The organism is Pseudomonas hormoni, from assembly GCF_018502625.1.
GTDB classification, from domain to species: domain Bacteria; phylum Pseudomonadota; class Gammaproteobacteria; order Pseudomonadales; family Pseudomonadaceae; genus Aquipseudomonas; species Aquipseudomonas hormoni.
In genome coordinates this window covers 3015344-3069226 of record NZ_CP075566.1, presented here as the reverse complement: position 1 = coordinate 3069226, position 53883 = coordinate 3015344, and the positions used below count along the sequence as shown (strand labels likewise).

63 protein-coding genes (1 of these 63 running past the window's edge) are annotated in these 53883 nt (G+C 58.8%); 31 read left to right on the top strand and 32 right to left on the bottom strand.

Annotated features, from left to right (window positions below; genetic code table 11):
• Window positions 1-116 precede the first annotated feature (116 nt).
• From KJF94_RS14215 to KJF94_RS14190, 6 genes are all read right to left on the bottom strand, one after another.
• A complete protein-coding gene (locus tag KJF94_RS14215; RefSeq protein WP_214384392.1) occupies window positions 117-344 on the bottom strand; it encodes a hypothetical protein in 228 nt (75 codons plus the stop codon).
• Between the two features lie 108 nt (window positions 345-452).
• Window positions 453-1187: a substrate-binding periplasmic protein gene (locus tag KJF94_RS14210; RefSeq protein ID WP_214384390.1), complete on the bottom strand. Its 735-nt coding sequence runs from the start codon at window positions 1185-1187 to the stop codon at window positions 453-455.
• Between the two features lie 182 nt (window positions 1188-1369).
• Window positions 1370-1756, bottom strand: coding sequence for a hypothetical protein (locus tag KJF94_RS14205; protein ID WP_214384388.1), 387 nt, complete (start codon window positions 1754-1756; stop codon window positions 1370-1372).
• Between the two features lie 204 nt (window positions 1757-1960).
• Entirely contained in the window at window positions 1961-2896 is a 936-nt protein-coding gene (locus KJF94_RS14200) for an MBL fold metallo-hydrolase (protein ID WP_214384386.1), read from the bottom strand.
• A gap of 14 nt (window positions 2897-2910) precedes the next feature.
• Window positions 2911-4221: an ATP-binding protein gene (locus tag KJF94_RS14195; RefSeq protein WP_214384384.1), complete on the bottom strand. Its 1311-nt coding sequence runs from the start codon at window positions 4219-4221 to the stop codon at window positions 2911-2913.
• Window positions 4218-4958, bottom strand: a complete 741-nt coding sequence (locus KJF94_RS14190) for a response regulator (RefSeq protein ID WP_214384382.1) — start codon at window positions 4956-4958, stop codon at window positions 4218-4220. The genes KJF94_RS14195 and KJF94_RS14190 overlap by 4 nt, the downstream gene beginning before the upstream one ends.
• 296 nt (window positions 4959-5254) lie before the next feature.
• Here KJF94_RS14190 and KJF94_RS14185 point away from each other — a divergent pair, with 296 nt between their 5' ends.
• Window positions 5255-5518, top strand: a complete 264-nt coding sequence (locus tag KJF94_RS14185) for a DUF2790 domain-containing protein (RefSeq protein ID WP_214384380.1) — start codon at window positions 5255-5257, stop codon at window positions 5516-5518.
• A 190-nt stretch (window positions 5519-5708) separates the two neighbouring features.
• Here the strand turns inward: KJF94_RS14185 and ppnN are convergent, their stop codons facing one another.
• Window positions 5709-7082 carry a nucleotide 5'-monophosphate nucleosidase PpnN gene (ppnN, locus tag KJF94_RS14180; RefSeq protein WP_214384378.1) on the bottom strand — a complete coding sequence of 458 codons (1374 nt, stop codon included), beginning with the start codon at window positions 7080-7082 and terminating at the stop codon, window positions 5709-5711.
• Between the two features lie 213 nt (window positions 7083-7295).
• On the opposite strand from ppnN, the gene KJF94_RS14175 reads away from it, so the two are divergent.
• Both KJF94_RS14175 and KJF94_RS14170 read left to right on the top strand, forming a co-directional pair.
• Window positions 7296-7823 (top strand): DUF3087 domain-containing protein, encoded by a 528-nt coding sequence (locus tag KJF94_RS14175; RefSeq protein WP_214384376.1) that lies wholly within the window; start codon window positions 7296-7298, stop codon window positions 7821-7823.
• Between the two features lie 78 nt (window positions 7824-7901).
• Window positions 7902-9479 (top strand): sensor domain-containing diguanylate cyclase, encoded by a 1578-nt coding sequence (locus KJF94_RS14170; protein ID WP_214384374.1) that lies wholly within the window; start codon window positions 7902-7904, stop codon window positions 9477-9479.
• Between the two features lie 10 nt (window positions 9480-9489).
• On the opposite strand, the gene KJF94_RS14165 is transcribed toward KJF94_RS14170, so the two are convergent.
• On the bottom strand, window positions 9490-10407 hold the full coding sequence (locus tag KJF94_RS14165) for a LysR family transcriptional regulator (protein WP_214384372.1): 918 nt from the start codon (window positions 10405-10407) through the stop codon (window positions 9490-9492).
• A 24-nt stretch (window positions 10408-10431) separates the two neighbouring features.
• Complete coding sequence (locus KJF94_RS14160) at window positions 10432-10806, bottom strand: DUF2784 domain-containing protein (protein ID WP_145319667.1); 375 nt, start codon at window positions 10804-10806, stop codon at window positions 10432-10434.
• Between the two features lie 174 nt (window positions 10807-10980).
• Between KJF94_RS14160 and KJF94_RS14155 the strand changes: the two genes are divergently transcribed.
• The 3 genes from KJF94_RS14155 to KJF94_RS14145 all read left to right on the top strand — a co-directional run bounded on the left by KJF94_RS14155 (window position 10981) and on the right by KJF94_RS14145 (window position 12217).
• Window positions 10981-11679, top strand: a complete 699-nt coding sequence (locus KJF94_RS14155) for an AzlC family ABC transporter permease (RefSeq protein ID WP_214384370.1) — start codon at window positions 10981-10983, stop codon at window positions 11677-11679.
• On the top strand, window positions 11679-11990 hold the full coding sequence (locus tag KJF94_RS14150) for an AzlD domain-containing protein (RefSeq protein ID WP_167362959.1): 312 nt from the start codon (window positions 11679-11681) through the stop codon (window positions 11988-11990). The genes KJF94_RS14155 and KJF94_RS14150 overlap by 1 nt, the downstream gene beginning before the upstream one ends.
• 65 nt (window positions 11991-12055) lie before the next feature.
• Window positions 12056-12217, top strand: coding sequence for a hypothetical protein (locus KJF94_RS14145; protein ID WP_214384368.1), 162 nt, complete (start codon window positions 12056-12058; stop codon window positions 12215-12217).
• 824 nt (window positions 12218-13041) lie between these two features.
• On the opposite strand, the gene KJF94_RS14140 is transcribed toward KJF94_RS14145, so the two are convergent.
• From KJF94_RS14140 to KJF94_RS14120, 5 genes are all read right to left on the bottom strand, one after another.
• Window positions 13042-13314, bottom strand: coding sequence for a hypothetical protein (locus KJF94_RS14140; protein ID WP_214384366.1), 273 nt, complete (start codon window positions 13312-13314; stop codon window positions 13042-13044).
• Between the two features lie 261 nt (window positions 13315-13575).
• Window positions 13576-14256, bottom strand: coding sequence for an SOS response-associated peptidase (locus tag KJF94_RS14135; protein WP_214384364.1), 681 nt, complete (start codon window positions 14254-14256; stop codon window positions 13576-13578).
• A 41-nt stretch (window positions 14257-14297) separates the two neighbouring features.
• Window positions 14298-15011 carry an ABC transporter ATP-binding protein gene (locus KJF94_RS14130; protein WP_214384362.1) on the bottom strand — a complete coding sequence of 238 codons (714 nt, stop codon included), beginning with the start codon at window positions 15009-15011 and terminating at the stop codon, window positions 14298-14300.
• A 3-nt stretch (window positions 15012-15014) separates the two neighbouring features.
• Window positions 15015-15857, bottom strand: coding sequence for an ABC transporter permease (locus tag KJF94_RS14125; protein WP_214384360.1), 843 nt, complete (start codon window positions 15855-15857; stop codon window positions 15015-15017).
• A 64-nt stretch (window positions 15858-15921) separates the two neighbouring features.
• The gene (locus tag KJF94_RS14120; RefSeq protein ID WP_214384359.1) at window positions 15922-16908 is read right to left on the bottom strand and encodes an aliphatic sulfonate ABC transporter substrate-binding protein; all 987 of its coding nucleotides are present in this window, start codon (window positions 16906-16908) and stop codon (window positions 15922-15924) included.
• Window positions 16909-17205: 297 nt separating this feature from the next.
• On the opposite strand from KJF94_RS14120, the gene KJF94_RS14115 reads away from it, so the two are divergent.
• Window positions 17206-18153 (top strand): ABC transporter substrate-binding protein, encoded by a 948-nt coding sequence (locus tag KJF94_RS14115; protein ID WP_214384357.1) that lies wholly within the window; start codon window positions 17206-17208, stop codon window positions 18151-18153.
• A gap of 92 nt (window positions 18154-18245) precedes the next feature.
• Window positions 18246-19145 (top strand): polysaccharide deacetylase family protein, encoded by a 900-nt coding sequence (locus KJF94_RS14110; protein WP_214384355.1) that lies wholly within the window; start codon window positions 18246-18248, stop codon window positions 19143-19145.
• A 19-nt stretch (window positions 19146-19164) separates the two neighbouring features.
• Here KJF94_RS14110 and KJF94_RS14105 read toward each other — a convergent pair whose 3' ends face one another.
• Together KJF94_RS14105 and KJF94_RS14100 are read right to left on the bottom strand one after the other, a co-directional pair.
• Window positions 19165-19884 carry an Imm52 family immunity protein gene (locus KJF94_RS14105; RefSeq protein WP_214384353.1) on the bottom strand — a complete coding sequence of 240 codons (720 nt, stop codon included), beginning with the start codon at window positions 19882-19884 and terminating at the stop codon, window positions 19165-19167.
• Between the two features lie 119 nt (window positions 19885-20003).
• Window positions 20004-20900 (bottom strand): LysR family transcriptional regulator, encoded by an 897-nt coding sequence (locus KJF94_RS14100; protein WP_214384351.1) that lies wholly within the window; start codon window positions 20898-20900, stop codon window positions 20004-20006.
• Window positions 20901-21027: 127 nt separating this feature from the next.
• On the opposite strand from KJF94_RS14100, the gene KJF94_RS14095 reads away from it, so the two are divergent.
• The 4 genes from KJF94_RS14095 to KJF94_RS14080 all read left to right on the top strand — a co-directional run bounded on the left by KJF94_RS14095 (window position 21028) and on the right by KJF94_RS14080 (window position 24654).
• Window positions 21028-22176 carry a muconate cycloisomerase family protein gene (locus KJF94_RS14095; protein WP_214384349.1) on the top strand — a complete coding sequence of 383 codons (1149 nt, stop codon included), beginning with the start codon at window positions 21028-21030 and terminating at the stop codon, window positions 22174-22176.
• 10 nt (window positions 22177-22186) lie between these two features.
• Window positions 22187-22477: a muconolactone Delta-isomerase gene (gene catC, locus KJF94_RS14090; RefSeq protein WP_157713037.1), complete on the top strand. Its 291-nt coding sequence runs from the start codon at window positions 22187-22189 to the stop codon at window positions 22475-22477.
• Window positions 22478-22528: 51 nt separating this feature from the next.
• Entirely contained in the window at window positions 22529-23458 is a 930-nt protein-coding gene (gene catA / locus KJF94_RS14085; RefSeq protein WP_214384348.1) for a catechol 1,2-dioxygenase, read from the top strand.
• A gap of 236 nt (window positions 23459-23694) precedes the next feature.
• Window positions 23695-24654, top strand: coding sequence for an AraC family transcriptional regulator (locus tag KJF94_RS14080; RefSeq protein ID WP_284681147.1), 960 nt, complete (start codon window positions 23695-23697; stop codon window positions 24652-24654).
• Between the two features lie 115 nt (window positions 24655-24769).
• Here KJF94_RS14080 and KJF94_RS14075 read toward each other — a convergent pair whose 3' ends face one another.
• The 4 genes from KJF94_RS14075 to KJF94_RS14060 are packed head-to-tail and all read right to left on the bottom strand — an operon-like array spanning window position 24770 to window position 27446.
• The gene (locus KJF94_RS14075; protein ID WP_375379848.1) at window positions 24770-25063 is read right to left on the bottom strand and encodes a hypothetical protein; all 294 of its coding nucleotides are present in this window, start codon (window positions 25061-25063) and stop codon (window positions 24770-24772) included.
• 48 nt (window positions 25064-25111) lie between these two features.
• Entirely contained in the window at window positions 25112-25495 is a 384-nt protein-coding gene (locus tag KJF94_RS14070) for a hypothetical protein (protein ID WP_214384346.1), read from the bottom strand.
• Window positions 25492-26964 (bottom strand): hypothetical protein, encoded by a 1473-nt coding sequence (locus KJF94_RS14065; protein ID WP_214384344.1) that lies wholly within the window; start codon window positions 26962-26964, stop codon window positions 25492-25494. The genes KJF94_RS14070 and KJF94_RS14065 overlap by 4 nt, the downstream gene beginning before the upstream one ends.
• On the bottom strand, window positions 26961-27446 hold the full coding sequence (locus KJF94_RS14060) for an Hcp family type VI secretion system effector (protein ID WP_214384342.1): 486 nt from the start codon (window positions 27444-27446) through the stop codon (window positions 26961-26963). Before KJF94_RS14060 ends, KJF94_RS14065 begins: the two co-directional genes overlap by 4 nt.
• 180 nt (window positions 27447-27626) lie before the next feature.
• On the opposite strand from KJF94_RS14060, the gene benA reads away from it, so the two are divergent.
• From benA to KJF94_RS14040, 4 genes are all read left to right on the top strand, one after another.
• Complete coding sequence (benA, locus tag KJF94_RS14055) at window positions 27627-28991, top strand: benzoate 1,2-dioxygenase large subunit (protein ID WP_214384340.1); 1365 nt, start codon at window positions 27627-27629, stop codon at window positions 28989-28991.
• Complete coding sequence (gene benB, locus KJF94_RS14050; protein WP_017339347.1) at window positions 28988-29476, top strand: benzoate 1,2-dioxygenase small subunit; 489 nt, start codon at window positions 28988-28990, stop codon at window positions 29474-29476. The genes benA and benB overlap by 4 nt, the downstream gene beginning before the upstream one ends.
• A 10-nt stretch (window positions 29477-29486) precedes the next feature.
• Window positions 29487-30500, top strand: coding sequence for a benzoate 1,2-dioxygenase electron transfer component BenC (gene benC / locus KJF94_RS14045; RefSeq protein ID WP_214384338.1), 1014 nt, complete (start codon window positions 29487-29489; stop codon window positions 30498-30500).
• 199 nt (window positions 30501-30699) lie between these two features.
• Window positions 30700-31473, top strand: coding sequence for a 1,6-dihydroxycyclohexa-2,4-diene-1-carboxylate dehydrogenase (locus KJF94_RS14040; RefSeq protein ID WP_214384336.1), 774 nt, complete (start codon window positions 30700-30702; stop codon window positions 31471-31473).
• Between the two features lie 14 nt (window positions 31474-31487).
• On the opposite strand, the gene KJF94_RS14035 is transcribed toward KJF94_RS14040, so the two are convergent.
• Window positions 31488-31850 carry an NUDIX hydrolase gene (locus tag KJF94_RS14035; protein WP_214384334.1) on the bottom strand — a complete coding sequence of 121 codons (363 nt, stop codon included), beginning with the start codon at window positions 31848-31850 and terminating at the stop codon, window positions 31488-31490.
• Window positions 31851-32070: 220 nt separating this feature from the next.
• Between KJF94_RS14035 and KJF94_RS14030 the strand changes: the two genes are divergently transcribed.
• Window positions 32071-32274: a DUF2188 domain-containing protein gene (locus KJF94_RS14030; RefSeq protein WP_214384332.1), complete on the top strand. Its 204-nt coding sequence runs from the start codon at window positions 32071-32073 to the stop codon at window positions 32272-32274.
• 168 nt (window positions 32275-32442) lie between these two features.
• On the opposite strand, the gene osmE is transcribed toward KJF94_RS14030, so the two are convergent.
• Both osmE and KJF94_RS14020 read right to left on the bottom strand, forming a co-directional pair.
• Window positions 32443-32802 (bottom strand): osmotically-inducible lipoprotein OsmE, encoded by a 360-nt coding sequence (gene osmE, locus KJF94_RS14025; protein ID WP_214384330.1) that lies wholly within the window; start codon window positions 32800-32802, stop codon window positions 32443-32445.
• Between the two features lie 13 nt (window positions 32803-32815).
• Entirely contained in the window at window positions 32816-33055 is a 240-nt protein-coding gene (locus tag KJF94_RS14020) for a hypothetical protein (RefSeq protein ID WP_214384328.1), read from the bottom strand.
• Between the two features lie 170 nt (window positions 33056-33225).
• Between KJF94_RS14020 and KJF94_RS14015 the strand changes: the two genes are divergently transcribed.
• Together KJF94_RS14015 and KJF94_RS14010 are read left to right on the top strand one after the other, a co-directional pair.
• The gene (locus tag KJF94_RS14015; RefSeq protein WP_214384326.1) at window positions 33226-33435 is read left to right on the top strand and encodes a hypothetical protein; all 210 of its coding nucleotides are present in this window, start codon (window positions 33226-33228) and stop codon (window positions 33433-33435) included.
• 70 nt (window positions 33436-33505) lie between these two features.
• The gene (locus KJF94_RS14010) at window positions 33506-33841 is read left to right on the top strand and encodes a hypothetical protein (protein ID WP_214384324.1); all 336 of its coding nucleotides are present in this window, start codon (window positions 33506-33508) and stop codon (window positions 33839-33841) included.
• Between the two features lie 3 nt (window positions 33842-33844).
• On the opposite strand, the gene KJF94_RS14005 is transcribed toward KJF94_RS14010, so the two are convergent.
• Window positions 33845-34408: an RrF2 family transcriptional regulator gene (locus KJF94_RS14005; RefSeq protein WP_214384322.1), complete on the bottom strand. Its 564-nt coding sequence runs from the start codon at window positions 34406-34408 to the stop codon at window positions 33845-33847.
• 267 nt (window positions 34409-34675) lie between these two features.
• Here KJF94_RS14005 and KJF94_RS14000 point away from each other — a divergent pair, with 267 nt between their 5' ends.
• From KJF94_RS14000 to KJF94_RS13980, 5 genes are all read left to right on the top strand, one after another.
• On the top strand, window positions 34676-35878 hold the full coding sequence (locus tag KJF94_RS14000) for an NAD(P)/FAD-dependent oxidoreductase (protein ID WP_214384320.1): 1203 nt from the start codon (window positions 34676-34678) through the stop codon (window positions 35876-35878).
• Between the two features lie 146 nt (window positions 35879-36024).
• A complete protein-coding gene (locus KJF94_RS13995) occupies window positions 36025-37314 on the top strand; it encodes an NAD(P)/FAD-dependent oxidoreductase (RefSeq protein WP_214384318.1) in 1290 nt (429 codons plus the stop codon).
• A 26-nt stretch (window positions 37315-37340) separates the two neighbouring features.
• Window positions 37341-37895: a helix-turn-helix domain-containing protein gene (locus KJF94_RS13990; RefSeq protein ID WP_214384316.1), complete on the top strand. Its 555-nt coding sequence runs from the start codon at window positions 37341-37343 to the stop codon at window positions 37893-37895.
• A 23-nt stretch (window positions 37896-37918) separates the two neighbouring features.
• Window positions 37919-39265 (top strand): glutamine synthetase family protein, encoded by a 1347-nt coding sequence (locus tag KJF94_RS13985; protein ID WP_214384314.1) that lies wholly within the window; start codon window positions 37919-37921, stop codon window positions 39263-39265.
• Between the two features lie 493 nt (window positions 39266-39758).
• Window positions 39759-40268: a hypothetical protein gene (locus KJF94_RS13980; protein ID WP_214384312.1), complete on the top strand. Its 510-nt coding sequence runs from the start codon at window positions 39759-39761 to the stop codon at window positions 40266-40268.
• 124 nt (window positions 40269-40392) lie between these two features.
• Here KJF94_RS13980 and KJF94_RS13975 read toward each other — a convergent pair whose 3' ends face one another.
• Window positions 40393-40983, bottom strand: coding sequence for a helix-turn-helix domain-containing protein (locus KJF94_RS13975; protein ID WP_375379900.1), 591 nt, complete (start codon window positions 40981-40983; stop codon window positions 40393-40395).
• 536 nt (window positions 40984-41519) lie between these two features.
• Here KJF94_RS13975 and KJF94_RS13970 point away from each other — a divergent pair.
• Window positions 41520-42539, top strand: a complete 1020-nt coding sequence (locus KJF94_RS13970; protein WP_214384310.1) for an ABC transporter substrate-binding protein — start codon at window positions 41520-41522, stop codon at window positions 42537-42539.
• Window positions 42540-42662: 123 nt separating this feature from the next.
• Window positions 42663-43703, top strand: a complete 1041-nt coding sequence (locus KJF94_RS13965) for a GGDEF domain-containing protein (RefSeq protein ID WP_250548281.1) — start codon at window positions 42663-42665, stop codon at window positions 43701-43703.
• Window positions 43704-43713: 10 nt separating this feature from the next.
• Here KJF94_RS13965 and KJF94_RS13960 read toward each other — a convergent pair whose 3' ends face one another.
• The 3 genes from KJF94_RS13960 to KJF94_RS13950 form a co-directional block, all read right to left on the bottom strand.
• Complete coding sequence (locus tag KJF94_RS13960) at window positions 43714-44310, bottom strand: LOG family protein (RefSeq protein WP_214384306.1); 597 nt, start codon at window positions 44308-44310, stop codon at window positions 43714-43716.
• 105 nt (window positions 44311-44415) lie between these two features.
• Window positions 44416-45834, bottom strand: coding sequence for a MocR-like pyridoxine biosynthesis transcription factor PdxR (gene pdxR / locus KJF94_RS13955; RefSeq protein ID WP_214384304.1), 1419 nt, complete (start codon window positions 45832-45834; stop codon window positions 44416-44418).
• On the bottom strand, window positions 45800-46453 hold the full coding sequence (locus tag KJF94_RS13950) for an FMN-dependent NADH-azoreductase (protein ID WP_214384302.1): 654 nt from the start codon (window positions 46451-46453) through the stop codon (window positions 45800-45802). Before KJF94_RS13950 ends, pdxR begins: the two co-directional genes overlap by 35 nt.
• Window positions 46454-46652: 199 nt before the next feature.
• Between KJF94_RS13950 and KJF94_RS13945 the strand changes: the two genes are divergently transcribed.
• The 3 genes from KJF94_RS13945 (at window position 46653) to KJF94_RS13935 (ending at window position 47919) form a co-directional block, all read left to right on the top strand.
• Entirely contained in the window at window positions 46653-47108 is a 456-nt protein-coding gene (locus tag KJF94_RS13945) for a carboxymuconolactone decarboxylase family protein (RefSeq protein WP_214384300.1), read from the top strand.
• Between the two features lie 69 nt (window positions 47109-47177).
• Window positions 47178-47498 (top strand): DMT family transporter, encoded by a 321-nt coding sequence (locus KJF94_RS13940; protein WP_214384298.1) that lies wholly within the window; start codon window positions 47178-47180, stop codon window positions 47496-47498.
• A gap of 91 nt (window positions 47499-47589) precedes the next feature.
• On the top strand, window positions 47590-47919 hold the full coding sequence (locus tag KJF94_RS13935) for a hypothetical protein (protein ID WP_214384297.1): 330 nt from the start codon (window positions 47590-47592) through the stop codon (window positions 47917-47919).
• Window positions 47920-47928: 9 nt separating this feature from the next.
• Here KJF94_RS13935 and KJF94_RS13930 read toward each other — a convergent pair whose 3' ends face one another.
• The gene (locus KJF94_RS13930) at window positions 47929-48717 is read right to left on the bottom strand and encodes an alpha/beta hydrolase (RefSeq protein ID WP_214384295.1); all 789 of its coding nucleotides are present in this window, start codon (window positions 48715-48717) and stop codon (window positions 47929-47931) included.
• Window positions 48718-49793: 1076 nt separating this feature from the next.
• Here KJF94_RS13930 and KJF94_RS13925 point away from each other — a divergent pair.
• Window positions 49794-50738 (top strand): aldo/keto reductase, encoded by a 945-nt coding sequence (locus tag KJF94_RS13925; protein WP_214384293.1) that lies wholly within the window; start codon window positions 49794-49796, stop codon window positions 50736-50738.
• 11 nt (window positions 50739-50749) lie between these two features.
• Here KJF94_RS13925 and KJF94_RS13920 read toward each other — a convergent pair whose 3' ends face one another.
• The 3 genes from KJF94_RS13920 to yghX all read right to left on the bottom strand — a co-directional run bounded on the left by KJF94_RS13920 (window position 50750) and on the right by yghX (window position 53394).
• Window positions 50750-51553: a 2OG-Fe(II) oxygenase gene (locus KJF94_RS13920; RefSeq protein WP_214384291.1), complete on the bottom strand. Its 804-nt coding sequence runs from the start codon at window positions 51551-51553 to the stop codon at window positions 50750-50752.
• A 59-nt stretch (window positions 51554-51612) separates the two neighbouring features.
• Window positions 51613-52440 (bottom strand): glycosyltransferase, encoded by an 828-nt coding sequence (locus KJF94_RS13915; RefSeq protein ID WP_214384289.1) that lies wholly within the window; start codon window positions 52438-52440, stop codon window positions 51613-51615.
• Between the two features lie 66 nt (window positions 52441-52506).
• Window positions 52507-53394 (bottom strand): YghX family hydrolase, encoded by an 888-nt coding sequence (gene yghX, locus KJF94_RS13910; protein ID WP_214384287.1) that lies wholly within the window; start codon window positions 53392-53394, stop codon window positions 52507-52509.
• Window positions 53395-53580: 186 nt separating this feature from the next.
• On the opposite strand from yghX, the gene KJF94_RS13905 reads away from it, so the two are divergent.
• On the top strand, window positions 53581-53883 hold the start of the coding sequence (locus KJF94_RS13905) for an S-type pyocin domain-containing protein (protein ID WP_214384285.1). It continues 2256 nt past the right edge of the window; the window shows 303 of its 2559 coding nt (coding positions 1-303); it begins with the start codon at window positions 53581-53583; the stop codon falls past the right edge of the window.

Below are 53883 nucleotides of genomic sequence, written 5' to 3'. Positions count from 1 at the left end.
AAGGGCGAAACCAATAGCCGCCGTTACCGCAGCATCGGATATGCCCAAAAAAAAGAACTCCCGGAAAGACCAAATCTCCCCGGGAGTTCCTGTTTCCACCAGCACAAACCGCCCAATCAATACCGCTGATACTTCGAACCAAACTCAGGACGGTTTTCAGCCACATAAAGTGTGCTCGCCTGGCTGTCTTTACGGTCAACACCCACCGTATTCACATTCAAAGTAGCTGGCTGACTCACCTTCGCTGCCGCCGCAACCACTGGCAAAGTAGCGTGAGGCGCAGCAATAGCCGACGTAGCACCAAGAACCGACAGGGCGAAACCAAGACCGATAATGCTTTTCATGATGTAGCTCCAGAAGCGTGGGAAGAAGATGAGCCCACTGTAGTGCTGGCGCTTCACGATGAAAAAACACCCTGACGCATAGTCGTTATCGAGAACGTTGATCCGCCGTCAGCGCGGCGTGCGATCCACCAGCCAGCGCTGCTTGAGTTGCTCGAGACGTCCGTCCCGGCTCATCTCGTCCAGCGCCTGCTGCCAGCGCGCGACCTGGCGCGCATCGGTCAGCGGTGAAAAGGCAATGTAGGTGGCTTGCTTCATCAATGGAATCTGATAGTGCAACTGCTCGGGCGGCAAACCTTCCTCACGGGCCATGCTGGCGACGGACAGCGTGTCGGCCACCACAAATTCGGTCCGGCCCAGTCGCGCCAGACGCATCATTTGTTCGGGTGTTTCCACGCCGTAGAGATTGTTCAGGTCCTGTTTCTGCAAGTAGCTGTAGATCAGCCATTTTCGTGGAACGGCAATCCGGCCCTGACGGCCGGCCTCCAGCAAACTGCCCACCCGTTGCCGGCTGCTGTCCGTGGAGAACAGCGCGGTTTCCACCTCCATCAAGGGGCCGACCCACTGATACTGACTGTCACGCTCAGCGGTGCGCAACACGGTGAACACCCCCGTGGCGGGTTCGGTGCTCGCCACGCGCAAGGCGCGCAGCAACGGCACCTGTTGAAAATGCACCTGATCGCCGGCAGTGTCGGCCAGCGCCTGAACCACATCCACGCCAAACCCCACCAGCGCGTTGCCCTGCTGAAAATGCAGGGGCGGGTGGTTGTCGGTGAGCATGTTCAGGTCTGCCCCGACCGCAGTGAACGTCAGGAAAGACAGCAGACAACCGGCCAAGCGTTTCATGAATCGTCCTTGATGAAATCAAGCGCAAATCTTAGTACGCGCCTACAGCAACTGTCCCGTGCAATCGTCGGGCTTTTGCGTCAGAACTCAGGATTTATGCGTATCGCTCGCCACGGTGGGAAACGATAGGCAAAAAAAAGCCCGGGGTCTCCGGGCTTGGGGTGTTGCGGATCAACGTGTAATCAATACCGCTGATATTTCGAACCGAACTCGGCACGGTTTTCCGCGACCACCACACCGCCGCGTACGGCGTTGCCCGGGCTGACCAGTGCCACGCGTTCACGCAGTTCTTGCAGACGATCCGCACCACCTTCAGCGACGCGATTTTCGATCAGACGATCGGAGCCACCTTCAGCCACACGTTCACGCAGCTCTTGCAGACGATCGGCACCACCTTCAGCCACACGATTCTGTTGCAGGCGATCCGAACCACCTTCCACCAGCAGCTGCTGGACCTGGCTGTGGGACGCGACGCTTGCGGTGTTGGCCGAGGCCAGGTTCGACAGGCCAAGACCGCCTACCAGTGCCAGACCGAGTGCCAGGGACGAGACTTTCGAGAAGTTGAACATGGGTGATTCTCCGTGCGCTTGAGTTTGAGTGAGTCGGTAGCTGCTGCTATCCGGTGAACACAGTTAAACGCTCGGGTGTATCGGTGATGTGTGCCTGAACGGGGCGAAATCGGCTTCTGCGTATCTGTCGTGGCTTCCTATACACAGTGATACAAATCCCTTTGAAAATTATCCGCGGTGCTTGCCTGACCCCGCCGTTCGCGTTCATGGCCGAATGCGCAAGCCATCCCCGGCGAACTGCACCGGGCCCTGGTAAGTGCGGTGGATGGACTGGGTGACCGCATCGCGGGATTCGTCGATGTCTCGGGACAGATGGCTGAGCAGCAGGCTCGACACCTGTGCCGCTGCGCTGATCCTGCCGATGTCGCCGGGCGCGGTGTGCAGGCTGTAGAGCGCGGGTGGGGAGGCGGGTGGATCGAGGACCGGCGCGTTGAACACCAGCAGGTCGGAACCTCTGGCGATGTGCGTCAGCGCGGCATGGCCCTGTGCATCGATATCACCGCTGAAGGTAATGCTTTTACCCCGGTAATCGACGCGGTAGATCACGGCCGGTGCGTCGCGATGGTGGCCGGTCACGGCGCTGATCACCAGGCCGTTCTGGCTGAGGAGGGTTTTGGGTGCAGTGAGGTGATCGAGGTCAGTGGTGTTGAAACTCACGGTGCCGGCGAAGTCCTGCAAATAGCTGAAGGCACCGTGCTTGCCGAACATCAGGTCGATGTAGTGACGAGTTGAGGGGAACGGTTGAGCGGCACCCGGTCCGAATACTTCAAAGGTGATGTCCGAGCGTGACGCCACGGCCCGTGCCTTGACGATGCCCGGCAGTTCCGCCACGTGGTCCACGTGCAAATGGGTCAGCAGCACGATGTCCAGGCGGCGGATATCGAGCTTCGCTTCGCCCAGCCGCACGAACGTTCCCGGCCCGGCATCCAGCAGGATTCGCGGCGTGCCATCCACCCGCACCACGTAACCAGCGCCGGCACGGCCACCGGCGCCGGGTCCGCCCGAGCCGAGCACCACCAGTTCCAGTGGCGCCACGCCCGGTTCCGCGGCCAGGGCGCTGCTGGCGTCAAGGCTGACACAGAGCGTTGCGGCCAGCAGTAGCGCTGCGCAAAACCGCAGCAGATGGGGTAACGAGATCATCGTTTACAGTGCCGCTATGCCGGAGTTGAGAGCGTCAGTTCCGCACACAAGCCGCCCCCTTCACGGTTGCTCAGCGTCAGCGAGCCGCCAATGGCCAGTGCCAGTTGCTGGGCGATAGCCAGGCCCAGCCCGGTACCCCCCGTGTTGCGGTTACGCGAATTTTCCACGCGATAGAACGGCATCAAGACCTGCGCCAGTTCTTCTTCAGCGATCCCCGGCCCGCGATCCAGCACTTTGATCGACTGTGTGCCGTCAGCCTTTGATTCCACCCGCAACTCGGCGGCGCCGGCGAATTTCAGCGCGTTGTCCGTCAGATTGACCAGAACCCGGCGCAGCGCATGAGGGCGAGTATCGATCACCCCGGCAGTGCTTCCGCTCAGCTCCACGGCCTTGCCCATGTCCTGATAGTCGAACACCAGGCTGTGGAGAAACGAATTCAGGTCGATCCGGCAACTGGCCTCGGTGGCGCCGTGAACGCTGCGGGCATACGCCACGCCTTCGCGCACCAGGTGCTCGATTTCGCTGAGGTCGTTGGAGAGTTTGTCTTTTTCGCTGGAGTCGTCCATGAACTCGGCGCGCAATTTCATGCGGGTGATCGGGGTTTGCAGGTCATGGGAAATCGCCGCCAGCAGTTGCATGCGCTCTTTAAGATAGGCCGCAATGCGTGCCTGCATGGCATTGAACGCCTTGGCCGCATGAGCGACTTCGGTCGGGCCTTTTTCGTCCAGGTGCACCGCGTGTGTGTTGGGGTCCAGGGTATCCACCGCTCGAGCCAGTCGGGTCAGCGGGCGGATGGCGACCCTGACCGCTAGCCAGGTGCAGATCAGCAACAGCGTCAGTTGCACCAGCAACACCATCGGCAGCCACGAGGACAGCGGCATCACCGACGGCCGCACGTCAATGGTCAGCGGGCTGCCATCGGCGAGCTTCAGGTGGGCCTGGAAGTGTTGCTGCGCACCTTCGATCCGGGTGAAGGCCAGCGCGTATTGCTGACCCACGGCGTCTTGAATCGACTGCACCGCGTCATGGGCATCTTTGGGGTCAATCGGCGTGCCCGGCACACCTTCGCCCAGCAGGTAGCGATAGGTACGGCGCTCGAAGCGCGGCACCCAGTCGGCCCGTTCGGCAGCGGGCAAGCGGTCGAGGATCGAGACCGCGATCGACACGTCGTTTTCCAGGTTGCCCAACAGCATCGCCTCGGCGCTGCGATAGCGTTCATAGAACTGCACGCCGAAGGACAAACCGTGGGCGACGATCAGGCCCACCAGGAAAATCAGCGACTGCTGAGAGGCCAGCGTCCGCGGCCAGCGCAGCGCGAGTTTCATGACTCGGCGCCGAGCAATTCCACCGGGAAGGAAAACACGTAACCTTCGCTGCGCACGGTTTTGATGTAAGTCGATTCCCGCGAGTCATCCATCAGGCGCTGACGCAGGCGGCTCACCAGCAAATCAATGGAACGGTCGAACAGATCGGCATCGCGACCCTGGGTCAGGTTCAGCAACTGGTCGCGGCTGAGCACCCGTTGCGGATGATCGAGAAACACGCGCAGCAGTCGATATTCGGCGCCGCTGAGGGCGACCATGGTGCCGTCTTCGTCCAGCAGGTGCCGGGCGGTGGTGTCCAGGCGCCAGCGACCGAAACCCAGCAATCGACCGCTTTCGGTGATCAGCAGGTTGGGCGGCAGCATCCGGGTGCGGCGCAGCACGGCGTTGATCCGCGCCAGCAGTTCGCGGGCGGCGAAGGGTTTGGTCAGGTAGTCGTCGGCGCCCATTTCCAGGCCGAGGATACGGTCGGTTTCGTCGTTGCGTGCGGTGAGCATCAGGATCGGCGTGGCCTTGTGCTTGCCCGAGCGCAATTCGCGGCACAGCAACAGGCCATCATCGCCGGGCATCATGATGTCCAGCACGATCAGGTCCACCTGATTGGTTTCCAGAAAACTGCGCATCTGCCGGCCATCGGCAACCACCGTGGTGCGCAGGCCGTTTTTCTTCAGGTAATTGCCGACCAGCTCGCGGATCTCGCGATCGTCGTCGACGATCAGGATGTGGTTCACATGTTCCATCACTCAACCCTCTTGTTATTCGCAGGTTGCGCATTCTAGGGAGCCGCGCCGCAGCTGCTTGCCGGCCTTTGTATCTCACTGTATCTGAGGATGTAATAGATACATTGGTATACAAGGCAGCTTTTTTCGGGGGCGGGTGTATCGAAGTGTATCGAGCGCCCTGTGTGACACCTTACGCCTTAAAAGCCCCGGTTTTACGACACATGGCAGATACCTCGGGTCGATTGAATGGGTTCCATCGAGACAAGACAACTTGCCTCACACCGACTACCCATTGAAACCTTGAGGAAATCACCATGAACTGGAACAAACTCTTCGCTGCCAGCTTCTTCGCCATTCTGAACGTCGCTGCGTTTTCCGCCCACGCCGATGTCCAGACCCCAGCGCAGACTCACGCTGCTGGCACCCATCTGGACATCAAGAAGGTTATTTCAACTGTAGAAGATGGCGGCAGCCATTGTGGGATCGTCAATGCGCGGATGACGTACCTGGACTCCAGCGGCACACAGAAAGTGCTGGATTACAGCAAGTTTGCAGAGTGCGGCAACCAGGGCGGTTGATAGCCTGGAGAGGTCGGACACCTGTGGGAGCGGGCCTGTGTGGCGAGGGAGCTTGCTCCCGCTGGGTCGCGAAGCGGCCCCAAAAGCTTTGCGACTGCTTCGCAGCCGAGCGGGAGCAAGCTCCCTCGCCACACAGGCTCTCCCACAAGGGGTATTCCCGCGCGAGAGCGTGGGAATGCTCTATCCGGGGTTACGCAACCACCTGGTAACACGGCACATACGCCGCGCCACCCGGTAGTTTCATCCGGTGCTGGGCAACGAACGCTTTCAGCAGTTGATCCAGCGGCTGCATCACCGCTGCATCGCCACGGATCTGATACGGCCCGTGCTGTTCGATCAGGCGGATGCCCTTGTCCTTGACGTTGCCGGCGACGATGCCGGAGAACGCGCGACGCAGGTTGGCCGCCAGTTCGTGAGCCGGCAGGCTGCGGCTCAGTTTCAGGTTGGCCATGTTTTCGTGGGTCGGATCGAACGGGCGCTGGAAGCCTTCGTCGATCTTCAGCAGCCAGTTGAAATGGAACGCGTCGTTGCGCTCGCGGCGGAACTGTTTCACCGCTTTGAGACCGGCGGTCATCTGCCGTGCAACCTCAGCCGGGTCGTCGATGATGATCTCGTAATGTTGTTTCGCCGCTTCACCCAGGGTGGCGCCGACGAACGCGTCCAGTTGCTCCAGATACGGCGCCGCGTGCTTCGGCCCGGTGAGGACGACGGGGAAGGGCAGGCCTTTGTTGTCCGGGTGCATCAGGATGCCGAGCAAGTACAGGAACTCTTCGGCCGTGCCCGCGCCACCCGGGAAAATGATGATGCCGTGGCCCACGCGCACGAACGCTTCCAGACGCTTTTCGATGTCCGGCAGGATCACCAGTTCGTTGACGATCGGGTTCGGTGCTTCGGCGGCGATGATGCCCGGCTCGGTCAAACCGAGGTAACGACCGCCGTGGATGCGCTGCTTGGCGTGGGCGATGGTCGCGCCTTTCATCGGACCTTTCATCACGCCGGGGCCGCAACCGGTGCAGATGTCGAGGCTGCGCAGGCCCAGTTCGTGGCCGACTTTCTTGGTGTATTTGTATTCTTCGGTGTTGATCGAGTGGCCACCCCAGCACACCACGATCTTAGGCTCGACGCCGGGGCGCAGGGTGCGGGCGTTGCGCAGCAGGTGGAACACGTAGTCGCTGATGCCCTGGGAAGTGCTCAGGTCGATGCGTTGGGCGTCGAGTTCGTTTTCGGTGTAGACGATGTCGCGCAGGGCGCTGAACAGCATTTCCCGGGTGCTGGCGATCATTTCGCCGTCGACGAAGGCGTCGGCCGGGGCGTTCAGCAGTTCCAGGCGCACACCGCGGTCCTGCTGGTGGATGCGGATTTCGAAGTCCTTGTAGGCTTCGAGGATGGTCTTGGCGTTATCGACATGGGCGCCGGTATTGAGGATGGCCAGGGCGCACTGGCGGAAGAGGGTGTAGGTACTGCCGGATCCGGCTTCGCTCAGTTGCTGTACTTCACGTTGAGAGAGGGTTTCCAGGCTGCCTTTCGGGCTGACCGAAGCGTTGATTACTTGTCGTTGGGACATTCAATGATCCTTAAAACGATGCCACCCGCCGAGGACGCATGACATCCGAATAGTATGTATCCATAACAGAAGATGGCACGAACTGCGCGCTATCGCCATGTTCCCCTTTGACGATGAAAAGGTGAAAAGGAGCCCCAGCATAGCTAAATCCCCCGCAGAGGCGATAATGCCCCGCAGTCTTTTTGCCCATGCCGCCTGAGGAAACCCGTCGCGATGTTCGAAATCCAGCCGCAGAACCCCGAAATTTATCGACGCCAGACGCGCCGCAGCACGATCATCATCGCCGTGGTTTTCCTCGCTCTGGCGATGGTGCTGTCGGCCGCGGCTGTGGCGATGTTCGGCGAACCGGGGGGCGACAATCTACGCTTCAACGTGGGCGGTGTGTTTGTCGCGGTGCTATTGATGGTGGCACTGATGCGCGGCACGTTCTGGAATCAGGAGTGGATGGCGCCTGCCGTGTACGGTTGGCAGCTCAAGCGCAGCCTGATGAGCATCACCAACGTCATGCATCAGGTGACGGCGGCGGTGGAGAAGGATGATCCAGGCGCCATGAAGCTGCTGCGCTTCTATCATCTGGGGTTGAGCCAGATGCACGAGCTGGACGGCAACTCCAGTGATCACAGCCAGCTGGTTCGCGAGATGGGCCTGCACAAGGCGCGGATGGAAGCGCTGGGCATCGAGACCGAACAGACGCAATTGAACCCGGCGTGGCTTGAGGCATTGAAACAGACGCCACGCTAACCGGTGTATTGTTGAGGCGTCGTGATAATAAAAAGGCGAACGGGATCAGTCGCCACTCATCGAGATTCAGGGAGCGTCATGGGGAATCCGTCCGTCAAAGACCGAATCGAACAAACCCGCCACGGCGTGTCTTTGGTCACCGAGCAGGCCGGGGCCAAGCTCAAGGTCCGCTCCGCGGTGGTTTTGCTTCTCGCGGTGTGTCTGTCCATGATCGCCATCGTGATCTGGGAAGCCTGGAACTCGCGCCAGTACCATCTGCATGACAAGGAAGTGGCGATGTCCAACCTTGCGCAGACCCTGGCCTCGCAAGCGCAGGCGACGATCAAGCAAGCCGATACGCTGCTGTTTACGCTGGTGGAGCGCCTGGAAAACGACGGCTTCGACCCGGCCGGGTTGCCTCACCTGGAACGCTTGCTCAGTGCCCAGCGCAGTGAGCTGAGCCAGTTACACGGCATGTTCGTCTATGACGAAACGGGGCGCTGGATTGCCAATTCCAACGGTGCGGTCGTGCCTGATGCCAACAACGCCGATCGTGAGTATTTCGTCTACCATCGCGATCATCCCGACCGTGGGCCGCACATCGGTCCGTCGATCAAAAGCCGTTCCAGCGGCGAATGGATCATGACGGTGTCGCGCAGGATCAATCACGCCGATGGAAGTTTTGCCGGTGTGGCACTGGCGACAATCTACCTCAGCCATTTTCTGTCCCTGTACGACAGTATCGACATGGGCCGAAACGGCGTGATCAACCTGATCGCCGACAACGCCACCATCGTCGTTCGCCGGCCATTCAACGAAGCAGAAATCGGTACCAGCCTCGCCAACGGCCCCTTGTTCAAGCAGTTGTTGCCCACGGGCAACTCAGGGACGGCAACGGTCAGGTCCGTGATGGATGGCGTTGTGCGGGTGGTAGGGTTTCGCCGGGTCGAGGGGTATCCGCTGATCGTTTTCGCCGCGCTCGACAAGTATGAAGTCCTGGCCGGCTGGCGTGAGGAATCATTGCTCAGTGCCGGCATCGTCGCGCTGCTGCTGGGCTTTCTCGGTGTGCTGGGTTATCGCCTGATCAATCTGATGAAGCAGCAGAACCGCATCCAGAACCAGTTGCTGGATGCCCAGGAAAAACTGATCGAGGTCAATCGCAGCCTGGAGTTGCTGGCCCTGGAGGACGCGTTGACGGGGCTGTCCAACCGGCGTCAGTTCGATTTGTTCATCCACTCGGAAATCGGCCGTGCCAGACGCAGCCTGACCGGCCTCGCCTTGCTGATGATTGATGTCGATCACTTCAAGCTGTTCAACGACCACTACGGCCACTTGGCCGGTGATGAGTGTTTGCGCAATATCAGTGCGATCATCACCGAAAATATCCAGCGCCCCGGGGACCTCGCGGCTCGCTACGGCGGCGAAGAGTTTGCGGTGGTGCTGCCCGGGACCGACTATGTCGGGGCGTTTCTGGTGGCGGAAAAAATCCGTCGCGCGGTGCTGCACGCCGGTATTCGCCACAGTGAAGGCGCGGAAGGCGTGGTGACGGTCAGTCTGGGCGTCGCCGCTTACGATCCGGCCTCGCAAGCCCAGGCTGACGACCTGATTGGCGCAGCGGACAAGGCGCTCTATGTCGCCAAGGCCAGCGGCCGGAACATGAGCGTCATTGCCAACTGAGTGCGCCGGTTCAGACGAACCGGTCGCTGCCCTGGACCAGCCGGGTCGCCAGGTACGATTGCTTGAGTTTTTCCAGCCACCAGCCCAGGGCGCGACCGTCATGATCGCCGCGCCAACCGGCGTACAGAATGTTTGGCTCGCGTGGATCGGCCATCTGTTTCTCGACCAGCGTGCCGTTCTTCAGCAACGAGCCAACCCGATGCCTGGGCAGCCAACCCACGCCGAGGCCGTCGCACTGGGCGAGGATTTTCGCGCGCATGGTCGGCACGGCGAGCACCGGTTGCCCACCGGAAACGCCATAGGTGCTGCCTTCGGTGGCTCTGGACGAATCTGCCACGACGATTGCCCGGTGCTGCGTCACCGTTGTCCGGGAAATCGGTTCCTTAGCCTTGGCCAGCGGATGCCTGGGCGAGACGGCAAACACCCATTCCATTTCCCCCAATTGCATCCAGCGCAACGACGGGATGGCCGGCGGTTCGTTGGTGGCGCCGATGATCAGGTCCGCGCGGCCCTCGCGCAGGGCTTCCCACACACCTTTCAATACTTCATGGGTGATGCGCAGAGGTACGCCGGATTGCAGCGCGTCGAATTCGTGAATCACCGGGATCAAGGCGTCGAACTCCAGCAGTTCGTCGGTGACGATCCACAGCCGGCTCTCCCAACCGTTGGCGACTTGCTGCACCCGTTGGGTCAGGCGCGAGACGTCCTGCATCAGCCGCGCCGCTTCGTTCACCAGCAGTTCCCCGGCGGGGGTGAGTTGCAGGCGGTAGCGGCGCCGATCGAACAGCAGCGCGTCGAAACGCTCTTCCAGTTGCCGCGCCGCATAGGACACCGTCGACGGTGCCTTGCCCAGATGCGCCGCCGCTCGCGAAAGGCTGCCGGTTTCCCGAATGGCTTGCAGCAATGCCAGGTCTTCGATGGACAACATGTGCAGATCCTCTGAGGACAGTGTTCAGGCGGCCCGGCGTAACTTGCGCAGCCTGAACAATCGAAGATAGACCAGCACGTTGAGCGCCAGCACTACGCTGCCGAGTCCCAGTTGAATAGCGGGTGTCAGGCCCGCCGGGTAAATGACCGGCCACACGTAATGCTCGATGAAACCACCGCCATAGCCGGTTTGCCCGGCGGCGTGGCGCATGCGGTTTTCCCAGTCCGTCAGCGGGCAGAACAAATGGAAAAACTCCACGCACACGCCCCACGCGGCGGCCGGCAGGTGCAACCAGACCAGGTGATGCCATTTGAGCACCAGCAGCCCGCCAAACAGCACGAACAGAATGAACAACAGGTGAAACAGCACCAGCCCGTCGGCGGCGATCCGGTAAAGCATGTCGACTCCCTGACACGTTATGCGATTGCTCCATGGTACTCGGGCGGAGCGTTAATCACGAAAATCAGCGAACCCGGCGCGCATCCTGCCGTTCGCAGCAGTGCGCAAGATTGTTCAAGCCATCGGCGGCAACTGCTGGCACAGTCTGACGTCTTTCTCTGGTTGTAGAGCGTTATGTCCAATTCACTCCTGCCGCGCAGCGCGTTTCTTCGCGGCGCCGCGGCGATCATGCCGTTGTCCCTGGCGACCGCGCCGTGGGGATTGCTGGCCGGTTCCATGGCCATCGAAGCCAACCTCACGCCGCTGCAAGGCCAGGGGTTGTCGAGCATCGTGTTTGCCGGTGCGGCGCAACTGGTGGCCATTGGTATGCTCAAGGGCGGTGCCGGGATCTTTTCGATTCTGTTGACCACATTGCTGCTGACTTCCCAGCATTTGCTCTATGGCATGAGCATGCGCTCGGTGATTTCGCCGTTGCCGGGGCGTTGGCGTGCAGGGTTGGGCTTTTTGCTCACGGATGAGTTGTTTGCCCTGACCAGTCAGCATGACAAACAGCAGTTCAACCGCTGGTACGCACTGGGCGTCGGCCTGACGTTTTACATCGCCTGGAACCTCTTCACTCTCGCCGGCATTGTGCTCGGCAGCAGCATTCCGGGGCTGGAACATCTGGGACTGGATTTCTCCATCGCCGCGACCTTCATTGCCCTGATCACCCCGGTGGTGCGCAATGTACCGACCGTGGTCTGCGTGGCGGTGTCGCTGTTCTGCTCGGTGTTGTTCAGCTATTGGCAATGGGGCTCGGCGCTGGTGCTGTCGGGGTTGGCGGGCATGACGGCGGGCTTTGTCTGCAATAAATTCTACGGTGTACGCACATGATGGTCTGGGCAGTGATTGTCGGTATGGGAATTCTGGTATTCCTCAACCGCTACGTGTTTCTCGAACCGCGCCTGCCGCTGCGCCTGAGCAGCAATGCCCGCCAATTTCTCGGTTTTGCAGTGCCGGGCATGCTGACCGCGATTTGCGGCCCGATTGTGTTCATGCCGGACAAGCAGCTGAATTTGCAATGGGACAACCCGTACCTGATCAGTTCGCTGGTGGCGGTGGGGTTGGTGCTGTACACCCGCAACACCTTGCTCAGCATGCTGTTGAGCATGGGGTTTTTCTTTTTGCTGCGCTGGTGGCTTTGAGCCAGGGGTTCGAAACTGTTCTACGCTTAAAGTTGATGACTGATCCCTTAGGAAGAGAGGTGAGCATGGCAACTGAACAAACGCGTCCGGATCCGGATGATGAAGACATGGATGAACCGACGGAAGAAGAGATCGAGCGGCAGAAGCGTTCGACGCCGACCTGGAAGCATCCTGATGACGGGAAAGAACTGTCGGATCGTGATATGGAGTTTCCGCTGAAGCCCTGATTGGGGGCATATCCGTTTCTTCGGTAGCGGCCGCCTATGGGTTCCGCCCTTACGGCGGGTCACTTTGGAAGAGCGCCAAAGTAACCAAAACGCTTTGGCCCCTGACGTACGGTGGCTCGCCTAGGCTCGCCATGCCCTCACTCCGGTCCTGCTCCGTGGGCCCGCCGCCATCGGCCATCCATGGCCGGGGGCGGCTAACCCGGCATCCCTGCCGGGTTGCCCACTGCGCAGAACCTGCGCTCGGCCTTCCGACGGGGCAGATCAAGATCAAAAGCCAGATCAAAAGCAAAAGCGAGGCGGCGTGATAGCCGGCCTGAAGTCCGTCAGGATCATCGGGGTGAACACCCATGTCATGCCCCCAACAATTCCTGTGGGAGCTGGCTTGCCAGCGATGAACGTCCAGACACCGCGTTCATTCAGACAGCACGCGTCATCGTTGACGACCATCGCTGGCAAGCCAGCTCCCACAGGGGAATGCATATACCTGAAGAACCAGGTCGGCCGGTAGGCCGCCTCGCGGTGCTGTGGCGGTAGCCGCCCCCGGCCATGGATGGCCGATGGCGGCGGGCCCACGGAGCAGGACCGGAAGGAGGGCATGCCGAGCATTAGCGAGGCACGGAACGAAAGGGGCAAAAGCGCTTTGGTTACTTTGGGGCTTTTCCAAAGTGACTCGCCGTAAGGGCGAAACCATAAGCCGCCGTTACCGAAGAAACGGATATGTCCCCAATCCCACATAAAACAAAGCCCCGCACTGAGCGGGGCTTTTTTTGCAGCAGGCTCCGGGACTATTCAGCTCTTGTGCCAAATAACACCGCAAACCTGTTTCAAGCGTCGTCCAACTGCAACACATCAGGATGAGCAGCCCGATAACCCAGGGTCTTGTCGATCCACGCATTCAGCTCATTGACCATCACCGGAGGTTTCCCCGGATAGCGCCCAAGGGTTGAACGCAGGACGCCGTCAATCCCCGAAACTGATCGCAGGTTCCGGGTCCGGATGTATTGTTCAATAAAACAGTTAAGTCGAAAGTGTTCTGTCATCGAAAGATAAACGCACTCCAGACTAACGACTTGATCAATTGCAAAATCGTCGCGCATTTAGTTCTCTGCAAGGCTTGTTGTTGTAGGGATTTCCTTAGTTATTGACTCTTTGGTCAACTGGGCAGTGCCAATGGAAATGCGGCGCGCATGCTATCCGTAGTCATTCTAAATGTATGTATGTCGATGCAGATGTCAGACAAGCGGTTGAAGAATCAAATCGCCAGACTTCTATAAGTGTTTCTTGGGTGAAACACTCTCTGTAACGCTCAAGTTATCAGCCTGTTAATTACGACTGAGTTTGTATCGGTATTGATAGGTTCATCCCAGTTCATGAATCAGCTCTGCGCCCTGGTTTCTGACGTTGCCGATGGCTTTGCCGACCTTGTACCACTCGAAAACCTCACTGCCTTCGCCTTGCCACAAAGCCATCTGTTCGGCGCGCTCCAGGGGGGTGGCGGGGTCGAGCCATTCCCTTGCCAGTTCTGGCGACAGCACCACTGGCCGGCGGTCATGAATATCGAGCATGCCGCCGGCGCTGTCCGCAGTGATGATCACGAAGCCGTCGTCGTCTCGCGCTTCCTCGCTACCCGTAGGAAACCGGCCAATCGCGGCACAGAAAATCGGCGCGCGATCCCGTCGACGGATGAGCCACGGCTGTCGGGTCGAATCTCCTGCATCGACCCATTCGAACCAGTTATCAATCGGCACGATTGCGCGGTGCGGCCAGATAGCGCGGAAGAACGGCCCGTGGGCGACCTTTTCGATCCGCGCATTGATCGGCGCCGCGCGATCCTTCGCCCAATGCGGCCGCCAGCCCCAACGCACCTTGTCGGCCACAAGCCCGACGTCCTCCAGGTGAAACAATGCCAGTTGATTCGTCGGCGCCGCGTTGTAGCGGGCCAACGGTTCATCACCGACGTGGTTGATCAGCGCATCGGGAATGCTCAGCACCGCCACGAAGTCGTGAATGCCCCGGTATTGCGACAGTCGTCCGCACATCGAGCGAATCCTCCGGCTGGAGGTTTCAGCATAGTCGTGCCTCAGATCACGTGCGCCCGCTGCAACTCGGTCAACGACAACGCCTTGAGTTGCGCCAGCAGCGGATCGCGCCGGTCGCGGGGATGCGCCAATTGCACGGCCAGTTCCTGGCGAATGCGGCTGGGGCGATTGTCCATGACCAACACCCGGTCGCTAAGGTACAGCGCTTCATCGACGTCGTGGGTGACCAGCAGCAGGGCGATGGCGTGACGCTCGGCCAGTTGCAGCAACAGGTCCTGCAGTTTCATCCGGGTGAAGGCGTCCACCGCGCTGAAAGGTTCGTCGAGCAGCAGCACATCGGGTCGCGAGTAGAGGCCGCGGGCGATGGCGACCCGCTGCGCCATGCCGCCGGAAAGCGCCTTGGGCAAGGCGTGTGCGAAACCGGTCAGCCCGACTTCATCGATCAGTTGCGTCACCCAGGCTTTGTCGTAATGGTTGTCAGCGCTGAAGCCGATGTTTTGCTCGACCGTCAGCCACGGCATCAGTCGCGGTTCCTGGAACACGAACGCGACTTCACCGGCGCCGCTGTTGAGTTCACCCTGAAAGTCCTTTTCCAGTCCGGCGACGATCCGCAGCAACGTGCTTTTGCCGCAACCGCTGGGGCCCAGCAGGCTGACGGTTTCGCGGGGCTGCAATTGCAGATGAATATTTTGCAGCACGGTGGTGGTGGCGAAGGTTTTGCGCTCGACGCGGATGTCCAGCAAGTGGTCGGTCATGGCTCAATCCTCTGCGCTTTGGCCGTTGAAAGTGTCGCGCCACGCCAGGAAACGTTTCTCCAGGCCCGCGAGGATGCCGTCGCTGAGTTTGCCCAGCAGCGCCAGCACGATGATTGCCGCGAGCACGATGTCCGGGCGTGAAGTTTCCCGACCGTCACTGAGCAGATAACCCAGGCCTTTGGTCGCGGCGATCAGTTCGGCGGCCACCAGAAACATCCACGCCAGGCTCATGCCGCTACGCAGCCCGGTGAACAGGCCGGGCAGGGCGGCCGGCAGCAGAATTCGCCGGACCAGCCGCGTCCGGCTGAAACCATACATTTGCCCGACTTCCACCAGTTTGCGGTCGATGTCGCGAATGGCCGCGACGCCGTTGAGGTACACCGGGAAGAACGCGCCGATGGCGATCAGGACGATTTTCGAGGTTTCGTCGATGCCCAGCCACAGCAGCAACAGCGGCACCCAGGCCAGGCTCGGAATCGAGCGCAGACCGGCGAAGGTCGGCTCCAGCCAGGCTTGGGCTTCGCGGCTCAATCCGACCCAGGCGGCAAACACCAGAGCCAGGCCGGCACCGATGGCGAAACCCAGCAGCACCCGCAACAGGCTGGCGCTGATGTGTTTCCACAGCGCGCCTTCGGCGAGGTCTCTGAGGGTCAGGGCGATTTCGCTGGGCGCCGGCATTTGGTAGGAGGGTAGCCAGCCGATGCGTACGATAAATTCCAGCACCAGGATGATCAGCACCGGCAGAGCCAGTCCCTTGAGGCGCAGGCGCCAGGCGTTGTTCAAGGAAAGCGTGGCGCGACGCGGCGTTGGCAATTCGAGGGGCAGGGGTTTGCTTTTGCTGGTCATGGAATTCTCCAGTCACGACGAATCCGCGACAGGCGCGGATTCGGTCTTACCCGTTGGCGGTTGTTTACTGACGAGCCACGGTTTCCTTGAAGCCGGTGTCGATCAGCTGATCGATCACCTGATCGACATTCACGCCACGACGCACCAGCTCTTCGGAGACCAGAATCGGCGCGGCCGCCTTGGAGGCGATCACGTCCTTGGCGGTCAGTTGCGGACTGCTCAGGTCGGTGCGCGACAGTTGCAGCTTGGCCACTTCCAGCGGCAGACCTGATTCGGTGGCGAGCAATTTCGCCAACTCATCAGGATTTTTCACCGCCCACTCGCGGGCCTGTTCGTACGCCTTCAGGACGGTTTCGATGGTCTGCGGGTGCTCTTTCGCATAGGTGTCGGTGACGCTGACCACGCCATAACTGTTGAAATTAGTGTTGCGATACAGCAGGCGCGAACCAGCTTGCACCTGGCTGGCGGCCATGTGCGGATCGAGGCCGGCCCAGGCGTCAACATCACCTTTTTCCAGCGCGGTGCGACCGTCCGGGTGCTGCAAGTGCACCAGCTCCACATCGTCCTTGCTCAGGCCGGCCTGTTGCAGGCTGCGCAGCGTGAACAGGTACGGGTCGGTGCCTTTGGTGGCGGCGATCTTCTTGCCTTTCAGGTCGGCGACGGTCTTGTAGGGCGAGTCCTTGCGCACCACCAGCGCGGTCCATTCGGCGCGGCTGTAGACGTAAACCGATTTGATCGGGCTGCCATTGGCACGGCTGAGCACCGCGGCGAGGCTGGCGGAGGACGCAAAGTCGACGCCGCCGCTGTTGAGGTATTCCAGTGAACGGTTACTGCCCTGACTGAGTACCCAACTGACTTTGGTCTGCGGCAGCGCTTTCTCCAGGAAGCCGAAGTGCTTGAGCACCAGGCTGACCGGTGAGTAATAGGCGTAATCCAGATGCACTTCGGCGGGCGGCGTTTCGGCGGCCTGCGCTGCGGGTTGCAGGCTCAAGGCCAGGGCGCAGGCGCTGAGCAGATACCTGACTTTGGGAAAACGGAAGGTGGACTTCATGAGATCAGCTCCGGCAAGGCGTTGAATTTCTTATTTCCAAAAGGTCATTTTTTATGAATGACTCCTGCGTAAAAGGAATATTGCAGGCTCTGTGCCATGTTGCGGATTTGGCGCTTTATCAAGGCTTGGCGCGGGGTCTGAAGCCAAGGGGATGTTGCCGGGAAAACAGTCTGTCGAGTCACTGTTGCTGGGCAAACAGTGTTGCCTGACGGTCATGAGCTTATGCATAAATAGAATTTAAAAAGCTATCTATAAGAGCGTTATGGTCTATGGCATTCACTCTCAAGGAGCCCCCCGATGAACCTGTCCCGATTTGTGCGCGGTCTGTTGACCAGCGCGCTGTTTGCCGCGCCATTGGCCTACGCCGCCGAACCCGTCGTACTGCACGTCGGTGATCAGAATTACTACAACGTGCGCGCCTCGGTGGAGGCGTCGGGTGTGTTGGAAGGAGCGCCGTATACCGTCGACTGGAAGCATTTCCAGGCCGCCGCGCCACTGGCCGAAGCGTTGAACACCGGCGCGCTGGACCTGGGCTTTCTCGGTGACTCGGGGTTCCTGTTCCTCGCCGCCAAACAGGCGCCGGTGAAGCTGATCGGTGTCTCGCGGCAGAACCCGGACACCATCGCCTTGCTCGTGCCGAAGGATTCGCCGGTCAAAACCATCGCCGACCTCAAGGGTAAAAAAGTCGCCTACTGGCCAGGCGCCTGGAGCCAGCAGTTGACCCTGCGCGCGTTACAACAAGCCGACCTGCCGGAGGACTACGTCGACTTCATCAAGTTGATGCCGATCGACGCCGCTGCCGCGTTGCCGCAGGGCAGCATTGATGCCTTCCCGGTGTGGGAACCCTACATTTCCCAACAGATCCTGTTCTCCGGCGCCCGACCGATTCTCACCGCCAAGAACCTGATGCCCGGCCTCAGCGCCATCGCCGCGTCGACACCGTCCATCGACAGCAAACGTGAAGCCATTGCCGATTTCCTGGTGCGCCTGAAAAAGGCTCGCGCCTGGGTCGACAACCACACTGACGAGTACGCCGATCTGTGGGCGAAGAAAGCCAATCTCGACCAGAACGTTTCCCGCCACTGGTTGCGTCAGGCGCACATGACCGTTGGCCCGGTAGACGCGCAGGCGGCCAAGGATTTGCAGAGCACCGCGGACTTCCTGTTCAAGGTCAAGGCACTGCCCTCGGCACTGGCAACCGCGCCGATCATCGACAGCTCGTTCCAGCAGGCACTCAACCAGTAACCGACGCAGCGTCGGAACCAAACACTGTGTAACCTGATCCAACCGGCGCCCGCACACGTGTGCGGGCTCAACGGTCTGGCCCAGGGCACTCCATGAAACAGCTGTTCAAGGTTTTCTGCGCACTTGCCATTGCCGTCGGGCTGGTGGGTTGCATCGCGGCTCCCATCGAAATGACGACGCAGACCAAACAGCGTCTGCGCGCGCAACCGCCGATCCGTTTTCTGCTGACGTTTGACGATGGTCCCAGCGCGTCGAGTTTCTGGAATCCGACGATGACGATTCTCGACAGCCTGGCCACCAACCCGGTGCAACCGAACCTCAAAGCGGTGTTTTTCGTGCAGACCGGCGCGCCACGGGCGGGCGACAGCGACATTGGCCGCGAGGTCATGCGCCGCGAACACGCCGACGGGCAAATATTGGGTTTCCACACGGCCACCCACTGGCACACCAATCACCGTTCCCTAAGCCCGAAAGAACTGGAACAGTCGCTGACCAAAGGCAGTGCCGACATTGCCGCAATCACCGGCGCGCCGCCGACCCTGGTGCGTCCGCCATTCTGGAACTACGACAAACGGGTCTTCGCGGCCTATCAAAAGCACGGCATGCACGTGTTGCTGACCGACCTGAGCGCCAACGACGGCAAGATCTGGGGCTTCAATGCCAGTCCCCGGCGGCGGGCCAACATGCTGCGGCAGTTGTCGGAAGTGCGCGAACGCATCGCGTTGGGCGAACTGCCGACCGTAGACGGCGTGATCCCGGTGGTGGTGACCTTCCACGACCTCAATCGCTACACCGCCCGGCATGCCCGCGAGTACCTGCAAATCCTGCTGGATAGCGCACAGGCGACCGGCGTGAAAACGGCGCAGAAGCCATTTTATGACGATCAAACCGAGCTGCAACGGGCGGCCATGGCGCGCACCGTTCGTGACAGTTCACAACCGGTGAAATTGCCGGGGATCTGGAACTGGATCTGGGGAGCGGACGCTAACTGATGCGTTCGTCCGCCAGGATTCAGTTTAGAAACATCGGTAAATAACCGAGCTCTACCAGTTTTGTATCGATATCCCCAACCCGTTCGACGTGGTCGAGGTTTTGCTCGTTCATCACCTCAGGGCAGCTGATGACTATCGTTCCCCGATCTGGCACGGGAATCAGTTTGTGTGCCTGAGGGAAGTCTGCAGGGTTCAACGATTTGGGGCAAAAACCGATCCATCCAATCGTCTGCCGATCCTTGAAGACACGTCCTTTTCTGAAGTAACTGGCCGGTACGAGGGTGACCCAGTCAATTTCAGGCCAGATATTCACTGCCTGGCTGATGATTTCCGTGAACATCTCCTGCGGGTGCTCGAACTTCATCAATAAGGCGCCGGCGTCCTCGAAGGACAGGGCGGACACGGAATCGAGGTTGTGTGCGCTGTAATGGAAAGCCACACCTCCCTCGAGCGGGTCCTGGATGGCGTTCCAGACCGAAAATTCGGTCAGGTCAGGAAGCTCCGGATCATGAGCACGTTTAACCTTGTCGATCAGCGCTTGAGTGTCGGCACTGACGTTGGTTGCAAGTGAGTCCTTAAGGCTTTTCCCTTGCAGATACCAGTTGGCCAGAAGCGGGCTGATGGCCCCGAGTTCTCGCAAAAACCTGGCCGCTTTTTCTATCTGCAGCTCAAGGGGAAGTGACGTAATGGCTGCCTTGTTGAACCTGAATGTGAAAATGAAGCTTTTGAAGTTGGTCATGCTGACACCTTGCATGCGTTGCGGGTCGGACTATGCGATCAATCCCGGGTTATCTCTGTATCGCCCGCGCAACTGACCAGCGTTCGCGTCATCTCCAACCTGATTGGCGAGCTTCGCACCTATAAAGATCCCGGCTGCCGCGGCAATAACTCATCGATCATCCGCAAACAATGATTCAACCCCGGCGATACATCACCCACGCGCCGGCTGAGAATGATAGGCGAGGTCGCGTTGTCTTCCAGCAGTGGCGTGAAACCAATGTCGTCGCGGTGCAGCAATTGCACCGAAGCCGGCACCAGGGTGACACCGATTCCCGCGCCTACCAGACCGATGGCGGTTTGCAGCTCGTTGGTCCATTGCGCCACATGGATGCTCACACCATAGGACTCGAACAACGCGATCACATGGTCGGCGTAGCTGGGCCGCGGGTTGCCGGGGTACAAAACGAAGGGTTCCTTCGCCAGGTCGCGGAGGCTGATCGGCCCGGCCAGCAAGGGATGGCCGGCGGGCAGGGCGGCGACCAAGCGGTCTTCAGTCAAAACAGTCTGGACAATGGCCGGGTCGTCGATGCGGATCCGCCCGAAACCGATGTCGATCCGACCGGCCTTGAGCGCCTGCACCTGTTGCAGCGTGGTCATTTCCGAGAGCCCCAACTCAAGCTCCAGAGGCTCGCCGCTGCGCAAACGGCGGATCAGTTCCGGCAGCACGCCATAGAGTGTCGACGGCGCAAAACCGATTCCCAGCCAGGTTTTTTCGCCCAGGCCGATCCGTCGCGTGTTGTCGCAAACCTTGCCCAATTGATCGAGCAGGGCGGTGGAGTGCTCATGGAAAAACCGCCCGGCGTCGGTCAGCTTCAGCGGCCTCCCGCGTTCCAGCAACAACACCCCGAGTTCGTCTTCCAGCTGCTGAATCTGCCGGCTCAGCGGCGGCTGGGCGATGTGCAGCAATTCAGCGGCGCGAGTGAAGTTGAGGGTTTGAGCCAACACCTGAAAATACCGAAGGTGACGCAGTTCCATGGGGCCTCCGCAAACAATTCAGTTGCATACCTTTAAGGTATCAAGTCAGACCAATTCTATATTGGCTTCCCGAAAAAAGCCGTACCAGAATCGGTTCCAGAACTTTAAGAACCTGACGGGTATCGCCATGCTTGCAACTGCCATTGAATCGATCGAGACGATCATCGTCGATCTGCCGACCATCCGCCCGCACAAGCTGGCGATGCACACCATGCAGAACCAGACGCTGGTGATCATTCGCGTGCGTTGCGCCGATGGCATTGAAGGCATTGGCGAATCCACCACCATCGGTGGCCTGGCGTATGGCAACGAAAGCCCGGACAGCATCAAGACCAACATCGACCGCCACTTCGCGCCGCTGTTGCTGGGCCAGGACAGCGCCAACGTGAACGCCGCGATGTTGCGCCTGGAACGCAGCATCCGGGGCAACACCTTCGCCAAGTCAGGTATCGAAACCGCGTTGCTCGACGCCCAGGGCAAACGCTTCGGCCTGCCGGTCAGCGAACTGTTGGGCGGGCGGGTCCGCGATGCACTGCCGGTGGCCTGGACCCTGGCCAGTGGCGACACCGACAAGGACATCGCCGAAGCGGAAAAAATGCTCGACCTGCGTCGCCATCGCATCTTCAAACTGAAAATCGGTGCCGGCGAAGTCAACCGCGATCTGGCCCACGTCATTGCGATCAAGAAAGCCCTGGGTGATCGCGCCAGCGTGCGGGTCGATGTCAATCAGGCCTGGGACGAAGCGGTCGCGTTGCGCGCCTGCCGGATCCTCGGCACCAACGGCATCGACCTGATCGAACAGCCGATTTCGCGCAACAACCGCGCCGGCATGGCGCGCCTGAACGCTATGAGCCCGGCACCGATCATGGCTGACGAATCCATCGAGTGTGTGGAAGACGCGTTCAACCTGGCCCGTGAAGGTGCTGCCTCGGTGTTCGCCCTGAAGATCGCCAAGAACGGCGGCCCGCGCGCCGTGCTGCGAACCGCCGCGATTGCCGAAGCGGCCGGCATTGGCCTGTACGGTGGCACCATGCTCGAAGGTGGCATCGGCACCCTGGCGTCGGCGCATGCGTTTGTCACGCTGAACAAACTGGCGTGGGACACCGAGCTGTTCGGCCCGCTGCTGCTGACCGAAGACATCCTCAGCGAGCCGCTGGTCTATCGCGATTTCGAGTTGCACGTGCCGAAAACCCCGGGCCTGGGGCTGAGCCTCGATGAAGAGCGCCTGGCGTTCTTCCGTCGCGACAAAACCTCTACTGCCATTCATCTAGCCTGAGGAGAGCCTTATGCTGTTCCACGTAAAAATGACCGTGAACCTGCCGGTCGACATGAATCCTGAAGCAGCCGCCAAGTTGAAGGCTGACGAAAAAGCCCTGGCCCAGCGCCTGCAAGAACAAGGCAAGTGGCGTCACCTGTGGCGCATCGCCGGGCTCTATGCCAATTACAGCGTGTTTGATGTCGATAGCGTTCAAGAGCTGCACGACCTGCTGATGCAATTGCCGCTGTACCCGTACATGGCGATCGAAGTCACCGCGATGTGCCGGCATCCTTCTTCCATCCGCGAGGATGACCGCTGAACCCAGCCTGTTCAGTTCGCCACGCTAATAATTACAAGATGAGGAACCACCATGAACGTCAAGATTTCCCACACTGCCAGCGCCCAGAAATTTCTCGAAGAGGCCAGCGGCCTGCTCAATGACGCCGGCAACCCGCGGGTCAAGGCACTGATCTACCGCATCCTGCGCGACTCGGTGAACATCATCGAAGACCTCGCCGTGACCCCGGAAGAATTCTGGAAAGCCGTCAATTACCTCAACGTGCTGGGCGCGCGTCAGGAAGCCGGTTTGCTGGTCGCGGGGATTGGCCTGGAACATTACCTGGACCTGCTGATGGACGCCGAAGACGAGCAGGCCGGCAAGGCCGGCGGCACGCCGCGGACCATCGAAGGGCCGCTGTACGTGGCCGGTGCACCGTTGTCCCAGGGCGAAGCGCGTCTGGATGATGGCGTCGATCCGGGTGTGACGCTGTTCATGCAGGGCCGAGTGTTCAATACCGCCGGCGAACCGTTGGCCGGCGCCGTGGTGGATGTCTGGCATGCCAACACCGGCGGCACTTACTCGTACTTCGATACCACGCAATCGGAGTTCAACCTGCGTCGCCGTATCGTCACCGATGCCGAGGGCCGTTACCGTTTCCGCAGCATCGTGCCGTCGGGCTACGGTTGCCCACCGGACGGTCCGACCCAGCAACTGCTCGACCAACTGGGCCGTCACGGCCAGCGTCCGGCGCACGTGCACTTCTTCATCTCGGCACCGGATCATCGTCACCTGACCACCCAGATCAACCTCGACGGCGATCAATACCTGCACGACGATTTCGCCTACGCCACCCGTGACGAGCTGATCGCGAAAATTACCTTCAGCGAGGATCAGGCGCGTGCGGCGGCTTATGGGGTGAGCGGGCGCTTTGCTGAAATCGAATTCGATTTCACCTTGCAGTCATCCGCCCAGCCTGAAGAGCAGCAGCGTCACGAACGGGTTCGCGCACTCGAGGACTGACAGCAGCCCCCTGTGGGAGCGAGCCTGCTCGCGATAGCGGAGTGTCAGTCAACATTGATGTTGAAGCTGATGGCCCTATCGCGAGCAGGCTCGCTCCCACATTTGACCGAGTTTCTTCAAGGCGTACGCATTTAGAAGGGGCCAGAACCTTCCACATGTCAGCCCACTGACACACCGTTGCAAGCACTGCCTTAGAATGACCTGACGCAACCTATAACAACAACGAGAGTGACCCGATGATGCAAGCGCAACTGTTGAGTCAGCGCAGCTCCGTATTCGACCATGCCGACCCGTACGCGGTGTCGGGCTATGTCAATCAGCATGTCGGTAATCATTGCATCCTGATGCCCCGCGCCGGGCACCCGCTGGCCAGTCTCAATCACCGCAAATTTGCCAGTCTCGACCTGTGCCGCATCAGCTACGGCGGCAGCGTTCGTGTCACCTCGGGTGCGCTGGAAACCATCTATCACCTGCAAGTGTTGCTGCGTGGCAATTGCCTGTGGCGCGGTCACGGTCAGGAGCATTACTTCGCGCCCGGCGAGTTGCTGCTGATCAACCCCGACGATCCGGTGGACCTGACGTATTCCGACGATTGCGAAAAATTCATCCTCAAAGTCCCGACGTCCTTGCTGGAATCAGTCTGCGACGAGCAGCGCTGGCGGTATCCGGGGCAGGGCGTGCGGTTCCTGGAGAACCGTTATCAGCTCAATGAGCTGGAAGGGTTTGTCGGCCTGCTGGCGATGATTTGCCAGGAAGCCGAAGCCACCGAGCAGATTCCCAAGGTGCAGGAACACTACGCTCAGATCATCGTCAGCAAGATGCTCAGCCTGATGCAGACCAACGTCAGCCGCATCAGCCTCGGTTCGCAGACCGCCACGTTCGAGGTGATCGCCGACTACATTGCGCGCAACCTCAAGCAGGACATCGACAGTGAAGAACTGGCGCGCCAGGCGCGGATGAGTTTGCGTTCTTTGTATGGCTTGTTCGAACGCAACGCTGGGACCACGCCAAAAAACTACATTCGGCAAAAACGCCTGGAACGCATCAATGCGTGCCTGATCGACCCGACCTGCAACGTGCGGAACGTCACTGAGGTGGCGATGGATTATGGGTTTCTGCATTTGGGAAGGTTCTCGGACAACTATCGCAAGCAGTTTGGGGAGTTGCCTTCGGATACGCTGAAGCGGCGGGAGTGAATCATGCGGCCAATTAGCATGTTTTATGCGAGGTCAAACCTGGCTATGGCTGCGAGACAGCACATCACAAATAAGAGCCCCAATAAGGTCCACTGCAAAACGGCCAATTTTCGCTTTAAATTCGCGGGAAATTTTTCCAATCTTCCGGACACAATTCGCCTCTTTTCAGATAAAAGTTCGGGAAAGTCACGATCCCGGAAATGCCTCCTATGAGCATTAGCCGTCCCCATGGACCACCATGCTTGAGAGGGGCTCGCACCATGATCGCCGTACAATTTTTAAGCTGCTCAAGCATCCAGTCCATCTTGGTGTAAGCCATGTGCAATGCGACAGTGATCCAAACTAATGCTGCTGCAAAGTAAATCAGGCCGATGCCGGCGATCAACACGTCAACAGTTCCCTGGCTCATTTAGCGATCTCATGAATTTTTTCTCCGGCGTAAATTTTTAGGGTGCCGCTAATAAAACAATCCGGATTTGCTGATAATGCAAAGTGCAAACATCGCTAACACAAGTGTTACGAGAAGCCAGTGCATAATTGCCAATTTAAGTCTCAGTGAGTTTGGAATGGCTTGTAGGTCTTCACTGCTTAACTGACCATTTTTCAGATAAAGTCGTGAAAAAGCAACGTAACCGGTTATCCCTCCAATCAACATCAATTTCCCCCAGATTCCTGCATGCCTTAAAGGAGTCAAAGTTTTTACTCCAACGCTTTTTGGGAATAGATGTAAAAGCATTTCGATTTTTTTATAAGCCATATAAAGCGCGACCCCGCACCAAACAGACATACATAAAAATACAGATGCGGATAGCAAACCTACAACAAACCGAGCAGTGCTCATTTTGTATTCTCGTGGACTATTTCCCCTGCACTCTCTCCGAGAATTCCCCCGGCCGAACCACCTACGTAAGATCCAGCACCGATTATTAACACGCCGCATACGAGACCGGCCGTCCCACCCGTCGGTATAGAAAGTGCAACGCATAGACTGCTTACCGCGGGTGCCGATAATGTTGCTCCGATTGCCACTCCGCCCAAGATCCCTCCTAAAAAACCTCCCGCTTCGGTAAATTTCACCTTCTCGCACGCCTCCACATTCCCTTCTGCACAAACACCCTGAACCTTGATGACTGACGCTCCACCACCCACCGCAGTGCCAACCCAACCACCATATTTGACGTACTTCGCCGCTTTAGAAACGCCCTCAATATGCGTGGCATAACCGGGAATCTGTCCAATGGCACCGGCTTTTCTCCACCGATGAACAAGACTTTTGGTCGATATACCCAACGCGGTTTTCAGATTGGGATGATCCGGAAAGCCAATGCTCTTTTTTGTCAGTTTGGTGAGCTGGGTATTCAACTGAGCCAACAGGCGTTTGCGTTCCGCATAAAACTCGGCGGAGTTGAGGTGGCCATTGGCTTGAAAAGTACGTGTATGCAAACTCTCGATGTCACTCAGAATGACTTTCACGTCGTTCAGGTTCTTCGCGAACATGGACAGTCCGAAGCTTGCACCCAGTGAACCCTTGGAAAGAAAGAACGCAATTTCGTCATGGTGCCGCGCCATGAAATCGGCCTCGTCTGAACTGAGAGGCTCCAGGGCTCTATTTACATTACCCGCCGCTTGCATCAACAACGCTTCTTCAAAGGTACATTGCTGATTATTCGGGTCACTGAGAACAATCATCGTCCCGGCTTTCACTTGATCCAGATTCGGGTTCAATGCCTTGAATTTGGCGATGACGGCAGGTGAGGCTGAAGTGAAAAGCTGAGCCTCCAGTTTGTCAGCCGTCGTACTTCTGGGGACGACGTAGAAACCGGGCTCTTCTTGTGGGACTTCCGCCGGCCATCGCTCTTGAGGAAAGAACTTCAAATCCGAAACTGGATGAGGCGAAGAGGCTGCCTTCAAGGCATCGGGCGAACGCGTGTTAGTCGACTTGAGGTTTTGCGCATGGACAAAGCGCAACAAGCGTTCCGGGTCCGGTTTTAATAAAGGCTGAGTGAGCGTCGAGGTCGGTGTTCTTTTAACCCGTTCAGTAATCGCGCCCTGAGCTTTTCGCCTCACGGATTGCGATTGGATAAGCAGGTCTTGTTGTTCTTGCAGAAGCGCCTGTACGCCTTGCTCCGGGGTTTTTTTGCCTCGTGCAACATCATCGGCAATGCGCTTCGCGTAGTAGGCAACTTCCCGATTGAACTGTTCCCGCGCCATGCCGTGGGCAAGATGTCGAGCGCTGACAGTGCGGGCTTGCCCGATCAGTTTCCCGGCAGCGCTATTGACGTCCCCAGGGTCATGACGGTTTGGATTCATCCTTCTTCGCCCCACGAACTGTAGCCGGCGGTTTTCGCCAAATGGTGGGTCCAGGTGATGTCTCGGTAAAGAATGGCCACCTGCTCTTGGGGCTCGGCGTCGTTTTGAAAAATGGCATGAGGTACTTCAAGCGTCAGGTCGGCAATGACCCCGCCATTGATCGACACGGTGTAAAACTTTTCTTGCATGCCGAAGGACGACACGCGGTAAAAACTGATCGTGCAGTTGATCTCTTCTCTGTTTGAAAGCGCTTGAGCGAGTAGCGGCGAGGATTTGTCGACGGCTTTGGTGATGATGATCGGGCTATGGGTCGATTTATTGATATTGCCAATGTTGGACATGTTGTGGCTGTAGGACAGCACCATGATCTCGTCCGTGTGCGCAGCCTGATACTTGTTGCCGATAGAGGCCTGGGTTGAACAGCCCGCTGAAATCAATCCTTGAGCTTTTCCGTTTATGGTCATGTAACCGTGATTAGCCATGGAAACCACTCCTTGTAGTCAGGAGGGCAGTCTATTCAGAAGTTGTAAGCAGTTATGTAGTCCGATTCCGAAAATACGTTCTGCACTAAACGGATAAAGGTCTGCACCCAGCGGATAGTCCACCCCATCCCCCCGTCCTAGCATGGCCCTGCCTGAATAAAAACAATGGAGGCGGCGGCCATGTCCCTGCGACCCGAATACCTTCACTCCCTGCTTGAAGATGACAAAGAACAGGGCATCTACCGCTGCAAGCGCGAGATGTTTACCGACCCGCGGCTGTTCGATCTCGAGATGGAACACATCTTCGAAGGCAACTGGCTGTACCTGGCGCACGAAAGCCAGATCCCCAACAAAAACGATTTCTACACCACCACCATGGGGCGCCAGTCGATCTTCATCGCGCGCAACAAGGACGGTGAACTCAATGCCTTCCTTAACGCCTGCAGTCACCGTGGCGCGATGCTCTGCCGGCACAAGTCCGGCAACAAGAGCTCGTACACCTGCCCATTCCACGGCTGGACCTTCAACAACTCCGGCAAACTGCTGAAGGTCAAAGACCCGGCAGCGGCCGGCTACCCGGCGAGCTTCAACTGCGAAGGCTCCCACGACCTGACCAAAGTCGCGCGGTTCGAGTCCTATCGCGGCTTCCTGTTCGGCAGTCTCAAGGCTGATGTCGTGCCGCTGGTCGAGCACTTGGGCGAGTCAGCCAAGATCATCGACATGATCGTCGACCAGTCTGCCGATGGCCTGGAAGTGCTGCGCGGTTCCTCCAGCTACATCTACGAAGGCAACTGGAAACTCACCGCCGAAAACGGTGCCGACGGTTACCACGTCAGCTCGGTGCACTGGAACTACGCCGCCACTCAGAACCAGCGCAAGCAGCGCGAGGCCGGCGACAGCAATCCGACCATGAGCGCCGGCAGCTGGGCCAAGCAGGGCGGTGGTTTCTATTCCTTCGACAAGGGCCACATGCTGCTCTGGACCCGTTGGGCCAACCCGGAAGATCGCCCGCTGTACGAACGCCGCGATGAACTGGCCCAAGACTTCGGCAAGGCCCGCGCCGACTGGATGATCGAGAACTCGCGCAACCTGTGCCTGTACCCGAACGTGTACCTGATGGACCAGTTTAGCTCGCAGATCCGTATCGCCCGGCCGATCTCGGTCAACCGCACGGAAATCACCATTTACTGCATCGCCCCCAAAGGCGAAAGCGACCACGCCCGTTCGAGCCGGATTCGTCAGTACGAGGATTTCTTCAACGTCAGCGGCATGGCCACCCCGGACGATCTGGAGGAATTCCGCTCCTGCCAGACAAGCTATCAGGGCAGCGTGACCGCCTGGAACGACATGTCCCGTGGCGCCGAGCACTGGATCGAAGGTGCCGACGAAGCGGCGAAAGAAATCGACCTGCATCCACTGCTCAGCGGTGTGCGCACTGAAGACGAAGGTCTGTTCGTGTTGCAGCACAAGTATTGGCAGCAAACGATGCTCAAGGCCCTCGCTGCCGAAGAATCCCGGTTAATTGCTGTGGAGGCCGTGCAATGACTATTACCTACGACAGCGTTCGCGACTTCCTCTACCGCGAAGCCCGTTACCTGGATGAACGGCAATGGGACGAATGGCTGGAGCTGTACGCCCCGGACGCGACGTTCTGGATGCCGTCCTGGGACGACAACGACGAACTGACCGAGGACCCGCAGCGGGAAATCTCGCTGATCTGGTACGGCAACCGCACCGGTCTGGAAGACCGCATCTTCCGCATCAAGACCGAGCGTTCCAGTGCCACCGTGCCGGACACTCGCACCTCTCACAACATCAGCAACATCGAGCTGCTGGAACAGGCCGACGGCCTCTGCAAGGTGCGCTTCAACTGGCACACCCTGAGTTTTCGCTACAAGACCGTCGACAGCTATTTCGGCAGCAGTTTCTACACCCTTGATGTGCGCGGCGAAAACCCGCTGATCAAGGCCAAGAAAGTGATCCTGAAGAACGACTACGTTCGCCAGGTCATCGATGTTTACCACCTGTGAGGCGGCCGTCATGACTCATTCCATTGCATTCAATTTCGAAGACGGCGTCACCCGTTTCATCGACGCCAACGTTGGCGAAACCGTGGCCGATGCCGCGTACCGCCAGGGCATCAACATTCCGCTGGATTGCCGCGACGGCGCCTGCGGCACTTGCAAGTGTTTCGCCGAGGCCGGCCGCTACGACCTGGGCGAGGAATATATCGAAGACGCCCTCACGGCGGACGAAGCCGAGCAAGGGTTTGTCCTGACTTGCCAGATGCGCGCCCAGAGCGATTGCGTGGTGCGGGTGCCGGCCTCTTCGGAGGTCTGCCGCACGCAACAAGCCAGTTTTGAGGCAACCATCAGCGCCGTGCGTCAGTTGTCCGACAGCACCATCGCGTTGTCGATCAAAGGTGAGGCGCTGAGCAAACTGGCGTTCCTGCCGGGGCAGTACGTGAACCTCGGGATTCCCGGCAGCGAGCAGACCCGTGCCTATTCGTTCAGTTCGTTGCAGCGTGACGGCGAAGTCAGTTTCCTGATTCGTAACGTGCCTGGCGGCTTGATGAGCAGCTTTCTGACCGGCATGGCCAAGGCCGGCGACAGCATGAGCCTGGCCGGGCCGTTGGGCAGTTTTTATCTGCGTGACATTCGCCGTCCGTTGTTGCTGCTGGCCGGCGGCACGGGGTTGGCGCCGTTCACCGCGATGCTGGAAAAAATCGCCGAGCAGGGCAGTGAGCATCCGCTGCATCTGATCTACGGCGTGACCAACGATTTCGATCTGGTGGAAATGGATCGCCTCGAAGCCTTCGCCGCGCGCATCCCGAACTTCAGCTTCAGCGCCTGCGTGGCCAGCCCCGACAGCCAGCACCCGCTCAAGGGCTACGTGACCCAGCACATCGAGCCGAGGCACTTGAATGAGGGCGACGTCGATGTCTACCTGTGCGGCCCGCCGCCGATGGTCGAGGCCGTCAGCCAATACATTCGCGATCAAGGCATCGCGCCGGTGAATTTCTACTACGAGAAGTTTGCCGCCAGTGCGGCGTGAGTCGCGCGCTGATGCCGCGCCAGACACAGATCCAGTGTGGGAGCGAGCTTGCTCGCGATGGTCTCCAGAACGCCGCGTCTATCCAGAAAGCACGCGTAATCGTTAACGACCATCGCCGGCAAGCCGGTCTCGCTCCCACAGGACAGAGTTTCGTCCGGTGGCTTTTCATTGACCGGGCATCCGTCGTCACGAGGTACATATGAACAGATTTCACGAAAAAGTCGCGCTGATCACCGGCGCTGCGCAAGGCATCGGCCGGCGCGTCGCCGAGCGCATGGCAGCGGAAGGCGCGCGGTTGATTCTGGTCGATCGCTCCGAGCTGGTGTTCGAAGTGCAACAACAATTGGGTCAGGACAGCCAGGTGCTCGCGCTGACCGCCGATCTGGAGCAGTACGCCGACTGCAGCCGCGTGATGCAAACCGCCGTCGAGCGTTTCGGGCGTCTCGACATCCTCATCAATAATGTCGGCGGGACGATCTGGGCCAAGCCTTTCGAGCATTATGAAGCACAGCAGATAGAGGCCGAAGTCCGCCGCTCGCTGTTCCCGACGCTGTGGTGCTGCCACGCCGCATTGCCATACATGCTGGAGCAGGGCAGTGGCGCCATCGTCAACGTGTCGTCCATCGCCACCCGCAGCATCAACCGCGTGCCGTACGGTGCGGCGAAGGGCGGGGTGAATGCGCTGACCGCTTGCCTGGCGTTCGAAAACGCCGGTCGTGGCGTTCGGGTCAATGCAACGGCGCCCGGTGGCACCGAAGCGCCGCCGCGGGTGATTCCGCGCAACAACGCCGAACAAAGCGCTGAGGAAAAGGTGTGGTATCAGCAGATCGTCGACCAGACGCTCGACAGCAGTCTGATGAAACGCTACGGCACACTGGATGAACAGGCAGGCGCTATTCTGTTTCTGGCCAGCGACGAAGCGTCCTACATCACCGGCATGATCATGCCGGTGGGTGGTGGCGATCAGGGCTGAAAAAACGCTAAGAGCTACAGGCGACGCTGAAACGCTCTGACGATTCTCAGCGTGGCGTCGCTTGTGTTCAGATTGTGTACCGCGTCCAGCGGAAACCACATGCAATCGAAGATTTCATTTTGCGGGCGCGCCTCATTCGAGTTCAGCACCGATGCCTCGTAGACATGGTGCCGGGTGCCGCCCGAGTCCAGCTCCATCAGGTAGAGCAAGTCGTCGACCCCCAGTCCGGTCTCTTCCCACAGTTCGCGCATGGCCGCAGCTGCGATGGTTTCACCGCGCTCGACCTTTCCGCCGGGCAGCGTCCAGCGGCACCTTGGCTTGCGCACCAGGAGAATGTACCGGTCCTGCTCACAAATGACGGTTGCGCGCACTTTCATGTGTTACCTGATTGCCTGTCGTCATAATTCAGTAATAAAAATGCAATATTAAGGCAGGCCCCGGTTTAGCGCAGCCTCTGGCTACTTGGAGGTGTCTCAGGGGCTTAAAGTGCAACCGGATGCCGGAATCCTGTCGCGACGTCTGGTCGGCTTCTGTGCGAACGGTGGGTGTAAGGTAGGCAGGTCAGTTCTGAAATCAGTACCGAAATGGAGGTAGCTTATGAGCGTTCCGATGCTGAATAAGATGCACATGAACGGTTATGACGTACTCAGCGTAAACAACGGTCCCTGGCGGGTATGCACACAAGGCGACCGGTTGGCAGCCTTTGCCAGCAGGGAAGAGGCCCTGGCCTTTGCGGCGTCTCTTCCCGGTTACAAGGCGCGGGCGAAAAAGCCGGCCGATAGCCGCAAAGTCGATAAATAGTCAGCTTCAAGCCCCGGTTTGCCGTAAAGCTGTTCACTTAAGCGCACTCTTGGATCGTGCATACCTGTGTGGGAGCAAGCTCCCTCGCCACAGGTTTCTCTGATTCAAGATTCTCTTAAGTGAACAGCATTACCGGTTTGCCGGGGCTTTTCATATCTTGCCGCCGGACTAATAACCGCCGCCACCCGTCCCGACCGTGTGGGAAGGCTCCCTGGCCTTTTGCTGTACATGACTCCATTCAGCGCAGGTCATGAAGCTTTTGTGATCGACCTTGCCCTTGCCATCAAAACTCACGTTGTACGACTGCTTCTGGCCGGCTTTCACCAGTTTGTAGTCAAAGCAGGTGCCGGGCACGACCGTGCGGTCGCTGATCGATTGAGGCTGACCGCCAATCTGCTGGACCTGGTCCTTGCTCATGCCGGTTTCGACCTTGGCGACCAGCGGCTGGTCACGGTAGACGCGTGATTCAGTGCTACAGCCGCTCAACGCTGCCAGCGCGATAACCAGTGCGCATAGAGGTTTGTTCATGGCCGCGCTCCCGTCAGTGAGCCTTGTTTCGACTGATCGCCTTGGCCTTCACTTCTTCGGCATAACCCGCCAGCCGTTGTTCATCGCCCTGGAACAATTCGCACAACCTCATGGCTGCCTGTGCGTCCGCATCATTGCCAGCGTGGCGTAGTTGATCCGCCAGACGCAGAAGCTCTACCGCCGACCACCTCAAATCCGACGCAACGCTTTGCAGGTCGCGCCGAAGTTCGTTTTCAGATTCGTTAAGCCACATGACGACCTCCTGAACATATCTGCTACGAAATTTTAGCCCCGATTCGTGGCTCAGGGCGTTTTGTTCGTCTGAACAGTCCATGCAGCCTTTGGTCGGGAAGTTGAATGGGAACGGATAGATCTGGTGTCGTACTGAAGTGGTGAACTTTTGCTAGGGCGAGGCAACTTCAAATGACGGCGACCGATGATTTTAGATTTCACGCGCATGAGCTGATCGTCGATCTGGACGCGGCGACCACGGAAATGATGAAGCTGATCTCCGCGCATCAACTGAGCGGCCCGGAGTGGGAACGGGTGAACCAGTGGCAGCATGAGGCGTATGAACGGTGGATGACCTATTTGAACGCCAGGTCCCCCAAAGATGAAAACGCCCCACAGTGAGTGCTGTTCAATCGATGGATGTCTGCTGAACGACGCGCTACATTGCCTTTTTTCTGAAAAAGGAAGCGTCATGCGGACGTTGATCGCGGGAGTCGTGGTGGCGTTACTGGCGGGGTGCTCATTGCCGGCTTCGGTGGTGCCGGGTGAGCCGAATGTCAGTAAATACAGCGAAAAGGCACCGAAGGAGTATGCCGCCTGCGTGCTGCCGGCGTGGCAGAAGGAAATTCCCGCGTCGGCTCAAACGGGGATTTCCAATGGCTACCGGGTAACAGCCCCCAGCATCATCACGGCTGACGAGATTGTCGATATCGTGAAATCCAGGGATGGCAGCCGGGTATCGCTTTATCAGGGCCCGCCCTGGGCCAAGTCTGGCGCGCTGCGCGAGGCTGTTCGCGACTGTCTGTGAGGCTTAGCCGGAAATCTCTGTGACCGGGATAGTCTGGTCGTCAGATGCCTGGGCACTGCTTTTCTTTTCCCGGCGATCGTTGATCCAGTTGTCCACCTGCGCACCAAACTCAGCCGGCGCCTTTCGTCCCACTCTCCTGGCGAGATCAAGAATGGTCTGCTGGGCAAGGGCGTCCTCCATGCGTTTTTGCGCAGTCATCATGACCGCATGTACCGAGCAGGGGCCTGTCAGCGCCCAAGCGGGTGCAGAACCTTCGAACAAGGCGCAACGCCCACGAATATCGCGACAATCGAAAATCAGCTTCTGGCCGTCGATCGCATTGACGATATCGAGCACGCTGATTTCGTCCGAGGGCCGCGCCAGTTTGAAGCCGCCACGCACGCCTTCAGTGGCCACCACCAGTTTTGCCTTGGCCAGTTTGGTGAAAATTTTCGCCAGATAGTCCTGCGGCACACCTTGCAGCTCCGCCAGTTCACGCACGCTCGCCTCACGGGTGTCGCCGCAATTGCCTACCAGAAAAAGCAGGCAGTGAATGCCGTACTCAACGCCCGCGCTATAAAGAGACATTTTGATCTCCGACTAATGTTGTCGTAAATGTTATCAGCAGAACGTTAGCCGAGCAACGAACCCCGCAGCCGCTCATCTCTTCCGGCACTGCCTTTCAACATTGATTGAGTAGTGCTCTGCCGTGGATCAAAGTTTTCGATAGCAACCATAACAAAAAACCGATTGCGCCGATTAACTAGGATAAATATAGTCGCAGTTGTTCGGTCGGCACTGGCAAGCGCATGACCACTGACGAATTCATTGATCGGCCTTCTCTCGGAGTTAAAAATGAAACAGCACATCCTGGTAATCGGCGCAGGTTTCGGTGGTATGTGGACAGCTTTGAGCGCTACGCGTCTGTTCGACATTCATGGTCACAACGACGTTGAAGTGACTGTTTTGGCTCCGCAGGCCGAGCTGCGCGTGCGTCCGCGCTTCTACGAACCGAATGCGCACCAGCTGGCTGCGCCCATCGGTGAGCTGTTTGATGCGGTCGGCGTGAAGTTCATCAAGGGCGCTGCGGAAACCATCGACGTTGTGCAAAAACGCGTCGGCTACATCGATGCATCGGGTGCCAAACAAGTGTGCAGCTACGACAAACTCGTTCTGGCCACCGGCAGCCGTCTCGCCATCCCGGCCACCGCAGGCGTGGTTGAACATGCGTTCGACGTTGACCAGATTGAAGAGGCCGTGCGCCTGGAAAACCACCTGAAATCCCTGGCCAGCCTGCCGGAAAGTAAAGCCCGCAACACCGTCGTCGTGGCGGGCGGCGGCTTCACCGGGATTGAAACGGCGACCGAGATGACCGCGCGTCTGCGTGCCATCCTGGGTGATCAGGCTGACGTCGAGGTGATCATCGTTGATCGCGGCGAGAAAATTGGCGGGTCGATGGGCGCCGAAATCGCCAGGTCGATCGAAGAGGCCAGCGTTGAAACCGGCGTGGAATGGCACTTGAAGGCATCGGTGCTTTCCGTCGATGCCAACGGTGTCAACTTGAGTGACGGCCAGCGCATCGATGCCAAAACCGTGGTCTGGACCACCGGCGTGCGCGCCAGCTCGCTGACCGAGCAGATTCCGGCGGAGCGCGATCACCTTGGCCGCCTGCACGTGGACAGCCACCTGAAAGTCATCGGTCAGGATGATATCTACGCCACCGGCGACGTTGCCTACGCCGCTTCAGACGACATCGGCAACTACGCGTTGATGACCTGCCAGCACGCCATTTCCCTGGGGCGTCACGCCGGCAATAACGTTGCCGCGCACATTCTCGGCGTTGATCCGACACCGTACAGCCAGCCTAAATACGTGACCTGTCTGGATCTGGGCAGCTGGGGCGCGGTGTACACCGAAGGTTGGGACCGCCAGGTCAAACTGGTGAAACAGGAAGGCAAGAACCTCAAGACGCAGATCAACACGGTGTGGATCTACCCGCCGGCCGCTGACCGCGCCGCCGCGTTGGCTGCGGCTGATCCGATGATTCCTGTCGCCTGAGGCCTGTTGTTCGATAACGTTGCCTGATTGGAAAAATCCCGCCCAAGTGTTCTTGGGCGGGATTTTTTTTTGCGGTCGGTTGCGATGGTGAAATTTAACGTGTAGTTTTTCATGAAATTATAAATAGAAAATTTCACGAGGCCTGCATGTTCCAGCAATCCACCCGGCACGTCGCCAGTTACTACGCCCACACTTGCGCAAATCGTCTGGTGGATCGCGCGGCTTTGGAGGGTGAGCAGGACACCGAAATTTTGATCATCGGCGCCGGCTTCAGTGGCTTGCACACGGCGCTGCGACTGGCCCTGGCCGGTAAGCGCGTGACCTTGCTGGAAGCCAGTCGGGTGGCGTGGGCGGCGTCGGGGCGCAATGGCGGTCAGGCGATTCTCGGTTGGTCGTGCGACATGCCGCCGCTGGAGGCTGCGCTGGGTTATGAACGTGCGCGACGGTTGTGGGACGGCATGCGTTGGGCTGCACAGGAACTGCGGGCATTGCCTGAACGCCATGATTTCGATTGCGACTACCGGGCCGGTCACCTCTGGACGTCGGTGTTGCCGCGTCGGGTGAGTCTGCTGACCGAGTGGCAACACGAGGCCAGCCACAAGTGGGGCCACGACGGTTTGCAATTCATCCCGCGTGAGCAGTTGCCGCAATGGGTCGCCAGTGAACGCTATCAGGCCGGGCTGTTTGACCCAGAAGGCGCGCACCTGAATCCGCTGAAACTGGCGCTCGGCCTAGCCGCCGCCATCGAGCGCGCCGGCGGCAAAATTCATGAGCAAAGCAAGGCGCTGAACTATCGCGAGGAGGGGGGCCGTTACGTGGTCACCACTGAGCGCGGTCGTATTCGGGCCGATGTGCTGGTGCTGGCGTGCAACGCGTATCTGGATCGACTTGATCCGAAGCTGTCGAGTTGTGTGTTGCCGGTCGGCACCTATCAGGTGGCCACCGCACCACTTCCGCAAGCGTTGGCCACTGCGCTACTGCCGAGCAATGCCTGCGTCACCGACAATCAATTCGTGCTCGATTATTTCCGTCGTACGCCGGATAACCGGTTGCTGTTTGGCGGTGGTTGCACCTACCTGGGTGGCATGCCGAAGGACATCGCCGCGGCGACCCGACCCTTTCTGCAACGGGTGTTTCCACAGCTCAAGGATGTAGAACTGGAATTCGCCTGGGGCGGGCATATCGATCTCACCCTCAAGCGCACGCCTGATATCGGTCGCCGCGACGATCTCTACTGGCTTCAGGGTTACTCCGGCCACGGCGTGCTACCGACCCTGGCCGGGGCCCGAGCCGTGTCCGACGCGATACTGGGTCAGCCGGATGAGCTGGCCTTGTATCAGGGCCTGGTCAACGGGACTTTCCCTGGCGGCAAGTACATGGCCGCACCGCTGGAAGCCATCGGCAAGGCCTGGTATCGCTTGCGCGACAGCCTTTGATTCGCACATTTTCTGGAAGCTTTCAGATGGACAGGCAAGAAGAAATCTCGGCGTTGGCGATCCTGATTCAGGACCTGCGCAAACACAAAAAATACACGCTCAAGGAACTGGCGGACAAAATCGGTCGCTCCGTCGGTTTTCTCTCGCAAGTCGAACGTGGACTGTCACGGCCGACGGTGGCGGACCTGACCGCGATCAGCGAAACCCTCGGCGTGCCGACCACCTATTTCTACAGCCTGCCCAAACCCATGGCCCTGCCGTGGGTGACCCGGCCGGACGAGCGCCGCACGCTGTATTACGCCGACGGCATCACCGACATCATGGTCTCGCCGAAAATGCGCGCGTCGTTCTCGATGCTCGAAAGTCAGCTCGAGCCTGGCGCCAGCAGCGGCGACCGGCATATGAACGACAGCTCGGAGCAGGGCGGTTATGTGCTCGAAGGGCAGCTGACACTTTGGCTGGATGACGATCAACCGGTCACCCTGGGGGCCGGGGACAGCTTTCAGCTCGCCAGTCATACCCATTGCCGCTACGGCAATCTCTCCGATCAGCTCACCCGGGTGCTCTGGGTTTACACCTGATAAAAACAACAAGGAACAACAAGATGGATGCTGTCTGCTCTGATCTGGTCGCTGAAGTTCGCGCGTTTCGTCAGCGCTTCCCGGATGTGCGTTACGTGGACCTGATTTCCCTGGACATCCCCGGGCATTTCTACGGCAAGCGCTACCCGATCGAGATGCTCGAAAAAGTCGCCGCGGGCAGCGCGCTCAAGCTGCCGCAGAATTGTGTGTTGCTGGGCACCCAGGGTGGGCTGTTCAAAATCGGCGACTACTGTTTCAACGACGGCGACCCGGATGCGCCGCGCCGTCTGGTGCCGGGCACGTTGAAAATCGTCAACTGGGAAACGCAGCCCCTGGGGCAGATGCTGATCACTTCCAGCGGCACTGAAAAACCGATCGTCTTCGAACCGCGCGAAGTGTTGGCGCAGGTGCTGGAACGCCTCGGTCGCAAAGGGATTTTCCCGGTGGTGGCCTTCGAGCTGGAGTTCTACCTGTTCGACCGCCAGTTGCGCGACGGCTTGCCGCAGTTCGCGCGTGATCCGGCGACCGACGATGCGGACGATCAGCCGAACATGCACATCGAACGACTGTCGCGATTTGCGCCGGTGCTCGATGAAATGGTCGAGACCGCGCGGGCGCAAGGCATCGACACCACGGTGATCACCGCCGAACTGGGCCCGGGCCAGTTCGAGATCAACTTCGGTCACCTCAATGACGGGCTGCGTGCCGCCGACTGGGCCGCCCTGTTTTGCCGCAGCACACGCGGCGTGGCCATGAAGCACAACTACCGCGCCAGTTTCATGGCCAAACCTTACTTGCAACACCCCGGCAGCGGGATGCATGTTCATGTCAGTCTATATGACGAGGCGGGCAACAATCTGCTGGCGGCCAATGGGCAACAACCGCTGCGCCATGCGGTGGCGGGTTGCCTGGAACTGTTGCCGCATTGCATGCCGATCTTTGCGCCGAACCACAACGCAATGCGTCGCTTGAGCGGCACAGTGAACGTTGCGACACGCGCCAGTTGGGGTTTTGAAGACCGGGATGCGTGCCTGCGGGTACCGGAGTCGGACGCGAAAAATCTACGGATCGAACATCGCCTCGCCGGTGCCGACGCCAACCCTTACTTGGTGCTGGCGGCGATTCTGGCGGGGCTGGAACAAGGACTGGAAGCCGGTCGTGAGCCGATCGCACCGCTCAACGAAGATCGGGGCAGTGGCATCGATTTCCCGCTGGAGATGTTGGAGGCCGTGCGTTCAATGCAAAGCCATGCGCAATTGCGCGAGGGATTGGGCGCAGAGTTCGTGAATGTGTATTGCGAAAACAAGCGTCAGGACCATTTGGCATTTCTGCAGGACATCAGTGCACGGGAATATCGTTGGTACTTGTAGAAGACCGCTTGTCGTCACTCGACCTTAAAAAAAGTGTGGATATTTAAGGGGTTAGGAAATTTAGTAACCGGATTTTGAGTCAAAATATCTTGTTACACGGTGAAATATTCCGTAATATCCGCCCCGCGTTCACCACCACGGTTTATGCATTTTTAAATCCCGGGCGTCCATCAGCTGCCCGGGATTTTTTTTGCCTGAAATAAGCTGCGATTGAAAAATCGTTCAGTCAGTTAGAACGAGTATTTCTTTCGGTTATTTAAATAGATCCCCTCTGCATATCCATGACCGTGAAAACGACGTTGTTGTTTTTGTTCTGTCTGCAATCAAATCCAGATAGCTGTCACAGCAGAAATAGACACTCTGTTCACCTCGTTAAAGCGGCTCCTGCATCAGATTCCGCTGTTCGATGGTCATCTTGTCGCCCCTGAGCCAATCCTTAGAATCGGCCCCCATCAGCTTCGTCCAACTATTCAATCCTTCAGGGAGCAACACCATGATGAACGCCATGCAGATGCAAATGCCGATGAACGCCAACATGCCAATGATGCCGATGATGGGCATGCCGATGATGATGGCGACCATGACCTGCGAAATGATGGACGACGGCATGATGTGCAAGATGATGCCGGCCGCTGGCATGGACATGGCGATGTTCAAGAACAGCGCTGAAATGATGCAGATGATGATGAACTGCGGCATGCCGATGATGATGCACTGCGGCAACATGAGCATGATGTGCATGTCCCCGGCGAGCATGGCCATGCCGATGATGAACATGATGATGCCAATGCCGATGATGGGCATGCCGATGCCGTCGATGAAGTGCGTGATGGAATGCACCATGATGGCCGATTGCATGATGTGCAAAATCATGCCGATGGCCGGCATGAACATGGACATGATGAAAAACTGCTGCGCCCTGATGATGAAAATGATGAACGATTGCAGCATGCCGATGATGATGAGCTGCAACGGCATGCCGTTGATGTGCTGCACCTGCTGATCTTGAAGCGTGTGAAGCGCTTTTCGTAGGAGCACGGCTTGCCGGCGAAGAGGCTCTTGTTATCGCCTTCGCCGGCAAGCCGTGCTCCTACGGTTTCGGTTGCCAGACCGGATTCAGGTGGTCTTCAATCCAGGCGTTCCGGGTATGTCACCACCAGATACGCCACCGCTTCACTGTCGGCGGGGTTGCGATAGCGGTGAGGCTGGTCGGCGTAGAACAGAATCGAGTCGCCGGTGGAGAGCAGGTAGCGTTCATCGTTGACGCTGATTTCCAGCACGCCCTGTGACACCACCAGATTCTCCTGCACACCAGGGCCGTGACCCTCGGATACGTCCTCACCCAACGGGCTCAGGCGCAGTTCGTAAAACTCCGATTGGCGCGCCACGTCGAACGGAAACAGTGCCCGGCTGACGAATGCACCGCTGGCGCTGACCAGGCGTTTGCTCTGGTTCGCCGACAACACCGCCACACCTTCGAACGCCCGATGTTCCAGAAATGCGGCCACCGATACCTTCAAGCCTTTGGCGATTTTGCACAGCACTTTGATCGACGGAACGCTGCGTCCGGATTCGATCTGCGCCAGCATCGCCCGGCTCACACCGCAATGCCGCGCCAAGGCGTCGAGGGACAGATGACGCTTACCCCGCAAACGCTGCAGGTTTTGCGCGACCCGCTCGCAGATCGGATCCTCCTCCAGCGACTCCAGAGTGTTCAGGTCCAGCACGGGTTCGTCGGCGCTCGCCAGAAAGCGCGAGGGTACACGGTTGTTCACGCCTGACGGGTCCCTGTCGAATCAGCAGGCTGTACCCACTGAAAGGCCTGTAAACCGGCGTTTCGAGTGTACATCTCCCACATGGCCCGTGCCCGTTGCTGAGCCTGTTTGCGTTTGTGGTGGCTGACGAAATCGATAACGTTGGCAGTCGGATTCATAGGGCACTTCACTGTCGTGATGAATGACGGAATGGCTTGAGACTACGCGGATATTTTTATAACGATAAATACTGATTTTGTATTTATTAATTCCTTTTAGTTATGTTTGATGTTGTTTTTTAGGAGCATCACGACAGGCGATTGGATCAGGGCTGCGAGCGCAGGGATCAGAGAGAAGCAGAAGCAACGCAAAGGTTTAAGCTAATTCGAAAATGATATTTATTCGTGATTTTTAAGATCGTTTAGCTTTAACACTCAACGGAGCGTTGCACTTGAGTGTCGCGCTTTTTTTGCGTAAGGGTCACTCACAGCGAGATCTTCATGGCGATTCCCCACAAGCGTTCAGCGTTGACCTTAATGGCAGCCTCGGTAGCGGCGATCAGTGCGTTACTCAGTCCCGGCGCGCAGGCTGAAGGCAAGATCAGCATCGCCCAGCAATTCGGTATCGGTTACCTGATTCTGGATGTGGTTCGCGACCAGCAGCTCATCGAGAAACACGGCAAGGAGCAGGGCCTGGACATCAAGGTCGACTGGAACAGCATCTCCGGTGCCACTGCGATGAATGAAGCGCTGTTGGCCGGTGCGCTGGATGTGGTCTCGGCAGGCGTGCCACCCATGCTGACCATCTGGGATCGAACCAAGGGCAAGCAGAACGTCAAGGCCATCGCCTCGCTGGGCTCGATGCCCAACTACCTGCTGACCAATAATCCGAACGTGAAGAGTTTGAAGGATTTCACCGAGAAGGATCGCATTGCCGTGCCAGCGGCCGGGGTAGGGTTCCAGTCGCGCACGTTGCAGATCGAAACGGCCAGGCAGTTTGGCAATGAGCACTACAAGAAATTCGACGACATCTCGATCAGCCTGGCCCACCCGGATGCGACGGCGGCGCTGATCGCCGGCGGTTCTGAAATCAACTCGCACTTTTCCAGCCCGCCGTTCCAGTACCAGGAACTGCAGAATCCCAACGTACACAAGGTGCTGAGTTCCTATGACGTGTTGGGCGGGCAGGCCACGTTCAACGTGCTGTACACCACGGAAAAATTCCACGACGAAAACCCGAAGACCTACAAGGCGTTTTACGACGCACTCGCCGAAGCCGAAAAAATCATCAAGGCCGACAAGTCCGCAGCCGCCCAGACCTACATCCGCGTCGAGCAATCGAAGTTGTCCCTGCCGCTGGTTGAGCAAATCGTCAATGATTCCGAAATCAACTTCACGGTGGTGCCGCAGCGTACGGCGGTCTATGCCGAGAAACTGCAGGAACTGGGCGTACTGAAAAACAGGGCGGGCAGTTGGAAGGACTACTTCTTCGAAGAAGCGCACGGTGGCGCGGGTAGCTGAGTAACTTCTGCAGGAGCAAGCTCGCTTCTACAAGTCCACACATTTGGGATGGCTGTTTGCCACGCGTCTGGTTATGCTCGCAACGTTTTGTATTTGCCAATCATTAACAACCACAGTGATGTCATGAGCCAAATAGAGACGCGTGCGACTGCCCTGGCGCTGTATCCGGAAGATTCCCGCGAGGCTGCGGCGCTGCTCAAACAAGCCATCCCGCTGATGGTTCGTCACAACATCCCGCCCAATCCCGTGCATTACGCGCTCTGGTACACCTACAGCAAAGGCCTGGACCCCGAGCTCAATCGACACCTGGACCGGGTGGTCAAAGACTTCGATTGTTTCCCGCCGGAATCCGCCACCCGGCTGTTTCGCGACTACATCATTCGCGACGAGCTGGCGGAGGCCCGCGCCGGGCAGCAACAGGCAATCAATCTGGTGGATGACATGCAGCGCGACGTTTCGCGCAGCGTCGAGGGCAATCTCAACTTTCAAAACAGTCTGGGACGTTGCCTGGAGATGCTCGAGTTGCCTGCCAACGAGCGTTTGCCGGATATTTTGAGCGAGCTGCAACAGAGCACCCAGCTCATGCAGAACCAGCAGGAACGCTTCCTCTCCCAGTTGCACTCGGCCCAGAGCGAGATCAAAAGCCTGCGCAGCAAACTTGAACGGGCACAACTGGCGGCGACACTCGATGGCCTGACCGAGCTGCTCAACCGGACGGCCTTCACCCGTTTGCTGGAGCAGGCGCTGAGCAATACTGACCAGGGCGTGGCGCTGGTCATGCTGGATATCGATCACTTCAAGCAATTCAATGACCAGTACGGCCACCCGTTGGGTGACCGCGTCCTGCAACATGTCGGGCAAGTGCTGCGCAGTTCGCTGCCACCCCACGCCACGGCGGCGCGCTACGGTGGCGAAGAGTTCTGCGTCATTCTGGAACACTGCGCCGACCTGGCGGGTGCCGGGGTGTTTGCCGAACAACTGCGAGTGAAAATCCAGTCATTGCGGATCAAGGCGCGTGTCGACGGCAAGGTGCTCGATACGATCACGGCGTCCTTCGGTGTGGCCTTCGCGCAATCCGGTGAGAGTCTGGACAGCCTGGTGACCCGCGCCGATGACGCGCTCTACCAGGCCAAGCGCGATGGGCGTAACCGGGTAAACAGCTAGCCGCGCATTTTCAAGCCGCAGGCCCGATCCATTTGGTGACGGTCGGCGCTTGCCACTGCTCAAGCGAGTCGATCAGTGCCGCCGGGTCGTTGTCGAGAATCAGCATCTGGCTGTGCTCGGTTTTCATGAAGCCTTCTTTCACCGCATGGTCGAGCAGGGTGCGCACCGGGTTGAAAAAATCGCCGATGTTCAGGCAGGCAATGCCTTTGTGGTGTTCGCCCAGTTGAGTCAGGGTTGCTGCCTCAAACAACTCTTCAAACGTTCCCAGCCCGCCGGGCAGTGCGATGAACGCGTCCGCCGATTCACTCATGCGCGTCTTGCGGCTGCGCATGTCTGGCGTCACTTCGTGGCGGGTCAGGCCGCGGTGAAGATGCCCGAGGTCGAACAGCAGGCGAGTGATGATGCCTACCACTTCACCGCCCTCGGCGAGCACGGTGTCGGCCATGACGCTCATCAAACCCTTGTCGGTGCCGCCGTAGACCAGTCGTATGCCGCGTTTGGCGATCTCGAGACCCAAGGCCTGGGCACCTGCCATGTAGTCGGGGTTGAAGCCGTAGTTGGAGCCAGAGAACACGGCAATGCTGCGAAGTGGAGGAGGTGTGGGCATCGGTTTTCTTCCGGTGAGGGTAAACGCCCATGATGCGGTGCCCCGGCGGGGGCAGACAGGTCCAAGATCGGGCTGTCTGATTGGGCCATGATCCCGTCACCGCCCTCACATCAACGCCAGAATCCGTTTCCCCAACTGTTCAGCAGTATCTTCCGAATCGATATTGGCAAACCCGAGCAGCAGCGCGGCATCGGTCTCGCCACGGACACGCCAGTCGGTCAGCGCCTCGGCGTAGATGCCGGCCGCCAGCAGGCGCTCGACCAGCGCGCGGTCAGACTGTGGTGCCGTCAATCGCAGGATCAGGTGCATGCCACCGGGCTGTGGGTCGATGCGGATGCGATCGCCCAGGGCTTTCTTCAATCCGCGTGCGGTGGCTTCCCGGCGTTCGCCATAGAGTTTGCGCATGCGCTGGATATGGCGAGCGAAATGACCCTCGGTCAGGAACGTGGCGACGATGGCTTGCGTCAGCTCCGGGCAGCCGCCGAGGAAGGTTTCACTGACGTGTTCGAAGCGTTCGACCTGCGCCGGCGGCACCACCAGGTACGAAAGGCGGATGCCCGGAAACAACACCTTGCTGAACGTGCCGGCGTAGAGCACCCGGCCATCGCGGTCCAGGCTTTTCAGCGCGGGCAACGGCCGGCTGACGTAGCGGTACTCGCCGTCGTAATCGTCCTCGACAATCCAGGCCTGTTGTCGGGCCGCCCACTCAAGCAATTCCAGCCTTCGCGTCAACGATAGCGACACGCACAGAGGGCTTTGATGCGCCGGTGTGACGACCGCTGCCCGCGCATCCATCGCGCTGTTCACCCCTTGTGCGACCTGCATGCCGTCCTGATCGACCGGCACCGGGGCCACTTCGATCTGAAGGTGCGCCAGCAACTGTCGGGTGGGCAGGTAGCCGGGGTCTTCGACGAGCACACGGTCCCCTGGTTTGAGCAGTGCGTGCGCGATCAGCGCGAGTGTGTTGCGGTAGCCCGAGGTGATGAACACTTGCGCGGGCGAGCAGGTAATTCCCCGTGCGACCTGCAGGTAAGTGGCAATCGCGGTACGCAACGAATCCAGCCCCAATACCGACGGATTGGCCATGTCCGGAATGCGCGTGGCGCGCACGCATCGGGCTCCGATCTGCGACCAGATTTTTCTCGGAAAGGCGTCCAGTGCGGGCAGCGCCATTTGAAAGGGCAGCACCGGTGCCTTGTGCCTGATCGAGCTGCTGGCGGCAGCGTTGAAGGGTTGTTCCATGGGCGCGGAAGGCTTTCTGACACTGATCCCCGGGGCCACCACGGTGCCGGCCTGACCCCGCGACAGCAAATAACCTTCCGCGGTCAGGAGTGAATACGCGGTGTCGATGGTGCCGCGCGCCAGGCCAAGTTCTTTCGCCAGCGCCCGGGCCGCCGGAATCCGGTCCCCGGGTGCCAGCAGTCCGTCGCTGATCGCACCGCGAAAGCGCCAGTAGATTTGCCGGTAGATCGGCTCCGTGGAAGCCGGATCAAGGGGTGAGAAGTGTTTGATTTGAAGGGTCATCAGCCTCAACCGACGGGTACGCAGAGAAATGGTCCTGTAGTGCCTGACCGGTCTTGTGCCTCGCGGCGGCAACGGCATCCGGCCCCATGGCGGTCCCCTCTACAGAGAAAAAATTCACGTCGTGCAGTCCGATCATACCCAGCACGGCTTTGAGGTAGGGCGTCAGAAAATCCGGTTGACGCGGCGTCACCCCGGAAAATCTGCCGCCCGAGGACACCGCAACATACACCGGACGATCCTGCAGCAGGCTGGTTTTGCCTTGCGCACCGACATTGAAGGTGCGCCGGACGCGAGCGACATGATCAATCCAGAGCTTCAGCGTCGAGGGCACGGTGAAGTTATGCATCGGCGTCCCGATCACCAGCACATCGGCCTGTTGCAATTCCTCGATCAGTGCGTCTGATCGGGCGATCGAGCCTGCCTCAGTGACGTCGGCGGACGCCTGTTGGGATATCGCGTAAGGCTCATCGATAGCGGATAGCACGTCACCGCCCACCACCCGATTGATCACAGTTGCAGCTGGATGGGCCTTCAGCAGAAAACCAATGATGTTTTTCGACAGTCGATAACTTTCTGACGCTTCGCCGCGAGGGCTGCAGGTCACGTGGAGGATTTTCATGATTCACCCGGTTTGCAGTGTGAGAGGGGAATCATTCTATGAAGCCCATGACCCATGCCAAAGGTCCATGAATCGGGTTAATGACTGGGCCATGTTTGCTGGATCATGGCCCAACACTCAAGGCCGATCATGGACCTTATCAACAAGGCCAAGAAGCGACACGATGGCGTCTCTCAACCAGCCAACACAAGGACTCATCATGAGCAATCGTCTCGACTACGCCAAGGCTTCACCTGAAGGTTACAAGGCTTTCGGCGGGGTTTATGTCTACCTGCAGAACAGCGGTCTTTCCCACGAACTGATCGACCTGGTCTACCTGCGGGTATCACAAATCAACGGCTGCGCCTTTTGCATCGACATGCATTCCCGCGATCTGATCAAGCTCGGCGTCAGCGTGGAAAAACTGGTCCTGGTGCCGGTATGGCGTGACGCCGGTGGCGTTTTCACTGCCCGCGAACGTGTCGCGCTGAGCTGGGCTGAATCGGTGACCCGCGTGGCGGAAACAGGCGTTCCCGATGCCGACTATGCCGCCGCCGCTGCCGAATTCAGCGACAAGGAGCTGGCGGACCTGACCTATGCGATCGGCCTGATGAACGCCTTCAACCGGTTCGGCGTGACATTCCGTGCGAAACCCGCCGCTGCCAACAACGCCTGAACCTCCCCTTGAATCAGTAGAACCCGCCGGGCAGTCACGCTCGGCGGGTCAACCAATGGAACCCCTATCATGGCTTGGTCACTGCTTGGCATCGCAGGCATTCTCGAAATCGCCTTCGCCTTCTTCATGAAGGGCTCAGACGGATTTACCCGATTGACCCCCGGACTGCTGGCGGCCGCGACCGGCCTGTCGAGTGTGTTTTTGCTTTCACTGTCGCTGCGAACCCTGCCGGTGGGCACTGCCTATGCGGTGTGGACCGGGATTGGCGCGGCCGGCACCGCCATTTTGGGGATGGCGGTGTTGGGCGACTCCACCACACTGCTGCGGGTGTTGTGCATTGTTGTCATCCTGGGCGGCGTTATCGGCCTCAAACTGGTCTCGGGAAACTGAGGCGGTTTGAATCAAGGCATTTTGCTGGCCCCGAAGCCCGAAAGTTACAGACAGAATCACTTTAATTTCAGGTGGTTAGGGCTGGCTTTAAATGCGCAATGTATGGATCGCACTGATTTCGTTGGGCCTGGCAGGCGTCGCCGTCTCGACCCAGGCCAAAGAGCTTCAAAGCAATGACCGGTACATGTGCAGCTGGGGCGCGGGCACCGCAGCAAGAGCCCAGGAACTCAAACTGGCGGGCGTTTCGCTGTACGCCGCCCGGCAGAAATTACAGACCTACAAGTTCACCAAGCCATGGATGCGCATGACGGCGATGGGTATCACTGAGCAAACCTACGACAGCCCTTCGCGGATAAAGCCCGCGGCGCTGCGGCAGAGTTTCTACGAAGATTGCGTGCGTTTTAAGCTGGCGCGCAAATGATCTCGAGGCTTACAACCCGTTCTCCAGCAGCTTCAAGTACTCGGGGCTGTCGGAGATCGAATTGTGCCCCACGCCCGGAATTACTTTCAGGGTGGCCACACCTTTGGCGAAATGTTCGTAGAGCTTTTCCGTGCTTGAGCGCGGGATGACTTCGTCCTGTTCGGCCGCCAGCATCAGCGTCGGTATCGAGATATGCGCGGCGTATTTCCACGATTCGAACTTGTCCTGCAGCAGCCATTTCACCGGGAAAATCGGGTACTGGCGGATGGCGAGATCCTCAAGGCTGTTGTAGGGCGTGATCAGGATCAACCGCGCGGCCGGACGCTGGCTCGCGAGGCGCACGGCGACGCCCGAACCGAGGCTGCGACCCACCACTGCAATGTGCGGGTGGGTGTCGTAGACCTTGTCGAACAAGGTCATGGCATCGCGTGAAATCGCCTCCTCGGAAGGCGACCCGGTGCTGCCGCCAAAACCCCGGTAGTGCAGCAAATAGAGGGCGTGGTCGGGGAACGCCTGGGAGAATTCCGGCAGGTTTCGCGAAACGTCCTCGGCGTTGCCACCAAAATAAACCAATGCATTGGGCCCGGCGTGCGGTCTGACGGTGACCTGCAGCTGTGCGTCTGCCACTGTCAGCGTGAGCAGCGTTTCGGGCGTGCTGAGCGCGGCGGGTTGCGGGAAGTAGATCAGGGCGCGCTGGAACATGAACAGCGCGACACACAGCGCCAGGTACAGCGCGGCAACGATGACGACGATATACATCAGGGTGCGGGACATTCGGTTGGCGTTAGTGGGTGGCATTGACTGCTCTGGGCGTGACGACCGCGACGGCTTGATCGCTGTCAGAGTGTAGTTGAACGACAGCGGAGTGCGGCTGTCCTGGTGGTTAATGCTGTTCACTTGAGAAAGTGTTCGCGGCCTGGATTTGCGATAGTTCTCGGGACCCTTGTGGGAGCTGGCTTGCCAGCGATGGCGGCCTGATAGCCGACCGGGATTTTTGATGGTGTACATATCCGTTGCTGCGGTAACGGCGACTTATGGTTTCGCCCTTACGGCGAGTCCCTTTTCCAAACGCCGAAAAGGAACCAAAAGGCTTTGCCCCTGACGTACGGCCCTTCGCTTAAGCTCAGGGTTCCCTCGCTCCGGTCCTGCTCCGTGGGCCCGCCGCCATCGGCCATCCATGGCCGGGGGCGGCTAACCCGGCATCCATGCCGGGTTGCCCACTGCGCAGAACCTGCGCTCGGCCTTCCGACGGGGCAGATCAAGATCAAAAGCCAAAGCGAGGCGGCCTGATAGCCGACCTGATTCCGTCAGGTCATCGGTGGTGAACACCCATGTCATGCCCGCCACAATCCCTGTGGGAGCTGGCTTGCCAGCGATGGACGCCCAGACACCGCATTCATTCAGACAGCACGCATCATCGTTAACGACCATCGCTGGCAAGCCAGCTCCCACAGGGGAATGCGAAACGCTTGAAGAGCCAGGCCGGCCGGTAAGCCGCCTCGCGGTGCTGTGGCGGCGGGCCCACGGAGCAGGACCGGAAGGAGGGCATGGCGAGCCACAGCGAGGCACCGAACGAAAGGGGCAAAAGCGCTTGGTTACTTGGCGCCTCTCCAAGTAACCCGCCGTAAGGGCGGAACCAATAGCTGCCTTCACCGAAGTAACGGATATTCACCCAACCGATCGTTGCTGCATACCAGCCCTTACAACCTTGTTGTATTCCAAGCCGGGACGAATTGTCGCCGACAGCTATTCTGTTGTAGCCAGCAGGAGCCTGGTGGCGCCGGTGATCGTGCCGTTTACCGGACTGTAAGGCGGGTCATGAGTGTGGCTGACCGCGCAACAGGCAGACAGTAAAGAAGTGAAAGGACGAAACCATGAGCCACACTGATGGATACACGCGTCGACAAATACTCACGCTGGCTGCCGGTGCCACGGCGGTGCTCACTTTCGATCCGGCCTTTGCAGCCACCGCGCCGTCGAAGGAAACAGGAGGCAAGAACATGCTGACCCGCGCCATACCTTCCAGCAACGAGCCACTGCCCATTGTCGGCGTGGGCACCTATCGCGGTTTTGATGTCGCGCCTGCCGATCCGGCCTACAAGAACCTGCCCTCCGTCCTCAGCGCGCTGTTCGAAAAGGGCGGGACGGTGATCGACAGCTCGCCCATGTATGGCCGCGCCGAGCAGACCACCGGCGAACTATTGTCGATCCACAAGCCGCGCTCACCGGCGTTTCTGGCGACCAAGGTGTGGACCCGTGGCCGCGAAGAAGGCATCGCGCAGATGGAGCAGTCGTTCAAACTGCTGCAGACCGACCGGATCGACCTGATGCAGATTCACAACCTGCTGGACTGGAAAACCCATTTGCCAACGTTGCGCAAATGGAAGGAAGAAGGGCGCATTCGCTACATCGGCATCACCCATTACACCGCGTCGGCGTATGACGAAGTGGAAGCGGTGCTGAAAGCCGAGCCACTGGATTTTTTGCAGATCAACTATGCGCTGGACGATCGCGGTGTCGAGAAACGCATCCTGCCGCTGTGTCGCGAACGCGGTGTCGCGGTGATCTGTAATCGGCCGTTTGGCGGCGGTGACTTGCTCGCTCGCTTGAAGGGCAAGCCGCTACCGGGCTGGGCCGCGCAAGTGGGCGTCACCAGTTGGCCACAACTGGCGCTCAAGTTTTTGCTGACGCATTCGGCGGTGACCTGCGTCATCCCCGGCACCGGCAACCCGCGCTACATGACGGAGAATGCCGGTGCGGGGTTCGGTCCGATGCTCACGGGGGCGCAGCGCGAGCAGTTGATTGATGTGGTGGGGTAGAACAGCGGTTGTCAGTTCTTTTTCCTGATGAGTTTGTTGAGGTAGTACTTGAGGCTCAAACGATCCTTGGGCCTTGGCTTGTAGTGCGTCTTGTTTCTTTGCGTGGGGTCGGCCACCACGGTGGCCGCGGTGTAATAGTAAAGCGCGATGGACCGGCGCGTAACGTGGTCCGGCGTCGTTAAAGGCTCCGGGTGGCCGTGGTTGCTGTCTTTGTCCGTGTTGAAAATGACGCAGCGGTTGTAAACAGGCAGGACTTTTTTAAGGCAGGTTTTCATCTCGACATCCCATAGTTCCAGGTTGCCGCCATACGCCTCCTGCCAATCCTTGTTCAAGTAAATAATGGCATTCAGTCTGCGCTCGATATTCAGCTTTTTGTTGAGCCTGAAATCCGAATGTACCCCCAGAAAACCGCCTTTTTTCGTTTCATGCAGGCCGCCGCCAGTAAAGTAGGGGTCGGGTATCAAGCCGTCGATGCCTGTGAGTTTTTCAAGAAACTGCAACATGGGTGCCGAGTTGAAGGCGTTGAAAATCGTCTTCAAATAGGGATCACATTCGTTGGGGCTGATTTGCCGTTTGTGCTGCCCCTTGTAGCCGCGTTCGTAGAGCATTTCGTTGGTAGTCGGCTCGACGGGAAAGTGCGAGCAGATACTGGCAATCAAATCTTGAGGCAAGAAGTCGTCGATGACGATATGTGGAAAGGGGGTGGCCTGAGTGTAGGAACTGGCCAGTGACTGACCCAACGAGCTGGCGGCGTGCTGGTCGAAATCAAGCTCCGGGGTAACGGCGATGGGCAGCGTCTGCGTAATAGGTGTCATTACCACTCCAATAAACTATTCATAACGACCGGGGATACCTCTAGGCAGCGTTGCGCCCATTACTTGTTGTGTGATGATGAAACGTTGCCGGCGCCGTTGTTCAAGCGTTCAAGAATGTCGTTGTACATTTTCGTACGTCTATGTGTCGTTGCGTAACCGCCAGCGGCGGCGACGGTGCCGGCCTGGATATGGTCGAGGTATTTGAATATTTTACGCGCCGACAGCAGTTCAACAACATAGCCCAACTCGTTCATTCGATCCTGAAGGGTATAACCGGGTACGCGATCATCCATCAGGAAATGCATGCCATGCTTCTTCATCAGCCTGCAGTTCCATAGGGTACAGAAGCTTTTCAAATAAACTTCCCTGTAGGGCTTTGGCTCTCTTGAACGTAATCCAAGGGACAGTTTCAGGCGTCTGACATGGTGTTTTACCAGTCGTGAGCTAAAGCGCCAGAGAGTTCTCGTTGTGCCGCGGTTGAGCTGCTCTACACAACCGACGGCGACGACCTTCGAGTCTTTAATGCATTTGTTCAACATCATCGAAAATACATTTTTGTCGAAAATAAACGTATCCGTGTGCAGTAGAAATAAATAGTCGGTTTCAACTCGTTCCAGCGCCATGTCGAGTGCTTTGCCATGCGCTATATGACCGTGCTCTGGTCCGGGAGTGGTTCGCTCGATCAGGTTGATCCAGTCTTGTGTGCGCAGATACTCGGTGCTTTCATCGGCGGAATAGTTATCTACCACCCAGACCGGGATGTTGCTGCCGCCCAGGTGCTGACGCAACAAGTCCAGGCAAATTCTGGTGATTTCGATGGTTTTGTAATTGACCAGAACAATGCTGAAGGGTGGAGTCTCTGTCGAAAAAAAATCAGTGTCGCTCATGGGAATCGATTCTTTGTAAAGGTTTGGGAGCAGCTATAAAAACTAATGACACTCATCGGTCTCACGCTAAACCAGATAACGCCGAAACCACCCCAGCGTCCTGTCCCAGGCCAGTGTCGCCGCGGCGTCATCGTATCGAGGCGTGGAGTCGTTATGGAAACCGTGGTTGGCGCCGGGGTAGATATAGGCTTCATAAGTCTTGCCTGCCGCTTTTAAAGCTTGCTCGTAAGCGGGCCATCCTTCGTTGATACGCGTGTCCAGTTCACCGTAATGAAGCATCAACGGTGCCTTGATTCGAGGGACATCCTTGGCGTCTGCCTGTCGGCCATAAAAGGACACGGCGGCGCCCAGCTCCGGATAGGCCACCGCCGCGGCATTGACCACGCCACCGCCGTAGCAGAAGCCGGTGATGCCGACTTTTCCGCTGCTCGCGTCGTGTTTCATCAGCCACTCGATGGCGGCGAAAAAATCATTCATGAGCTTTTCAGGGTCAACGGTCGCTTGCAGCTCCCGACCTTTGTCATCGTTGCCGGGATAGCCGCCCACCGAGGTCAGTCCATCGGGCGCGAGCGCGATGAAACCGGCCTTGGCCAACCGCCGTGCGACATCCTCGATGTACGGGTTGAGCCCGCGATTTTCATGCACGACCACCACGGCCGCCACCTTGCCGGTGGCTTTGGCAGGGCGCACCAGATAACCGCGAACCGGCCCGTTGCCTTTTGGGGAGGGGTAGGTGATGTATTCGGCGATGATGTCCGGGTCGGTGAACTCCACCTGCTCGGCCAGCGCGTAGTTGGGACTCAGCGCGGCAAGCAAGGCACTGGCCGTCAAACCACCCAGGGTGAACAACGCCGCGCGGTCCAGGAATTCGCGCCGGTTGATCTTGCCGTGGGCGTAGTAGTCGTAGAGTTCGAGCAGTTCCGGGGCGAAGTCTTTCGCAGTGAGACGGGTCATCGGGGCGCTTCCTCTTGGACATTGACGAATCCCTGTCAGTTAAGCGCATGAACAGGGTTTCTGTAGGCTCGCGACTCAGCGGTTCAGAAAGCGTCAATCTCCGAAATAACCCCCCGCGATACATATGTACCGCACCTCGCCATTTCTCTATCGACAAGCTGTGCCCTACAGACAAGGAGAGACTGTATGGCACAACGATTCAACGATGGGACGTCAGGAGACGTTGTCATCAGGTCCGGGCCGCCTGCTTCGGGCGGCGGTGGTGGCTGGGGCGGTGGTGGAGGTTCTGGAGGCAACCGTGTAGGAGCCTCCGGCGTAACCAGTGGTCCCAGCAAAAACACGAAAGAGGCCCGAAAGCGAGCCAAGGAAGAGCTCCAGCGGGCTCAGGCGGAGCAGGCTGCGCAGGCACTGGCCGCCGCTGCGCAAGCCCGGGAGCAGGCACGCATCTATGCGCGCAATCAATTACTCGCACAATTCACCCAGCTTCAA

Coding starts and splice junctions, on each gene's coding strand:
- KJF94_RS14035 (WP_214384334.1), bottom strand. CDS start 31,850: ATGAAAGTGCGCGCAACCGTCATTTGTGAGCAGGACCGGTACATTCTC.
- KJF94_RS14115 (WP_214384357.1), top strand. CDS start 17,206: ATGAACCTGTCCCGATTTGTGCGCGGTCTGTTGACCAGCGCGCTGTTT.
- KJF94_RS14010 (WP_214384324.1), top strand. CDS start 33,506: ATGCGGACGTTGATCGCGGGAGTCGTGGTGGCGTTACTGGCGGGGTGC.
- KJF94_RS13980 (WP_214384312.1), top strand. CDS start 39,759: ATGATGAACGCCATGCAGATGCAAATGCCGATGAACGCCAACATGCCA.
- KJF94_RS14200 (WP_214384386.1), bottom strand. CDS start 2,896: ATGATCTCGTTACCCCATCTGCTGCGGTTTTGCGCAGCGCTACTGCTG.
- KJF94_RS13960 (WP_214384306.1), bottom strand. CDS start 44,310: ATGCCCACACCTCCTCCACTTCGCAGCATTGCCGTGTTCTCTGGCTCC.
- KJF94_RS14145 (WP_214384368.1), top strand. CDS start 12,056: ATGGCAACTGAACAAACGCGTCCGGATCCGGATGATGAAGACATGGAT.
- KJF94_RS13985 (WP_214384314.1), top strand. CDS start 37,919: ATGGATGCTGTCTGCTCTGATCTGGTCGCTGAAGTTCGCGCGTTTCGT.
- catA (WP_214384348.1), top strand. CDS start 22,529: ATGAACGTCAAGATTTCCCACACTGCCAGCGCCCAGAAATTTCTCGAA.
- KJF94_RS14130 (WP_214384362.1), bottom strand. CDS start 15,011: ATGACCGACCACTTGCTGGACATCCGCGTCGAGCGCAAAACCTTCGCC.
- KJF94_RS14185 (WP_214384380.1), top strand. CDS start 5,255: ATGAACTGGAACAAACTCTTCGCTGCCAGCTTCTTCGCCATTCTGAAC.
- KJF94_RS14170 (WP_214384374.1), top strand. CDS start 7,902: ATGGGGAATCCGTCCGTCAAAGACCGAATCGAACAAACCCGCCACGGC.
- KJF94_RS14120 (WP_214384359.1), bottom strand. CDS start 16,908: ATGAAGTCCACCTTCCGTTTTCCCAAAGTCAGGTATCTGCTCAGCGCC.
- KJF94_RS13990 (WP_214384316.1), top strand. CDS start 37,341: ATGGACAGGCAAGAAGAAATCTCGGCGTTGGCGATCCTGATTCAGGAC.
- KJF94_RS13950 (WP_214384302.1), bottom strand. CDS start 46,453: ATGAAAATCCTCCACGTGACCTGCAGCCCTCGCGGCGAAGCGTCAGAA.
- KJF94_RS14005 (WP_214384322.1), bottom strand. CDS start 34,408: ATGTCTCTTTATAGCGCGGGCGTTGAGTACGGCATTCACTGCCTGCTT.
- KJF94_RS14105 (WP_214384353.1), bottom strand. CDS start 19,884: ATGACCAACTTCAAAAGCTTCATTTTCACATTCAGGTTCAACAAGGCA.
- catC (WP_157713037.1), top strand. CDS start 22,187: ATGCTGTTCCACGTAAAAATGACCGTGAACCTGCCGGTCGACATGAAT.
- pdxR (WP_214384304.1), bottom strand. CDS start 45,834: ATGACCCTTCAAATCAAACACTTCTCACCCCTTGATCCGGCTTCCACG.
- osmE (WP_214384330.1), bottom strand. CDS start 32,802: ATGAACAAACCTCTATGCGCACTGGTTATCGCGCTGGCAGCGTTGAGC.
- KJF94_RS14110 (WP_214384355.1), top strand. CDS start 18,246: ATGAAACAGCTGTTCAAGGTTTTCTGCGCACTTGCCATTGCCGTCGGG.
- KJF94_RS14065 (WP_214384344.1), bottom strand. CDS start 26,964: ATGAATCCAAACCGTCATGACCCTGGGGACGTCAATAGCGCTGCCGGG.
- KJF94_RS14095 (WP_214384349.1), top strand. CDS start 21,028: ATGCTTGCAACTGCCATTGAATCGATCGAGACGATCATCGTCGATCTG.
- KJF94_RS13925 (WP_214384293.1), top strand. CDS start 49,794: ATGAGCCACACTGATGGATACACGCGTCGACAAATACTCACGCTGGCT.
- KJF94_RS14080 (WP_284681147.1), top strand. CDS start 23,695: ATGATGCAAGCGCAACTGTTGAGTCAGCGCAGCTCCGTATTCGACCAT.
- KJF94_RS14205 (WP_214384388.1), bottom strand. CDS start 1,756: ATGTTCAACTTCTCGAAAGTCTCGTCCCTGGCACTCGGTCTGGCACTG.
- KJF94_RS14155 (WP_214384370.1), top strand. CDS start 10,981: ATGTCCAATTCACTCCTGCCGCGCAGCGCGTTTCTTCGCGGCGCCGCG.
- ppnN (WP_214384378.1), bottom strand. CDS start 7,082: ATGTCCCAACGACAAGTAATCAACGCTTCGGTCAGCCCGAAAGGCAGC.
- KJF94_RS13940 (WP_214384298.1), top strand. CDS start 47,178: ATGGCTTGGTCACTGCTTGGCATCGCAGGCATTCTCGAAATCGCCTTC.
- KJF94_RS13915 (WP_214384289.1), bottom strand. CDS start 52,440: ATGAGCGACACTGATTTTTTTTCGACAGAGACTCCACCCTTCAGCATT.
- KJF94_RS14125 (WP_214384360.1), bottom strand. CDS start 15,857: ATGACCAGCAAAAGCAAACCCCTGCCCCTCGAATTGCCAACGCCGCGT.
- KJF94_RS13935 (WP_214384297.1), top strand. CDS start 47,590: ATGCGCAATGTATGGATCGCACTGATTTCGTTGGGCCTGGCAGGCGTC.
- KJF94_RS13995 (WP_214384318.1), top strand. CDS start 36,025: ATGTTCCAGCAATCCACCCGGCACGTCGCCAGTTACTACGCCCACACT.
- benB (WP_017339347.1), top strand. CDS start 28,988: ATGACTATTACCTACGACAGCGTTCGCGACTTCCTCTACCGCGAAGCC.
- benA (WP_214384340.1), top strand. CDS start 27,627: ATGTCCCTGCGACCCGAATACCTTCACTCCCTGCTTGAAGATGACAAA.
- KJF94_RS14215 (WP_214384392.1), bottom strand. CDS start 344: ATGAAAAGCATTATCGGTCTTGGTTTCGCCCTGTCGGTTCTTGGTGCT.
- KJF94_RS14020 (WP_214384328.1), bottom strand. CDS start 33,055: ATGTGGCTTAACGAATCTGAAAACGAACTTCGGCGCGACCTGCAAAGC.
- KJF94_RS14175 (WP_214384376.1), top strand. CDS start 7,296: ATGTTCGAAATCCAGCCGCAGAACCCCGAAATTTATCGACGCCAGACG.
- KJF94_RS14060 (WP_214384342.1), bottom strand. CDS start 27,446: ATGGCTAATCACGGTTACATGACCATAAACGGAAAAGCTCAAGGATTG.
- KJF94_RS14210 (WP_214384390.1), bottom strand. CDS start 1,187: ATGAAACGCTTGGCCGGTTGTCTGCTGTCTTTCCTGACGTTCACTGCG.
- KJF94_RS14165 (WP_214384372.1), bottom strand. CDS start 10,407: ATGTTGTCCATCGAAGACCTGGCATTGCTGCAAGCCATTCGGGAAACC.
- KJF94_RS14015 (WP_214384326.1), top strand. CDS start 33,226: ATGACGGCGACCGATGATTTTAGATTTCACGCGCATGAGCTGATCGTC.
- KJF94_RS14135 (WP_214384364.1), bottom strand. CDS start 14,256: ATGTGCGGACGACTGTCGCAATACCGGGGCATTCACGACTTCGTGGCG.
- KJF94_RS14075 (WP_375379848.1), bottom strand. CDS start 25,063: ATGAGCCAGGGAACTGTTGACGTGTTGATCGCCGGCATCGGCCTGATT.
- KJF94_RS14150 (WP_167362959.1), top strand. CDS start 11,679: ATGGTCTGGGCAGTGATTGTCGGTATGGGAATTCTGGTATTCCTCAAC.
- KJF94_RS13945 (WP_214384300.1), top strand. CDS start 46,653: ATGAGCAATCGTCTCGACTACGCCAAGGCTTCACCTGAAGGTTACAAG.
- benC (WP_214384338.1), top strand. CDS start 29,487: ATGACTCATTCCATTGCATTCAATTTCGAAGACGGCGTCACCCGTTTC.
- KJF94_RS14000 (WP_214384320.1), top strand. CDS start 34,676: ATGAAACAGCACATCCTGGTAATCGGCGCAGGTTTCGGTGGTATGTGG.
- KJF94_RS14195 (WP_214384384.1), bottom strand. CDS start 4,221: ATGAAACTCGCGCTGCGCTGGCCGCGGACGCTGGCCTCTCAGCAGTCG.
- KJF94_RS13930 (WP_214384295.1), bottom strand. CDS start 48,717: ATGCCACCCACTAACGCCAACCGAATGTCCCGCACCCTGATGTATATC.
- KJF94_RS14160 (WP_145319667.1), bottom strand. CDS start 10,806: ATGCTTTACCGGATCGCCGCCGACGGGCTGGTGCTGTTTCACCTGTTG.
- KJF94_RS14040 (WP_214384336.1), top strand. CDS start 30,700: ATGAACAGATTTCACGAAAAAGTCGCGCTGATCACCGGCGCTGCGCAA.
- KJF94_RS13970 (WP_214384310.1), top strand. CDS start 41,520: ATGGCGATTCCCCACAAGCGTTCAGCGTTGACCTTAATGGCAGCCTCG.
- KJF94_RS14070 (WP_214384346.1), bottom strand. CDS start 25,495: ATGAGCACTGCTCGGTTTGTTGTAGGTTTGCTATCCGCATCTGTATTT.
- yghX (WP_214384287.1), bottom strand. CDS start 53,394: ATGACCCGTCTCACTGCGAAAGACTTCGCCCCGGAACTGCTCGAACTC.
- KJF94_RS14190 (WP_214384382.1), bottom strand. CDS start 4,958: ATGGAACATGTGAACCACATCCTGATCGTCGACGACGATCGCGAGATC.
- KJF94_RS14030 (WP_214384332.1), top strand. CDS start 32,071: ATGAGCGTTCCGATGCTGAATAAGATGCACATGAACGGTTATGACGTA.
- KJF94_RS14140 (WP_214384366.1), bottom strand. CDS start 13,314: ATGCGCGACGATTTTGCAATTGATCAAGTCGTTAGTCTGGAGTGCGTT.
- KJF94_RS14100 (WP_214384351.1), bottom strand. CDS start 20,900: ATGGAACTGCGTCACCTTCGGTATTTTCAGGTGTTGGCTCAAACCCTC.
- KJF94_RS13965 (WP_250548281.1), top strand. CDS start 42,663: ATGAGCCAAATAGAGACGCGTGCGACTGCCCTGGCGCTGTATCCGGAA.
- KJF94_RS13920 (WP_214384291.1), bottom strand. CDS start 51,553: ATGACACCTATTACGCAGACGCTGCCCATCGCCGTTACCCCGGAGCTT.